At 69.4% G+C, this 56,804-nt stretch carries 48 protein-coding genes (1 of these 48 running past the window's edge); 25 read left to right on the top strand and 23 right to left on the bottom strand.

The annotated features are described in order from the left end of the window. The 3 genes from RN02_RS07210 to RN02_RS07200 all read left to right on the top strand — a co-directional run. Positions 1-605, top strand: the final stretch of a protein-coding gene (locus RN02_RS07210; protein WP_009618369.1) for an MFS transporter. It extends 751 nt beyond the left edge of the window; 605 of the gene's 1,356 nt are visible here — the last part of the coding sequence; its start codon lies off the left edge, out of view; its stop codon occupies positions 603-605. Positions 606-626: 21 nt separating this feature from the next. After that, complete coding sequence (locus RN02_RS07205) at positions 627-1,889, top strand: gallate dioxygenase (protein ID WP_043272481.1); 1,263 nt, start codon at positions 627-629, stop codon at positions 1,887-1,889. A 90-nt stretch (positions 1,890-1,979) separates the two neighbouring features. After that, positions 1,980-3,230 (top strand): OprD family porin, encoded by a 1,251-nt coding sequence (locus RN02_RS07200; protein WP_043313857.1) that lies wholly within the window; start codon positions 1,980-1,982, stop codon positions 3,228-3,230. A gap of 496 nt (positions 3,231-3,726) precedes the next feature. Here RN02_RS07200 and RN02_RS07195 read toward each other — a convergent pair whose 3' ends face one another. Continuing rightward, a complete protein-coding gene (locus tag RN02_RS07195) occupies positions 3,727-4,932 on the bottom strand; it encodes a LysR family transcriptional regulator (RefSeq protein ID WP_043313856.1) in 1,206 nt (401 codons plus the stop codon). A 156-nt stretch (positions 4,933-5,088) separates the two neighbouring features. Between RN02_RS07195 and galB the strand changes: the two genes are divergently transcribed. From galB to RN02_RS07130, 13 genes are all read left to right on the top strand, one after another. Further along, positions 5,089-5,823: a 4-oxalmesaconate hydratase gene (gene galB / locus RN02_RS07190; protein WP_043313855.1), complete on the top strand. Its 735-nt coding sequence runs from the start codon at positions 5,089-5,091 to the stop codon at positions 5,821-5,823. Beyond that, entirely contained in the window at positions 5,820-6,536 is a 717-nt protein-coding gene (locus RN02_RS07185) for a 4-carboxy-4-hydroxy-2-oxoadipate aldolase/oxaloacetate decarboxylase (RefSeq protein ID WP_043313854.1), read from the top strand. The genes galB and RN02_RS07185 overlap by 4 nt, the downstream gene beginning before the upstream one ends. Before the next feature lie 2 nt (positions 6,537-6,538). Beyond that, positions 6,539-7,618, top strand: a complete 1,080-nt coding sequence (locus RN02_RS07180) for a 4-oxalomesaconate tautomerase (protein ID WP_043313853.1) — start codon at positions 6,539-6,541, stop codon at positions 7,616-7,618. 155 nt (positions 7,619-7,773) lie between these two features. Next, a complete protein-coding gene (locus tag RN02_RS07175) occupies positions 7,774-8,706 on the top strand; it encodes an ABC transporter substrate-binding protein (RefSeq protein WP_043313852.1) in 933 nt (310 codons plus the stop codon). Then, a complete protein-coding gene (locus RN02_RS07170; protein ID WP_009618346.1) occupies positions 8,706-9,716 on the top strand; it encodes a FecCD family ABC transporter permease in 1,011 nt (336 codons plus the stop codon). Before RN02_RS07175 ends, RN02_RS07170 begins: the two co-directional genes overlap by 1 nt. Beyond that, positions 9,713-10,753: a FecCD family ABC transporter permease gene (locus RN02_RS07165; RefSeq protein ID WP_009618344.1), complete on the top strand. Its 1,041-nt coding sequence runs from the start codon at positions 9,713-9,715 to the stop codon at positions 10,751-10,753. The genes RN02_RS07170 and RN02_RS07165 overlap by 4 nt, the downstream gene beginning before the upstream one ends. Further along, on the top strand, positions 10,750-11,559 hold the full coding sequence (locus RN02_RS07160; protein ID WP_043313851.1) for an ABC transporter ATP-binding protein: 810 nt from the start codon (positions 10,750-10,752) through the stop codon (positions 11,557-11,559). The genes RN02_RS07165 and RN02_RS07160 overlap by 4 nt, the downstream gene beginning before the upstream one ends. A 376-nt stretch (positions 11,560-11,935) precedes the next feature. Continuing rightward, positions 11,936-12,640 (top strand): response regulator transcription factor, encoded by a 705-nt coding sequence (locus RN02_RS07155; RefSeq protein WP_043313850.1) that lies wholly within the window; start codon positions 11,936-11,938, stop codon positions 12,638-12,640. After that, complete coding sequence (locus RN02_RS07150) at positions 12,640-13,986, top strand: HAMP domain-containing sensor histidine kinase (RefSeq protein WP_043313849.1); 1,347 nt, start codon at positions 12,640-12,642, stop codon at positions 13,984-13,986. The genes RN02_RS07155 and RN02_RS07150 overlap by 1 nt, the downstream gene beginning before the upstream one ends. Before the next feature lie 75 nt (positions 13,987-14,061). Continuing rightward, positions 14,062-16,293, top strand: a complete 2,232-nt coding sequence (locus RN02_RS07145; protein ID WP_043313847.1) for a TonB-dependent siderophore receptor — start codon at positions 14,062-14,064, stop codon at positions 16,291-16,293. A 50-nt stretch (positions 16,294-16,343) separates the two neighbouring features. Beyond that, complete coding sequence (locus RN02_RS07140; protein ID WP_043313845.1) at positions 16,344-17,237, top strand: alpha/beta hydrolase; 894 nt, start codon at positions 16,344-16,346, stop codon at positions 17,235-17,237. A 381-nt stretch (positions 17,238-17,618) separates the two neighbouring features. Next, complete coding sequence (locus RN02_RS07135) at positions 17,619-19,055, top strand: TldD/PmbA family protein (protein ID WP_043313844.1); 1,437 nt, start codon at positions 17,619-17,621, stop codon at positions 19,053-19,055. After that, positions 19,055-20,395 (top strand): TldD/PmbA family protein, encoded by a 1,341-nt coding sequence (locus RN02_RS07130; protein WP_052267671.1) that lies wholly within the window; start codon positions 19,055-19,057, stop codon positions 20,393-20,395. The genes RN02_RS07135 and RN02_RS07130 overlap by 1 nt, the downstream gene beginning before the upstream one ends. Before the next feature lie 470 nt (positions 20,396-20,865). Here RN02_RS07130 and RN02_RS07125 read toward each other — a convergent pair whose 3' ends face one another. Together RN02_RS07125 and RN02_RS07120 are read right to left on the bottom strand one after the other, a co-directional pair. Further along, positions 20,866-21,426 carry a DUF6436 domain-containing protein gene (locus tag RN02_RS07125; protein WP_043313843.1) on the bottom strand — a complete coding sequence of 187 codons (561 nt, stop codon included), beginning with the start codon at positions 21,424-21,426 and terminating at the stop codon, positions 20,866-20,868. Between the two features lie 136 nt (positions 21,427-21,562). Continuing rightward, positions 21,563-22,057, bottom strand: coding sequence for a BRO-N domain-containing protein (locus RN02_RS07120; RefSeq protein WP_043313842.1), 495 nt, complete (start codon positions 22,055-22,057; stop codon positions 21,563-21,565). A 308-nt stretch (positions 22,058-22,365) separates the two neighbouring features. On the opposite strand from RN02_RS07120, the gene RN02_RS33185 reads away from it, so the two are divergent. Together RN02_RS33185 and RN02_RS07110 are read left to right on the top strand one after the other, a co-directional pair. Beyond that, positions 22,366-22,740: a type II toxin-antitoxin system prevent-host-death family antitoxin gene (locus tag RN02_RS33185; RefSeq protein ID WP_152623732.1), complete on the top strand. Its 375-nt coding sequence runs from the start codon at positions 22,366-22,368 to the stop codon at positions 22,738-22,740. Positions 22,741-22,822: 82 nt separating this feature from the next. Next, on the top strand, positions 22,823-23,872 hold the full coding sequence (locus RN02_RS07110; RefSeq protein ID WP_043313841.1) for an RNA methyltransferase: 1,050 nt from the start codon (positions 22,823-22,825) through the stop codon (positions 23,870-23,872). A 542-nt stretch (positions 23,873-24,414) separates the two neighbouring features. On the opposite strand, the gene RN02_RS07105 is transcribed toward RN02_RS07110, so the two are convergent. After that, positions 24,415-25,425, bottom strand: a complete 1,011-nt coding sequence (locus RN02_RS07105) for an MASE2 domain-containing protein (protein ID WP_161796236.1) — start codon at positions 25,423-25,425, stop codon at positions 24,415-24,417. A 459-nt stretch (positions 25,426-25,884) separates the two neighbouring features. Between RN02_RS07105 and RN02_RS07100 the strand changes: the two genes are divergently transcribed. Both RN02_RS07100 and RN02_RS33870 read left to right on the top strand, forming a co-directional pair. Then, positions 25,885-26,430 (top strand): TetR/AcrR family transcriptional regulator, encoded by a 546-nt coding sequence (locus tag RN02_RS07100; protein ID WP_043313839.1) that lies wholly within the window; start codon positions 25,885-25,887, stop codon positions 26,428-26,430. A gap of 234 nt (positions 26,431-26,664) precedes the next feature. Further along, positions 26,665-26,853 (top strand): hypothetical protein, encoded by a 189-nt coding sequence (locus tag RN02_RS33870; protein ID WP_043313837.1) that lies wholly within the window; start codon positions 26,665-26,667, stop codon positions 26,851-26,853. Positions 26,854-27,230: 377 nt separating this feature from the next. Here RN02_RS33870 and RN02_RS07090 read toward each other — a convergent pair whose 3' ends face one another. The 11 genes from RN02_RS07090 to cpaB are packed head-to-tail and all read right to left on the bottom strand — an operon-like array spanning position 27,231 to position 39,952. Beyond that, positions 27,231-29,981 carry a PAS domain-containing sensor histidine kinase gene (locus RN02_RS07090; RefSeq protein ID WP_082033742.1) on the bottom strand — a complete coding sequence of 917 codons (2,751 nt, stop codon included), beginning with the start codon at positions 29,979-29,981 and terminating at the stop codon, positions 27,231-27,233. Positions 29,982-29,989: 8 nt separating this feature from the next. Next, positions 29,990-30,448 (bottom strand): TadE/TadG family type IV pilus assembly protein, encoded by a 459-nt coding sequence (locus RN02_RS07085; protein ID WP_043272464.1) that lies wholly within the window; start codon positions 30,446-30,448, stop codon positions 29,990-29,992. 45 nt (positions 30,449-30,493) lie between these two features. Beyond that, a complete protein-coding gene (locus RN02_RS07080; protein ID WP_161796235.1) occupies positions 30,494-32,263 on the bottom strand; it encodes a pilus assembly protein TadG-related protein in 1,770 nt (589 codons plus the stop codon). A 23-nt stretch (positions 32,264-32,286) separates the two neighbouring features. Further along, on the bottom strand, positions 32,287-32,568 hold the full coding sequence (locus tag RN02_RS07075; RefSeq protein WP_043313834.1) for a DUF3613 domain-containing protein: 282 nt from the start codon (positions 32,566-32,568) through the stop codon (positions 32,287-32,289). Positions 32,569-32,628: 60 nt separating this feature from the next. After that, positions 32,629-33,435, bottom strand: coding sequence for a hypothetical protein (locus tag RN02_RS07070; protein ID WP_043313833.1), 807 nt, complete (start codon positions 33,433-33,435; stop codon positions 32,629-32,631). Next, positions 33,435-34,346 carry a type II secretion system F family protein gene (locus tag RN02_RS07065; protein ID WP_043313832.1) on the bottom strand — a complete coding sequence of 304 codons (912 nt, stop codon included), beginning with the start codon at positions 34,344-34,346 and terminating at the stop codon, positions 33,435-33,437. The genes RN02_RS07070 and RN02_RS07065 overlap by 1 nt, the downstream gene beginning before the upstream one ends. Before the next feature lie 9 nt (positions 34,347-34,355). Beyond that, a complete protein-coding gene (locus tag RN02_RS07060) occupies positions 34,356-35,252 on the bottom strand; it encodes a type II secretion system F family protein (protein WP_043313831.1) in 897 nt (298 codons plus the stop codon). Next, on the bottom strand, positions 35,249-36,490 hold the full coding sequence (tadA, locus tag RN02_RS07055) for a type 4b pilus Flp biogenesis ATPase TadA (RefSeq protein ID WP_009618290.1): 1,242 nt from the start codon (positions 36,488-36,490) through the stop codon (positions 35,249-35,251). The genes RN02_RS07060 and tadA overlap by 4 nt, the downstream gene beginning before the upstream one ends. Continuing rightward, positions 36,487-37,731, bottom strand: coding sequence for a type 4b pilus Flp biogenesis protein TadZ (gene tadZ / locus RN02_RS07050; RefSeq protein ID WP_009618289.1), 1,245 nt, complete (start codon positions 37,729-37,731; stop codon positions 36,487-36,489). The genes tadA and tadZ overlap by 4 nt, the downstream gene beginning before the upstream one ends. Then, entirely contained in the window at positions 37,731-38,999 is a 1,269-nt protein-coding gene (locus RN02_RS07045) for a type II and III secretion system protein family protein (RefSeq protein WP_081884708.1), read from the bottom strand. Before RN02_RS07045 ends, tadZ begins: the two co-directional genes overlap by 1 nt. Before the next feature lie 35 nt (positions 39,000-39,034). Then, complete coding sequence (cpaB, locus tag RN02_RS07040; protein ID WP_009618287.1) at positions 39,035-39,952, bottom strand: Flp pilus assembly protein CpaB; 918 nt, start codon at positions 39,950-39,952, stop codon at positions 39,035-39,037. A gap of 203 nt (positions 39,953-40,155) precedes the next feature. On the opposite strand from cpaB, the gene RN02_RS07035 reads away from it, so the two are divergent. The 3 genes from RN02_RS07035 (at position 40,156) to RN02_RS07025 (ending at position 41,826) form a co-directional block, all read left to right on the top strand. Next, positions 40,156-40,344, top strand: a complete 189-nt coding sequence (locus tag RN02_RS07035) for a Flp family type IVb pilin (protein ID WP_043272457.1) — start codon at positions 40,156-40,158, stop codon at positions 40,342-40,344. Between the two features lie 199 nt (positions 40,345-40,543). Then, on the top strand, positions 40,544-40,972 hold the full coding sequence (locus tag RN02_RS07030) for a response regulator (RefSeq protein WP_052267670.1): 429 nt from the start codon (positions 40,544-40,546) through the stop codon (positions 40,970-40,972). Positions 40,973-41,013: 41 nt separating this feature from the next. Continuing rightward, positions 41,014-41,826 (top strand): response regulator, encoded by an 813-nt coding sequence (locus RN02_RS07025; protein ID WP_052267669.1) that lies wholly within the window; start codon positions 41,014-41,016, stop codon positions 41,824-41,826. A gap of 18 nt (positions 41,827-41,844) precedes the next feature. On the opposite strand, the gene RN02_RS07020 is transcribed toward RN02_RS07025, so the two are convergent. From RN02_RS07020 to RN02_RS07010, 3 genes are all read right to left on the bottom strand, one after another. Further along, on the bottom strand, positions 41,845-42,657 hold the full coding sequence (locus tag RN02_RS07020) for a response regulator transcription factor (protein ID WP_052267668.1): 813 nt from the start codon (positions 42,655-42,657) through the stop codon (positions 41,845-41,847). 74 nt (positions 42,658-42,731) lie between these two features. Continuing rightward, on the bottom strand, positions 42,732-45,407 hold the full coding sequence (locus RN02_RS07015) for a hybrid sensor histidine kinase/response regulator (protein WP_043313829.1): 2,676 nt from the start codon (positions 45,405-45,407) through the stop codon (positions 42,732-42,734). Then, positions 45,397-46,188, bottom strand: coding sequence for a response regulator transcription factor (locus RN02_RS07010; protein ID WP_043313827.1), 792 nt, complete (start codon positions 46,186-46,188; stop codon positions 45,397-45,399). Before RN02_RS07010 ends, RN02_RS07015 begins: the two co-directional genes overlap by 11 nt. Positions 46,189-46,474: 286 nt before the next feature. On the opposite strand from RN02_RS07010, the gene RN02_RS07005 reads away from it, so the two are divergent. Beyond that, positions 46,475-47,749: an HD-GYP domain-containing protein gene (locus tag RN02_RS07005; RefSeq protein WP_052267667.1), complete on the top strand. Its 1,275-nt coding sequence runs from the start codon at positions 46,475-46,477 to the stop codon at positions 47,747-47,749. A gap of 32 nt (positions 47,750-47,781) precedes the next feature. Here RN02_RS07005 and RN02_RS07000 read toward each other — a convergent pair whose 3' ends face one another. From RN02_RS07000 to RN02_RS06980, 5 genes are all read right to left on the bottom strand, one after another. Then, positions 47,782-49,710, bottom strand: a complete 1,929-nt coding sequence (locus RN02_RS07000) for a methyl-accepting chemotaxis protein (RefSeq protein WP_043313826.1) — start codon at positions 49,708-49,710, stop codon at positions 47,782-47,784. Between the two features lie 116 nt (positions 49,711-49,826). After that, the gene (locus RN02_RS06995; protein ID WP_043313825.1) at positions 49,827-51,395 is read right to left on the bottom strand and encodes an FAD-binding oxidoreductase; all 1,569 of its coding nucleotides are present in this window, start codon (positions 51,393-51,395) and stop codon (positions 49,827-49,829) included. 13 nt (positions 51,396-51,408) lie between these two features. After that, positions 51,409-52,095: a hypothetical protein gene (locus tag RN02_RS06990; protein ID WP_043313824.1), complete on the bottom strand. Its 687-nt coding sequence runs from the start codon at positions 52,093-52,095 to the stop codon at positions 51,409-51,411. A 10-nt stretch (positions 52,096-52,105) separates the two neighbouring features. Next, positions 52,106-52,441 (bottom strand): c-type cytochrome, encoded by a 336-nt coding sequence (locus tag RN02_RS06985; protein ID WP_043313823.1) that lies wholly within the window; start codon positions 52,439-52,441, stop codon positions 52,106-52,108. A gap of 44 nt (positions 52,442-52,485) precedes the next feature. After that, the gene (locus RN02_RS06980) at positions 52,486-53,961 is read right to left on the bottom strand and encodes an aldehyde dehydrogenase family protein (protein WP_043313821.1); all 1,476 of its coding nucleotides are present in this window, start codon (positions 53,959-53,961) and stop codon (positions 52,486-52,488) included. 529 nt (positions 53,962-54,490) lie between these two features. On the opposite strand from RN02_RS06980, the gene RN02_RS06975 reads away from it, so the two are divergent. Beyond that, positions 54,491-56,341, top strand: a complete 1,851-nt coding sequence (locus RN02_RS06975) for a sigma-54-dependent Fis family transcriptional regulator (RefSeq protein ID WP_043313818.1) — start codon at positions 54,491-54,493, stop codon at positions 56,339-56,341. Positions 56,342-56,804: the final 463 nt, after the last annotated feature.

The following is a 56,804-nucleotide window of genomic DNA, read 5'->3' as shown; positions in this document are numbered from 1 at the left end:
TGCGCCAGCTGTTCGACGGGCGCTTCCGCCTGGGCACCCTGGCGCTGTGGGCCACCTACTTCATGGGCCTGCTGGTGATCTACCTGACCATGGGCTGGCTGCCCACCCTGCTGCGCGACGGCGGCCTGTCCATCGAACGCGCCGCCACCATCACCGGGCTGTTCCAGATCGGCGGCACCGTCGGCGCCATCGTGGTCGGCTGGATCATGGACCGGCGCAACCCCAACCGCGTCATCGCCATCGCCTACGCCCTGGGCGGGCTGTGCATCGTCAGCCTCGGCGCGCTGAGCCTGGAATCCAGCCTGCTGGTGGTCGGCGTCACCGCCGCCGGCTTCTGCATGAGCGGCGCGCAGACCGGCCTCAACGCCTTCGCCCCGGGCTACTACCCCACCGAGTTCCGCGCCACCGGGGTAAGCTGGATGCTCGGCATCGGCCGCTTCGGCGCCATCTTCGGCTCGCTCATCGGCGGCGCGGTGCTCAGCCTCGGCCTGGGCCTGCCGCTGCTGTTCACCTTCCTCGGCCTGCCGGCGTTCGTCGCGGCCCTGGCGATCCTGGCCAACGGCCACGCCCGGCGCCGCGCGAGCCAGGTACTGGCCACGCAGTAACCTGAACCAGAGGACCCCGTCATGGCACGCATCATTGGTGGCCTAGCCGTCTCCCACACCCCGACCATCGGCTTCGCCGTCGACCACGACAAACAGGAAGAGGCGGCCTGGGCGCCGATCTTCAAGAGCTTCGAGCCGATCCGCGCCTGGCTCCAGGAACAGCGCCCGGACGTGCTCTTCTACATCTTCAACGACCACGTCACCTCGTTCTTCTTCGACCACTACAGCGCCTTCACCCTCGGCGTCGACGACCGCTACGGCGTCGCCGACGAGGGCGGCAACCCGCGCGAGCTGCCGCCGGTGGGCGGCCACGCGGCGCTGTCGCGGCACATCGGGCAGAGCCTGATGGCCGACGAGTTCGACATGAGCTTCTTCCGCGACAAGCCGCTGGACCACGGCTTCTTCTCGCCGATGTCGGCGCTGCTGCCCTGCGCCGACGGCTGGCCGCTGCAGATAGTGCCGCTGCAGGTCGGCGTGCTGCAGCTGCCGATCCCCAGCGCGCGGCGCTGCTACAAGCTCGGCCAGGCCCTGCGCCGCGCCATCGAGAGCTACCCGGAAGACCTCAAGGTCGCCATCGTCGCCACCGGCGGCGTGTCGCACCAGGTCCACGGCGAGCGCTGCGGCTTCAACAACCCGGAGTGGGACGCGCAGTTCATCGAGCTGCTGGTCAACGACCCCGAGCGCCTGACCGAGATGACCGTCGCCGAATACGCCACCCTCGGCGGCATGGAGGGCGCCGAGGTGATCACCTGGCTGATCATGCGCGGCGCGCTGTCCGCCAGCGTCGACAAGCTGCACCAGGACTACTACCTGCCGTCCATGACCGGTATCGCCACCCTGCTGCTGCAGAACCGCGACCAGCGCCTGCCGGCCCCGGCCATCGAGCGCCACCGCCAGCACATGCAGCACCAGCTGGCCGGCGCCGAGCAGCTGGAAGGCACCTACCCCTACACCCTGGAGCGCAGCGCCAAGGGCTACCGGCTGAACAAGTTCCTGCACCGCATGATCGAGCCGCAGTGGCGCCAGCGCTTCCTCGCCGAACCCGAGGCGCTGTATGCCGAGGCCGAACTCAGCGAGGAAGAGCGCGACCTGCTGCGCCGCCGCGACTGGCGCGGGCTGATCCACTACGGGGTGATCTTCTTCGTGCTGGAGAAACTCGGCGCGGTGCTCGGCGTCTCCAACCTGGACATCTACGCCGCCATGCGCGGCCAGAGCCTGGAAGACTTCATGAAGACGCGCAACCAGCAGGTGCGCTACTCGGTGGCCGGCAAGGCCCCGCGCTAACCCCGCTCCCCCCCAGCTTCACCGCCCACCAGCGACGCCACCGCGCCGCTGGCCGGCGACGCTTTGCCCAAGAAACGGAGAACAACAACAATGATCCGCCCGTCCCATAAGCACCGTCTCGTCTGCACCCTGGCCCTGGCCTCGGCCCTGCCGCTGGAGGCGCTGGCCGAAGGCTTCCTCGACGACGCCAAGTCCAGCCTGACCCTGCGCAACTTCTACATGAACCGCGACTACACCGGCGACGCCGCCCAGGGCAAGGCCGAGGAATGGACGCAGAGCTTCATCCTCGACTTCAAGTCCGGCTTCACCCAGGGCACCGTGGGCTTCGGCCTGGACGTGCTCGGCCTGTACAGCATCAAGCTCGATGGCGGCCGCGGCACCGCCGGCACCCAGCTGCTGCCGGTGCACGACGACGGCCGCCCGGCCGACGACTTCGGCCGCCTGGCGGTGGCCGGCAAGGCGCGCATTTCCAAGACCGAGCTGAAAGTCGGCGAATGGGCCCCGGCGCTGCCGATCCTGCGTTCCGACGATGGCCGCTCGCTGACGCAGACCTTCCAGGGCGCGCAGCTCACCTCGAAGGAACTCGCCGGACTGACCCTCTACGGCGGCGAATTCCGCCAGAACAGCCCGCGCAACGACGCCAGCATGGAGGACATGAGCCTGTTCAACCGCACGGCCTACACCTCCGACCGCTTCGACTTCGTCGGCGGCGAATACCGCTTCAACCACGAGCGCACCCTGGTCGGCCTGTGGAACGCCGAGCTGAAGGACATCTACCAGCAGCAGTACCTGCAGGTGCAGCACTTCCAACCGCTGGGCGACTGGGTGCTGGGCGCCAACCTGGGCTACTTCTGGGGCCGGGAAGACGGCAGCGCCAAGGCCGGCGACCTGGACAACCGCACCGCCTCGGGGATGTTCTCGGCGAAGGTCGGCGGCAACACCTTCTACGTCGGCCTGCAGAAGGTCATGGGCGACGACGAGTGGTTCCGCGTCAACGGCGCCAGCGGCGGCACCCTGGCCAACGACGCCTTCGGTTCCAGCTTCGAAAGCGCGAAAGAGCATTCCTGGCAGTTGCGCCATGACTTCGATTTCGCCGCCCTGGGCGTGCCCGGCCTGACCCTGATGAACCGCTACATCCACGGCGACAACGTGCACAACGCCAGCACCGACGACGGCACCGAATGGGCCCGCGAGAGCGAGCTGGCCTACACCGTGCAGTCGGGGCCGCTGAAGACGCTGAACCTGAAGTGGCGCAACTCCAACATGCGCCGCGACTGGGGGCGGACCAACAGCTTCGACGAGAACCGGTTGATCGTCAGCTATCCGCTGAGCCTGCTGTAGGCCCCACGCCGAAGCGCTTTCGTAGGATGGGTTGAGCTTGCGAAACCCATGCGGCCATGGCGATGGGTATCGCTTCGCTCAACCCATCCTACGACTGCCCCACCCGCGCCATTCCCCTGTAGGAGCGCGCCCTGCGCGCGATTTCGCGGGCAGGGCCCGCTCCTACAGGCTTCCGCGAGGCATGGCATTCTCCCCCGTAGGACCTTGTCCGCGATAGCCGGAACCTCCGGCGCGATTCGCGGATGAGATCCGCTCCTACGCTGCCCCACCCGCACCATTCCCATGTAGGAGCGCGCCCTGCGCGCGATTTCGCGGGCAGGGCCCGCTCCTACAGGTTTCCGCGAGGCATGGCATTCTCCCCCGTAGGAGCGGACCTTGTCCGCGATAGCCGGAACCTCCGGCGCGATTCGCGGATGAGATCCGCCTACCCTACGCCACCCGCACCATTCCCCTGTAGGAGCGCGCCCTGCGCGCGAATCGCGGGCAGGGCCCGCTCCTACAGGGTATGGGGCCCTGTCCCCTGGACCACCTCGCGGATGCTCTGCATCAACGCCGCCGATACCGGCGAATGCAGGCAGCCGCTGCGGCAGGTCAGGCCGATGGCGCGGGTGGTCTGTTGCAGCTGCACCGGCAGGCGGCACAGCTCGCCGGAGGCTATCTCGTGTTCCAGCTGGTGCGCCGACACCGCCGCGAGCATGTCCGAGCGCAGCAGCAGGCCGCGGATGGTCGCCAGGTCGCCGCTCTCCACCACCGGCCAGGGCGCGGCCATGCCCGAGGCGGCGAAGCAGGCGTCGAGCAGGCCCCGGGCCGGGGAGCCCGCGCGCGGCAATACCCAGCGCGCCCGCTGCAGTTCCGCCAGCTCGCGGGGGCCTTCCAGCAGCGGGTGGCCGCGGCGCGCCAGCAGCACCATTTCCTCGGTGAGCAACGCCTCGCCGGCCAGGTCGCTGGCGTAGTCCGCCGAGCGCAGGGCGCCGAAGACGAAATCCAGGTCGCCGGCGCGCAGCTCGGTAGCCAGCAGGTCGAACGGGCTTTCGTTGGTGATCACCCGCACCCCGGGATGCTCGGCGGTGAGGCGGACGATGGCCTCGGGCAGGATGCGCGTGCGCCCCAGCGGCAGCGCGCCGACGTGCACCACGCCCTGCAGGCTGCCGCGCATGGCGCTGAGGTCGGTCTCGATGTGGCGCAGTTCGTTGAGCGCGCGGCGGATCGGGAACAGGATCTCGTGGCTCGCCCGCGTCGGCTGCAGGCCGCGCGGGGTGCGCTCGAACAGCGGCCGGCCGCAGCCGCCCTCCAGCACCTTGAGCGCCGAGCTGACCGCCGGCTGGCTGAGGCCGAAGTGGCTGGCCACGGTCTGCATGTGGCGCGTCTCGCAGAGCTTGACGAAGACCTCCAGGCGCCGCCCCTGGAACAGGTACAGCGGCTCCACCGGCGCCGCGCCCAGCACCCTGGGCACGCTCTCCAGCTCGGCCAGCACGCGGCGCGCGCGGGGCAGCACGCAGTCGCCGTAGTCGGTCAGGCGCATGCCGTTGGCGTGGCGCTCGAACAGCGGCGCGTCGAGCCGCGCCTCCAGCTCGGAGATGGCGCGGGTGACCACCGACTGCGCGCGGAACAGCGCCTCCGAAGCCCGCGACACACTGCCCAGGTCCGCCACGCGGACGAAGGCGCGGACCTGCATCAGGTTCGGCAGCTCGAAGTCGCTCATATCCCCTCCCGGCGCGCAGCCCTACTCCGACGGGACTATGCCCAGCCCTCCCGACAAGCGCAATAAGCAGAACGCATACCTCCAACAACTGAACGCATTAGTCCGCCGTGGCCCTCGGTGACATCCTCGACACATTCCCAACCGGAGCCCACCCACATGAACGCAGCACAAAAATCCGCCCTGGTGGTCAGCGCCCATTCCGCCGATTTCGTCTGGCGCGCCGGTGGCGCCATCGCCCTGCACGCCGAGCAGGGCTACGCCGTGCACATCGTCTGCCTGTCCTTCGGCGAGCGCGGCGAATCCGCCAAGCTGTGGCGCAAGGGCGAGATGACCGAAGCGAAGGTCAAGGCCGCGCGCCGCGAGGAAGCCCTGGCCGCCGCCGAAATCCTCGGCGCCAGCGTCGAGTTCTTCGACATCGGCGACTACCCGATGCGCGCCGACCAGTACACCCTGTTCCGCCTGGCCGACGTGTTCCGCCGCGTGCAGCCGGAATTCGTCCTCAGCCACTCGTTGAAGGACCCGTACAACTACGACCACCCGCTGGCCATGAACCTCGCCCAGGAAGCACGCATCATCGCCCAGGCCGAGGGCTACAAGCCGGGCGAGAAGATCGTCGGCGCGCCACCCGTATACGCCTTCGAACCGCACCAGCCCGAGCAGTGCGAATGGCGCCCGGACACCTTCCTCGACATCACCGGCGTGTGGGACAAAAAGTACGCCGCCATCCAGTGCATGGCCGGCCAGGAACACCTGTGGGAGTACTACACCCGCGTCGCCCTGCAGCGCGGCGTGCAGGCCAAGCGCAACGTCGGCATCACCAGCGCGCGCAACATCGTCTACGCCGAAGGCTTCCAGAGCATCTTCCCGCGCGTGACGGAGAACCTGGCATGAGCGCGCTGATCGGCAAGACCGGCATCGTGGTGCGCAACATCCCGCGTGTCGCGCAGGAAACCATCGACGAACTCGGCCGCCTGGGCGTGGCCACCGTGCACGAGGCCCAGGGCCGCAAGGGCCTGCTGAACACCGGCATCCGCCCGATCCAGCAGGGCGTGGCGGTGGCCGGCAGCGCGGTGACCGTGCTGGTGGCGCCGGGCGACAACTGGATGTTCCACGTCGCCGTCGAGCAGTGCCGCCCCGGCGACCTGCTGGTGGTGGCGCCCAGCTCGCCGTGCAGCGACGGCTACTTCGGCGACCTGCTCGCCACCTCGCTCAAGGCCCGCGGCGTGCGCGGCCTGGTGATAGACGCCGGCATCCGCGACAGCCACACCCTGCGCGAGATGGGCTTTGCGGTCTGGTCGAAGGCCATCAACGCCCAGGGCACGGTGAAGGAGGTGCTCGGCTCGGTGAACCTGCCGCTGCTGTGCGCCGGGCAACTGGTGAACGCCGGCGACATCGTCGTCGCCGACGACGACGGCGTGGTCGTGGTGCGCCACGGCGAGGCCGAACAGGTGCTGGAAGCCGCGCGCAAGCGCGCCGACCTGGAAGAGCAGAAGCGCCTGCGCCTGGCCGCCGGCGAACTCGGCCTGGACATCTACGAAATGCGCCCGCGCCTGGCCGCCAAGGGCCTGCGCTACGTGGACAGCCTCGACGAATTGGGAGGCTGAACATGAGCCAGACGCGCATCCCCTGCCTGCTCATGCGTGGCGGTACCTCCAAGGGCGCCTACTTCCTGAGCACCGACCTGCCCGCCGACGCCGGGTTGCGCGAGCGCGTGCTGCTGGCGGTGATGGGCTCGCCGGACAAGCGCCAGATCGACGGCCTCGGCGGCGCCGACCCGCTGACCAGCAAGGTCGCCATCGTCCAGGCCTCGCGCCGCGAGGACGCCGACGTCGACTACCTGTTCGCCCAGGTGCTGGTGGACGAGGCGCGGGTGGACTACGGGCAGAACTGCGGCAATATCCTCGCCGGCGTCGGCCCCTTCGCCATCGAGCGCGGCCTGGTGCCGGTGCGCGGCGCCAGCACGGCGGTGCGCATCTTCATGGAGAACACCGGGCAGGTCGCCGTGGCGCACGTCCCCACGCCCCACGGCGAAGTGGAATACGCCGGCGACACGCGCATCGACGGCGTGCCCGGCAGCGCCGCGCCGCTGGTGGTGGAATTCGCCGACGTGGCCGGCTCCAGCTGCGGCGCCCTGCTGCCCACCGGCAATGCCCGCGACAGCTTCGACGGCATCGAGGTCACCTGCATCGACAACGGCATGCCGGTGGTGCTGCTGCGCGCCGAGGACCTGGGCCGCAGCGGCTGCGAAAGCCGCGAGGAACTGGACGCCGACGCCGAGCTGAAGGCGCGCCTGGAGTCCATCCGCCTGCAGGCCGGCCCGCGCATGAACCTGGGCGACGTCGGCCAGCGCAACGTGCCGAAAATGTGCCTGGTCTCGGCGCCGCGCCAGGGCGGGGCGATCAACACCCGCTCGTTCATCCCGCACCGCTGCCACGCCTCCATCGGCGTGTTCGGCGCGGTGAGCGTGGCCAGCGCCTGCCTGGTCGAAGGCTCGGTGGCGCAGAGCGTGGCCAGCGCCGGCGAAGGCGAGGTACGGCGCCTGGCGGTGGAACATCCCAGTGGCGAATTCAGCGTGGAAATCCGCCTGCACGACGGGCGCATCGCCGGCTGCGGCCTGGTGCGCAGCGCACGCCTGCTGTTCGACGGCCAGGTGTGCATTCCCCGCGCGGTGTGGGCCGGCCACTGACCCGGGCGAACCGCGCGGCGCTCTGCCGCGCGGCTTTGACACAAATCATCGCAGTTGTAAAAAAACGGTAAATGCGAGTGATTCCAACTCGCTTCTGTCGTATCTATGGGCATTTTCCACCCGCCCGCCACTTTCGGCGCCTCAGGAAAACCTTCATGCACGCCCGAGCCCTTCCCCTCTCCCGCCGCCTGCTGGCCAGTGCGGCCGCCGCCGTCACCAGCGCCTTCCTGCTCCTCCACCCCACCGGCGCCAGCGCCGCCACCCTGGACACCGCCTTCGGCCCGGTGCAGGTCAAGGACCACCCGCAGCGCGTGGTGGCCCTGGGCGAGAACACCCTGGACGCCGCCCTCGCCCTGGGCGTGCAACCCCTGGGCGCGCTGGCCAGCCGCGGCGGCAGCGACATTCCCGAATACCTCAAGGCCAAGGCCGGCAAGCTGCCGCTGGTGGGCACCGTGCGCGAGGTCAACCTGGAAGCCGTGCTCAAGCTGCGCCCGGACCTGATCCTGGCCAGCCCCGGCCTGACCCGCGAGCAGTACGCCAAGCTCAGCCTGATGGCGCCCACCGTGGTGCCCAAGGGCGGCGCCCTGGACGACTGGCGCGTAGCCTTCCGCACCTATGCCGCGGCCCTGGACAGGAACGCCGAGGCCGAACAGCGCCTGCAGGAACTCGACCAGCGCATCGCCGGGCTGCGCCCGCGCCTGCCGGCCAACACCAGCCTCAGCGTGGTGCGCTGGAACCCACAGGGGCCGATCATGATGTCCAGCCACCTGTTCGCCGGCCAGTTGCTCGACCAGTTGGGCCTGCGGCCCAACCCGCTGGCGGCGCAGCAGACCCAGCGCCCGCACACCGACATCCTCAGCCTGGAGAACCTGTCCAAGGCCGATGCCGACTGGATCTTCCTCGCCACCCTCAACCCCGACGGCGAGAAGGCCCTGGCCGAAGCCCGCCGGCAGCCGGCCTTCACCCGATTGAAAGCGGTGCAGGCCGGGCACCTGGCCAGCGTCGACGGGCAGATCTGGAGCAGCAGCTCCGGCTACCTGGCCGCCCAGCAGGTGCTGGATGACGTGGAGAAGGCGCTGGCCAACTGATGCTGCCCGCGCGCCTGCCCCAGCCGCTGGCCCTAGGGCTGGCGGCTTCGCTTCTGTTGCTGCTGTGCCTGTCCAGCCTGCTGCTGGGCGCCGGCGACGCCGGCCCCTGGGCCAGCCTGCAAGCCCTGTTCGGCGGCGCCGACGAAGACACCCGCTTCGTCGTCGGCGTGCTGCGCCTGGCGCGCACCGAGCTGGCCCTGCTGGTGGGCATGGCCCTGGGCGCCGCCGGCCTGCTGTTGCAATCGGTGACGCGCAACCCGCTGGCCGAGCCCGGCCTGCTGGGCGTCAGCGCCGGCTCGGCCTTCGCCGTGACCCTGGCGATCAACCTCGGCGCCACCGCCGCCGGCCTCAACCTGGCGGTGGCCGTGCTCGGCGCCCTGGGCGGCTGCCTGCTGGTGCTGGCGGTGTCGCGCCTGCGCGGGGTGGGCGACGACCCGGTGCGCCTGGTGCTGGCCGGGGTGGCCTTCTCCGGCCTGCTCACCGCCCTGAGCAGCCTGGTGCTGCTGTGGGACCAGCGCACCGCCGACGAAGTGCGCTTCTGGGTGGTCGGCAGCCTCGCTGGCCGGCCGCTGGACACCCTGCACTGGAGCCTGCCGGGGCTGCTGCTCGGCCTGCTGGTGGCGCTGCCGCTGGTCCGCCCGCTGGCCGCCCTGGCCCTGGGCGAACGCGTGGCCAGCGGTCTCGGCCACCACCCGCAGCGGGTGCGCCTGGCCACCCTGCTGGCGGTGGCGCTGCTGGTGGGCACGGCCAATGCCGCCGCCGGCCCCATCGCCTTCCTCGGCCTGATCGTGCCCTTCATCGCCCGCCGCCTGGTGGGCAGCGACATCCGCAGCTGCTTCGGCCTGTGCCTGCTGCTGGGGCCCTGCGTACTGCTGCTGGCCGACATAATCGCGCGCCTGCTGGTGCGCCCCTACGAGATGCCGGTAGGGGTGGTCACCGCCTTCGTCGGCGCGCCCATCCTCATCGCCGTGGTGCGCTCGCACCGCCTGCCGACGCTGCAACGCCAATGAACGCGCCCTATCCCCACGGCTACGGCCTGCTGCGCCTGGGCCGGCTGTCGCTGCTCTGGCACCGCCGCAGCCTCATGGTCGGCCTGGCGTTGCTGGCGGCGCTGGCCGCTGCCTTCCTGTTCTGCCTGAGCGGCGACGGCCTCGGCGCCGGCCAGGCCATCGCCGCCCTGCTCGGCCAGGGCGACCCCTTCCAGCAATTGCTGGTGCGCGAACTGCGCCTGCCGCGCCTGCTCGCCGGCCTGCTCAGCGGCGCCGCCCTGGGCGCCGCCGGCTGCCTGATGCAGACCCTGGCGCGCAACCGCCTGGCCACCCCGGGCATGGTCGGCCTGGACAACGGCGCCACCGCCTTCGCCGTGGCCTCCATAGTCGCGGTGCCGACCAGCCTGGCGCCCTCGGCCCTGGCCCTGACCGGCGCCGCCAGCGCTGCCGCGCTGACCTTCCTGCTCGCGGCCGGGGCCGGCGCCCGCGGCTATCGCTTCATCGTCGTCGGCCTGGGCATAGGCGCGCTGTTCGGCGCCCTGACCAACCTGATGCTGGCCCGCGCCGACATAGACGCGGCCAACGCCGCCTACCCCTGGACCGTCGGCAGCCTCAACGCCCGCCCGCCGCTGGCCGTGTGGCTGCTGGCCGGCGGCCTGGCCCTGGGCCTGCCGGCGGCGCGCCTGCTGACGCGGCCGCTGACGACGATGCGCTTCTCCGACAGCGTGGCCATCGGCCTGGGCGTGCGCCTGGGCGCCATGCGCATCGCCACCCTGGCGCTGAGCGTGGCCCTCACCGGGCTGGCCGTGGCGGTGGCCGGGCCGGTCGGCCTGGTGGCGCTGATCGCCCCCGAGGCGGCGCGCTACCTGGGCGGCCAGCACGGCGTGCCGGTGCTCAACGCGGCCCTGGCCGGCGCCCTGCTGACGCTGCTGGCCGACTGGCTGGGGCGCACCCTGCTGGCGCCCATCGAAATCCCCGTGGGCATCGTCATGGCGGTGATAGGCGCGCCCTACCTGCTGTGGATCATCCTGCGCCAACCCTCCGGGAGACAGCCATGAACCCGAACCCCGTCGCCCCGCTGGAAACCCGCGGCCTGTGTATGGCCTACGGCAAGCGGCCGATCATCGAAGGCCTGGACCTGCGCCTGCCGGCCGGCCAGGTTACCGCCATCGTCGGCCCCAACGGCTGCGGCAAATCCACCCTGCTGGCGGGCCTGGCGCGCCTGCAGAAGCCCAGCGGCGGCGCCGTGCTGCTCGACGGCAAGGCCATCGCCAGCCTGCCGTCGAAAGAAGTGGCGCGGCGCCTGGCGCTGCTGCCCCAGGACGCCAGCGCCCCGGACGGCCTCACCGTGGCCGAGCTGATCCGCTTCGGCCGCCAGCCGCACCAGGGCCTGTTCCAGCAATGGAGCGCCGAGGACCAGCAGGTGGTGGACGCCGCCCTGGCCGCCGCCGATCTCGAGGAACTGGCCGAGCGGCCGCTGGAATCCATGTCCGGCGGCCAGCGCCAGCGCGCCTGGATCGCCATGGCCATCGCCCAGGACACCCCGCTGCTGCTGCTCGACGAACCCACCTCGGCGCTGGACCTGGGCCACCAGATCGAGGTCTTCGAACTGATCCGCCACCTGGCCGAAGCCGGCAAGACGGTGGTGATGGTGGTCCACGACCTGTCCAGCGCCTGCCGCTACGCCGACCACCTGGTGGCGATGAAGGGCGGCCAGGTGCTGGCCGAAGGCGCGCCGGCCCGGGTGGTGACCGCGGAACTGGTGGAGGCGCTGTATGGCGTGCGTTGCACCCTGCTGAGCGATCCCTATAGCGGCACGCCGCTGATCGTTGGGGCCAGTCGGGTGCGAGCCTGCTTTTCGTAGGAGCGAGCTTGCTCGCGAATGGGGCTTCGGCGCCAAGACTGAGAGCACCCTCTCCCTAACCCTCTCCCTGAAGGGAGAGGGGACCGTTCGGAGTGCTTGGATATTCCTGAGTCAGCCGGGCGTTATGGCATCCGGCTGAAACCATACCTTCAGCCGGCACGGACAAGCCCCCTCTCCCTTCAGGGAGAGGGCTGGGGAGAGGGGACGGGCTTCGACATCGCTCCGGAGCAAGACCTGACGCCATTGTTCGTGAGCTCGCTCCTACGAAAAGCACCATCCCCCCCAGAACCTCAGATGCGACGAAATGCCAGCACCCAACCATTGCCCCGCCCCCACCGCCAGTGGGATCATTTGCAATTGCTTTTTGTTCTCATCCATGGCTGATCACGTGTCACCGCAACTACTCCTCGTGGAAGACGACGCCCACCTGCGCCCGGCCCTGGAACGCCACTTCCTGGCCCGCGGCTTCGCCGTGCGCGCCTGCGAGAACGGCACCCAGGGCCTGGCCGCGCTGCGCGAGGGCCGCTTCGACCTGGTGCTGCTGGACATCATGCTGCCCGGCGTCGACGGCCTCAGCCTGCTCGACGAACTGCGCCGCCGACAGACCGTGCCGGTGATGCTGATGTCCGCCCTGGGCGCCGAGCAGGACCGCATCAGCGGCTTCACCCGCGGCGCCGACGACTACCTGCCCAAGCCCTTCAGCCTGGCCGAGCTGGACGCCCGGGTCGACGCCCTGCTGCGCCGCGTGGCCCTGGACCGACGCCCGGCCGAGCCACGCGGCGAGGGCGGCCTGAGCCTCGACGAAGAAGCCCGCGACGTCACCCACCAGGGCCGTGCCGCCGGCCTCACCGGCTCCGAGTACCGCCTGCTGGCGACCCTGCGCGCCCACCCCGGCGAAGCGCTGAGCAAGGCCTTCCTCTACCAGAGCGTGCTGCACCGCGCCTACACCCGCCTGGACCGCGGCCTGGACGTGCACGTCTGCAACCTGCGCCGCAAGCTCGCCGCCATCGGCGCGCAGCACCTGCAGATCCAGGCGGTGCGCGGCCAGGGCTACGTGCTGGTCGAAACGGACGGCGCCTGATGCGCCGCCACCCGCTGCTGTGGAAGCTGGCCCTGCTGCAGGTGGGCTTCTGCCTGACGCTGACCTGGCTGATCTGGAACTGGGGCCTGTCGGTGGAGCGCAGCACCTACTTCCTCGACGAAGCCGACCGCCTCTACCTCGCGCGCTACGCCCTGCAGGCCGAGCAGGCCTGGCGCCAGAACGGCGCGGCCGGCGCCGAGGCCTTCCGCCGCCAGCTGGAACGCGAGGAAGACACCTGGGTCGCCCTGGTCGGCCCGCGCCTGGAAAGCCTCGGCACCACGCCGCTGAGCGCCGAGGAAGCCAGCCACCTGACCTTCATGCGCAAGCTCGACTGGCCCATGAGCCGGCGCCTGCAGGACGAGCTGCCCTACGTCAGCATCGAATTCCCCGAACGCCCCGAGGACGGCCGCCTGGTCATCCAGCTGCCCGAGCGCCTGCTGCCCAGCGGCCTGACACCCTGGACCCACGTCATCACCCACGGCGTGGCGCCGACCCTGCTGGCCCTGTTGCTGGGCCTGGCCCTGTACCGCCACCTGGTGGTGCCGCTCAACCGCCTGCGCGACCGCGCCGATGCCCTGCGCGCCGACGACCTCGACAGCCCCGGCCTGCCGCTGCAGGAGCGCCGCGACGAACTGGGCGAACTGGCCCAGGCCTTCGAACACATGGCCGCGCGCCTGCGCCAGAGCCTGGCCCAGCAGCGCCTGCTGTTGCGCACCCTGTCCCACGAACTGCGCACGCCCCTGGCGCGGCTGCGCATCGCCCACGACGGCGAGCTGCCGCCCGAACAATTGCGCCAGCGCCTGGGCCGAGAAGTGGCCGACATGCAGCGGTTGCTGGAAGACACCCTCGACCTGGCCTGGATGGACACCGAGCGCCCGCAACTGCCCACCGAACCGGTGCTGGTGCTCTCGGTGTGGGAAGCCCTGCGCGAGGACGCCTGCTTCGAAAGCGGCTGGGAGCCGGCGCGGCTGCCCTGCTCGCTGGGCACCGAATGCTGCGTGCAGGTGCACCTGGACAGCCTGGCCCAGGCCCTGGAGAACCTGCTGCGCAACGCCATCCGCCACTCGCCGGCGGGCGGCCGCGTCAGCCTCGACGGCTGGCGCGAAGGCCGGCACTGGCACCTGTGCCTGCGCGACCAGGGCCCCGGCGTGGCCGAGGCCGACCTTGAGCGCATCTTCGAGCCCTACCAGCGCCTGGAAGGCAGCGGCGCCGGCTTCGGCCTGGGCCTGGCCATCGCCCGCCGCGCCATCGAGCTGCAGGGCGGCCGCCTGTGGGCCACCAACGCCCACCCCGGCCTATGCCTGCACCTGCTGTTGCCGGCGGCCTGGAAGTGTTTAGAAAGTTAATGCGCTTTACTCGCAATTGTGAGTAATTATCATCTTCGATCTCTCGCCTTCAGGCTGAACTTCCGGAGATCGAAGATGTCGTCCCGTGCCCAACCCCTAGTCCCCTTCCTGCTGCTGTCCAGCTGCCTGCTGGCCAGCGCCGTCCATGCCGCCAGCCAGGACGAGCAGCCCGTCGAACTGGACAGCCAGACCGTGGTCGCCACCGCCCAGGAAGAGACCAAGCAGGCCCCGGGCGTGTCCGTCATCACCGCCGAGGACATCGCCAAGCGCCCGCCGGCCAACGACCTGTCGCAGATCATCCGCACCATGCCGGGGGTCAACCTCACCGGCAACTCCACCAGCGGCCAGCGCGGCAACAACCGGCAGATCGACATCCGCGGCATGGGCCCGGAGAACACCCTGATCCTGGTCGACGGCAAGCCGGTCAGCAGCCGCAGCTCGGTGCGCTACGGCTGGCGCGGCGAGCGCGACACCCGCGGCGACACCAACTGGGTGCCGGCCGACCAGGTCGAGCGCATCGAAGTCATCCGCGGCCCGGCGGCGGCGCGCTACGGCTCCGGCGCCATGGGCGGGGTGGTGAACATCATCACCAAGCAGGCGGCCAAGCAAACCCACGGCAACCTCACCGTCTACCAGAACTTCCCGCAGCACGGCGACGAAGGCGCCAGCAAGCGCGTGAGCTTCGGCCTCAACGGCCCGCTGACCGATACCCTCAGCTACCGCGTCTACGGCAACCTGGCCAAGACCGACGCCGACGACTGGGACATCAACGCCGGCCACGAATCGGCGCGCACCGGCAACCAGGCCGGCACCCTCCCCGCCGGCCGCGAAGGCGTGCGCAACAAGGACATCAACGGCCAACTGAACTGGAAACTGGCGCCCAACCAGAGCCTCGAGTTCGAAAGCGGATTCAGCCGCCAGGGCAACATCTACACCGGCGACACCCAGAACACCAACAGCAACGCCAACGTGAAGAGCATGCTGGGTCACGAGACCAACATCATGTACCGCGAGAACTACTCGCTCACCCACCGCGGCGACTGGGACTTCGGCAGCTCGATGGCCTACCTGCAGTACGAGAAGACGCGCAACAGCCGCATCAACGAAGGCCTGGCCGGCGGCACCGAGGGCATCTTCAGCAACACCGACTTCTACACCTCGACCCTGCGCGACCTGACCGCCCACGGCGAGGTCAACCTGCCGCTGCACGCCTGGCGCGACCAGACCCTGACCCTGGGCAGCGAGTGGAACCAGCAGAAGCTCGACGACCCCAGCGCCAACACCCAGACCACCACCGAGGGCGGCTCGGTCGCAGGCCTGACCAGCAGCGGCCGCGACACCACCTCGCAGGCGCAGATCTTCTCGCTGTTCGCCGAGGACAACATCGAGATCCTCCCCGGCACCATGCTCACCCCGGCGCTGCGCTTCGACCACCACAGCATCGTCGGCGACAACTGGAGCCCGTCGCTCAACCTGTCCCACGCGCTGACCGACACCCTCACCCTGAAGGCCGGCATCGCCCGCGCCTACAAGGCGCCGAACCTGTACCAGCTCAACCCCGACTACCTGCTCTACAGCCGCGGCCAGGGCTGCTACGGGCAGAGCACCAGCTGCTACCTGCAGGGCAACGAGAACCTCAAGGCCGAGACCAGCGTCAACAAGGAACTGGGCATCGAGTTCAAGGACGACGGCTGGGTCGCCGGGCTGACCTACTTCCGCAACGACTACAAGAACAAGATCGACTCCGGCCTGACCCCGGTGGGCAGCGCGACCGGCGGCACCGGCAGCTACGCCAACGCCTCGATCTACAAGTGGGAGAACGTGCCCAAGGCGCTGGTCGAGGGCCTGGAAGGCACCCTGAGCATCCCGCTGGCCGCGCAGCTGACCTGGAACAACAACTTCACCTACATGCTGCAGTCGAAGAACAAGGAAACCGGCGACGTACTCTCGGTAACGCCGAAGTACACCCTCAACTCCATGCTCGACTGGCAGGCCAGCGACGACCTCTCGCTGCAGCTGAGCGTGGCCTGGTACGGCAAGCAGAAGCCGAAGAAGTACGACTACCAGGGCAACCGCGTGACCGGCAGCGCCAACGACCAGCTCTCGCCCTATGCGCTGACCGGCGCCAGCGGCACCTACAAGCTCAGCAAGAACCTCAGCGTCACCGCCGGCGTCGACAACATCTTCGACAAGCGCCTGTACCGCGCCGGCAACGCCCAGGGCGTGGCCAACATCGCCGGCGCCGGCGCCGCCACCTACAACGAGCCCGGCCGCACCCTCTACACCAGCCTGACCGCGTCCTTCTGAGGACCACCCGGCCCCCGCTCCCGGCGGGGGCCGGCAGACGAGATCGCCTGATGAAAACCACCACCCTGCCCCTGGTCCTGGCGCTGGCACTGGCCGCGCCGGCCCCGGCGGCCCTGGCGCAACCGGCGCCGGACCAGAAGATGGACACCACCTTGCTGCAACGCCAGGACCTGGCCTACCGCTTCACCCAACTGGAACTCGACTCCGCCGACGGCCAGCGCCACTACCGCCTGTGGGTCGGCAAACCCGAACGTCCGGCGCCCGCCGCCGGCTACCCGGTGCTGTGGATGCTCGACGGCAACGCCGCCCTCGGCGCGCTCGATGCCGCCAGCCTGGACAAGCTCGCCAGCGGCCAGGCGCCGCTGCTGGTCGCGGTCGGCTACCAGACCGAGCAGCGCATCGAACGCAACGCCCGCACCTACGACTACACCCCGCCGCTGCCCGGCGAAGCCAGGCAACTCGACCCGCTGACCGGCCAGCCCAGCGGTGGCGTCGACGCCTTCCTCGACCTGCTGCGCCAACGCATGCGCCCCATGGTCGCCGCTGTCGCCCCCATCGACGCCAGCCGGCAGACCCTCTGGGGCCACTCCTACGGCGGCCTGGCCGTGCTCCACGCCCTGTTCACCCGCCCCGGCGAGTTCAGCGCCTACGCCGCCGCCAGCCCCTCGCTGTGGTGGCACGACGGCGCCATCGTCCGCGAAGCCGCGGGCCTGCAACAACGCCTGGGCGAAAGCCGCCCGCGCCTGCTGCTGATGCGCGGCGGCGACGAACCGGGCAACCCGCGCGGCCCGCTGAAAGGCGACGCCGAACGCCCGGCCCGCGAACTGAGCGCCGACCTGGCCAAGGTGCCGGGCCTGCAGGTGCAGTACCAGCGCTTCGATGGCCTGGGTCATGGGCCCATGTTGCCGGCGTCGCTGCGCTATCTGCTGGAGCATTACCCGTAACCGAGGCGCGCCGGGAAGCAAGGTCAAACGGCGGATAACCGCGAACGGTTATTCGCCCTACGCCAGGCCCACCCAGTGATGCAGGGCATACAACCGTTCGCGGAAATGACGATGTACAAGGATGGCGCCTAACCTCCAGCCCGCAGAGGACAGCCCCCTCTCCCTTCAGGGAGAGGGTTGGGGAGAGGGCGCTCTGAAACCCAACACCTACGCCACCGGTAACCCCTGTTCGCGAGCAAGCTCGCTCCTACGAAAAGCCAAAAAGCCAAAAAGCCGAAAAGCCAAAGCCATCCCCTCCGCCCCTCCCCCTTTTTCACACTGGCAATGAAGTTTGCGGCAGGAGCACAATCCAAGGTTCGCCCCTCCCCAGGAAGCCTCCGGATGCCCGACAGCCTGCATGCGGCCCTGCGCCACTTCGTTTCCACCCTGCGCCACGACCCGGCCTTCCGCTCCCTGCGCTTGGTGCAACGGCACAGCCTCGATTGCGGCGTGACCCGCGACCAGCCCGACCCGGTGCGCCACGGCCTCGACCAGGGCGCCATGCTCTGCGCCGAGGTCGATGGCGTGGAAGCCTTCGCCGCCACCAGCGACCTCGGCGAACAGGGCCTGCGCCAGGCCTTCGAACGCGCCCGCCAGCTCGCCGCCGGCATCGCCGCCCACGCCCTGCCGCGCCCGGCCCAGGCCGGCGCCGACCTCGGCCGCCAGCGGCGCAGCAGCCCGAACCTCGACATCCCGCTGCCGGACCTGGCGCAATGGCTGGACCTGCTGCGTGCGGAATGCGCCGCGGTGCCGCGCGAGGAACGCATCGTCGACTGGAGCGCCAGCCTGCGCGTGGTGCGCGAACGGCAGCTGTACCTCGACCGCCACGGCAGCGACCTGCTGCACGAGACCCAGCGCCTCTACCCCTGGCTCTCGGTGACCGCCTTCGACGGCCGCCAGAGCCAGACGCGCACCTTCGACGTGGCGCGCCAGGGCGGCGCCGAAGTGGTGCTGCACAGCGGCTTCGCTGGCGCCGCCGCGCGCGTCGCCGACGAGGCCCTGCAACTGCTGCTGGCGCCCAACACCCCGGAAGGCACCCGCGACCTGCTGCTGATGCCCGACCAGATGATCCTGCAGATCCACGAATCCATCGGCCACCCGCTGGAGCTGGACCGCATCCTCGGCGACGAGCGCAACTACGCCGGCACCAGCTTCGTCACGCCGGACATGTTCGGCCATTACCAGTACGGCTCGCCGCTGCTCAACGTCAGCTTCGCCCCGGACGTGCCCGACGAACTGGCCAGCTACGCCTACGACGACGAAGGCACCCCCGCCGAGCGCCAGTTGCTGATCGCCGAAGGCATCCTCCAGCGCCCCCTGGGCGGCGCCCTGTCCCAGGCCCGCAGCCAGCTCGCCGGGGTGGCCAACAGCCGCGCCAGCAGCTGGAACCGCGCGCCCATCGACCGCATGGCCAACCTCAACGTCGAGCCCGGCGACCAGAGCCTGGCGCAACTGATCGGCGGCATCGAAAAAGGCATCCTCATGGCCACCAACCGCTCCTGGTCCATCGACGACGCGCGCAACAAGTTCCAGTTCGGCTGCGAATGGGGCCAGCTGATCGAAAACGGCGAACTCGCCGGCGTGGTGCGCAACCCCAACTACCGCGGCATCTCCGCGCAGTTCTGGCGCAGCCTGGGCGCGGTGGGCGACGCCTCCACCTTCAGCGTGCTGGGCACCGCCAACTGCGGCAAGGGCGAGCCCAACCAGGCGATCACCGTCGGCCACGCCTCGCCGGCCTGCGTGTTCAAGGACGTCACCGTGTTCGGAGGGCAGGCCTGATGCAACTGCGACTGTCCCCCGACCACCTGCGCGAACTCGCCGACTGGCTCAAGGGCCGGCTGCGCGACGACGAGGAATTCAGCCTGTGGCTCGCCGCCGAGGACTCCGACTTCGTGCGCTTCAACCACGCCCGGGTACGCCAGGCCACCCGCGTGCTGCAGATCGAGGCGCAGCTGCGGCTGATCCGCGGCGCGCGCCACGCCAGCCTGGAGCTGAGCCTGACCGGCGGCGCGGAGGAAGACCGCCAGCGCCTGCAGCAAGGCCTGGAACAACTGCGCGGCACCCTGGAAGTGGTCCCGGAAGACCCGTACCTGCTGCTGGAGGACGAGCCCTGGACCCGCGTCCAGGAAGCCCCCGGCCGCTTGCCGGAAGTCCGCGAGGTGATCGACCAGGTGGACGCCCAGGCGCAAGGCCTGGACCTGGTCGGCATCTACGCCGGCGGCCCGCTGTACCGCGGCTTCGCCAACACCCGCGGCAGCTTCGGCTGGCATGCCGCCGGCAGCGCCAGCCTGGACTGGAGCCTGTTCGCCGACAACGGCGAAGCGGTGAAGACCACCTACGCCGCGCGCGACTGGGATGCCGCAGCCCTGGGCCAGGCCTTCGCCCGCGCCCGCGCCCGCGAGCAGCTGGACTACCTGCAACGCCCACGGCGCACGCTGCAACCCGGCGCCTACCGCGCCTACCTGGCGCCGGCGGCGCTGGAGGAAATCATCTCGCTGCTGTGCTGGGGCGGCTTCTCCGCCCGCGAACTGGCCACCCGCCAGAGCCCGCTGCTGTCGCTGCACCTGGGCCATGCCAGCCTGTCGCCGCAGGTCAGCCTGGAGGAAGCGGCCAGCGCCGGCCTGGAACCGCTGTTCGACAGCGACGGCTTCCTGCGCCGCGACCAGGCGCTGATCGAAGGCGGGCGCATGGTCGGCCAACTGGTCAGCCCGCGCTCGGCGAAGGAGTTCAACCTGCCCGCCTACGGCGCCAACAGCCACGAGACACCGCAGTCCCTGGTCATGGCCGCCGGCGAACTGCCCGAGGACGAAGTACTGGCGCGCCTGGGCACCGGCCTGTACATCGGCAACCTCTGGTACCTGAACTACTCGGACCTGGCCGCCGCGCGCATCACCGGCATGACGCGCTTCGCCAGCTTCTGGGTGGAAGACGGCCGGATAGTCGCGCCCCTGGCCAGCATGCGCTTCGACAACAGCCTCTACAGCCTGCTCGGCGAACACCTGCAGGCGCTGACCCGCGAACGCTCGCTGCGCATCGATACCAACACCTACGGACGCCGCAGCGCGGCCACCCAGTTGCTGCCGGGGGCGCTGGTGGAGCGTTTCACGCTGACGCTGTAGGGCGTACAACCGTTCGCGGTTGTACGCCGTTACACCCATCTCGACGCTGGCCTCCTGGTCAAGCCTGGAGCGCTCGGAAACGGGAGCTTCGGGTTCGAATCCGGCGCGCCCTGGGGCCAAGGTCAAACGGCGGATAACCGCGAACGGATATCCGCCCTACGCCACGGTCAGGCCTGGCGTAGGGCGCATAACGCCTACGGCGTTATCCGCCGTTTGGCCTTGGTCCCCGGCGGCTCCGGGGTTGGCCTGGGCGTTGGCTGTGGCCTCGGTGTATCGGCGGATAACCGCGAACGGTTATTCGCCCTACGTCACGGTCAGGCCTGGCGTAGGGCGCATAACGCCTACGGCGTTATCCGCCGTTTGGCCTTGGTCCCCGGCGGCTCCGGGGCCAACCCTGGCGTCGACTGCGGCCTCGGTGTATCGGCGGATAACCGCGAACGGTTATTCGCCCTACGTCACGCCCAACGCCGTTACCAGTCGCAGTAGCAGCCGGTGGCGAGGGTGCTGGGGGACTTCACCTGGCGGCCTTCGATCAGCGCCTGGATCACCGGCTCGATGAAGCTGTTGGCCGAAGTGCAGGTGGCGCCTTCGCTGTAGGGGCCGAAGTAGGCCAGCTTGCCGTCGCGGTCCCACACCGCCACCGAGGGGCTGGCGGCGATGGGTGGCGGCGAGGGGAATTCCGGCAGCGGCTTCAGGCCCCACAGCTCGCTGGCCAGGCGGCCCTGGGTGCCGGGCTTGCGGTAGGCGTAGAAATCCACGCCCTGGGGTTCGAAACGCTTGATCAGCGAGGCCAGGTGCTGCTGGTTGGCGACGTTGCACGGGCATTCCGGGTCCCAGAAATGCACCACGCGGATGTGCCCCGGGCCGGCCAGTTGCGCCGGCAGCTGCAGCGCCTGGCCATCGAACAGTTGGGTGGTATCGGGATAGCTGCGCAGGTAGCGGCCTTGGAACGACCAGAAGGCGGCGAACAGGATGCCGAGCCAGGCCACGATGAGCACGCCCGCGAGAACGACTTTGCGATTGAGCGACATGATGCGGAAGGGGTGGACAGGAGGGCCGCTAGCTTGCCACGTCCAGCCGCCAGGGCAAGCCTTTCCTGACCGGCAGGCTGCGGCCGCAGCCTGCCGGATGACGACAAAACCAGGCGGCCCCGCTCGCATACACGGGCTAGAGCGAAGCTCGCAGGCGCCCCAGCCAGCCACTTCCTTCGCCGCTGCAAGGGCTGAAGGTGGGCAATTGCTGCAGCGGCACCCATAGCTCACCCTGCCAGTCCAGCAGCGTCACCCGTTGCGAGCGCCAGCTCATCAGCACCCGCCGGGGCCGTTGCGGATCGACGCGGCCCTGGTCGCGCAGCAGCGGAATCACCTGCTCGCCCAGCCAACGTCCCAGGGCTCGGTTCTCCGGGTGACCGAAGCGGATCAACGCCTTGTACAGCGCGGCCTCGTTGACCACCTCCAGCCACTCCTCGGCGCCAGAGGCCGCGCACAACAATACCGAGCGCACTTCATGCCCATCCAGCCGCCGCGCCAGCGCCTGTGGATGATGCAGCCCGAGCAGCCGCGCCAGGTCGTGGGCGACGAACCAGGGTTGGTCATCGATCAGCAGGCCGCGCAGGGGACGGTTGTGGCGGAGGAAGGTGGTGGCGATAAATGCATCGTGCATGGCGTAGCTCCTGGAGAAGAGTAGAGAGCTGCCACTCATCGCTGTCTTCGAAGGGTGGCAGACCGCGCGGGGTTGACAGACCGGCTCCAGGACCGGCAGACCGTGAAGGCCTCCCCGCGCGGACCGCCATTGAAGCGTTGCAGAAGAATCCTGCATTCGCACGGGGACCTGCGAAAACGGTTCGCCGTTTTCACATGCACCAGCGTGGGCGCATCGCGCCTGGAGATCGAGCTGTCAAACCCGGCCACGGGATCGACCGTGACCGGCGGAGAATAGAGAGGCGCGATGTAAGCCCGTAACGGATAGCCATGTGGGAAGCCTCCGAAACGCTGTTCGGGGCATGGTCCGAGCGGGCCCGCTCAACCATCGTCCAGCCTTCGCCTATCGGGAGCACCACCATGAACACACGCCGACATACGGCACGCGCCGTTTCGTTCACCCAGTTGAAAAGAACGCTCGACGCCAGGCTGCGGGAAGTCGCGGCGCGAAAGCACGAGAAACTGGTAGTCGTCAGGGGCAGGATTCCCATGGCGGTCATCCTGGACGTCGAGTCCTACCAGGCCCTGCTCGATGAGTTGTACGACCTGCGCCTGGAGAACCTCGCCCATGATCGCCTGGCCGGTTTCGAACCGGGCCGGGCGATCCGCCATGAGGATCTCGTGGAAAGCTTCAGCGACCGCTGAACGTCCCTCCAGGCACCGCCGCCTGTGTGGTTTATCGCCCCACCTTCGCCACACCCCGCGCCGGTGTTAGCATGCGCGCCCCATGCGCCTGACCGATTTCGACCAACGCCTCGCCGACCTCGGCGCCCTGCCCCGCCATCGCGGGCGGATGCTGCGTGCCTGGCTGCAGGGCCGGGCGCTGGATGCCGGGACCAAGCGCCAGGCCAGCGAGGACTTCCTGCCGCTGGCGGTGCGCAACGCCGTGCCGGAGCTGGCCGCGCAGCTGGAAGGCCTGGCGCGCCTGCATTCCCGCCACCCCGCCGGGGACGGTTCCGAGCGCCTGCTGGTGAGCCTGGCCGACGGGCAGATGGTGGAGAGCGTGCTGCTGCCGCGCGATGGGTTGTGCGTCTCCAGCCAGGTCGGCTGCGCGGTGGGCTGCCGCTTCTGCATGACCGGCCGCAGCGGCCTGCGGCGCCAGGTGAGCGCCGCCGAGATGGTCGCCCAGGTGGTGCTGGCGCGGCGTCTGCGGCGGGTGAAGAAGGTGGTGTTCATGGGCATGGGCGAGCCGGCGCACAACCTCGACAACGTGCTGGAGGCCATCGACATCCTCGGCAGCGACGGCGGCATCGGCCACAAGCACCTGGTGTTCTCCACGGTGGGCGACCCGCGGGTGTTCGAGCGCCTGCCGCAACAGCGGGTGAAACCGGCCCTGGCCCTGTCGCTGCACACCACCCGCGCGGACCTGCGCGAACACCTGCTGCCCAAGGCGCCGAAACTCACGCCGGACGAACTGGTGGAACTGGGCGAGGCCTACGCCCGCCAGGTCGGCTACCCCATCCAGTACCAGTGGACGCTGCTCAAGGGCGTGAACGATGGCCAGGATGAATTGGACGGCATCCTGCGCCTGCTCAGGGGCAAGTTCGCGGTGCTCAACCTGATCCCCTTCAACGCCCTGGAAGGCGACGCCTACCAGCGCCCGGACGGCGGGCGCATCGTCGAGATCGTGCGCTATCTGCACAGTCGGGGAGTGCTGACCAAGGTGCGCAACAGCGCCGGGCAGGATGTGGAGGGTGGTTGCGGGCAGTTGCGGGCGCGGGTGGTGGAGTTGGTGGATACCAGCCGGCTGAGCATCGCGCCAAGGCGCTCTTCGTAGGAGCGAGCTTGCTCGCGAAGGGAGTTTCCCGGTGACTGTGGTGTTGGGGGTAAGAGCGCCCTCTCCCCAACCCTCGGCTGCGCGCCCCGCCCTGAAGGGAGAGGGGCCGTTCGGAGCGAATGGCGAATCCAGAGTTACCCGTAGGAGCGGACCTTGTCCGCGATAGCCGGAACCACCGGCGCGGTTCGCGGATGAGATCCGCTCCTACGCTGCCCCACCCGCGCCATTCCCCTGTAGGAGCGCGCCCTGCGCGCGAAATCGCGGGCAGGGCCCGCTCCTACAGGTTGCTGGGGAGCACGGTATTCCTCCCCCGTAGCGGATCTTATCCGCGATAACCGGAACCACCGGCGCGGTTCGCGGAAGGGATCCGCTCCTACGCTGCCCCACCCGCGCCATTCCCCTGTAGGAGCGCGCCCTGCGCGCGATTTCGCGGGCAGGGCCCGCTCCTACAGGTTGCTGGGGAGCACGGTATTCCTCCCCCGTAGCGGATCTTATCCGCGATAACCGGAACCACCGGCGTGGTTCGCGGAAGGGATCCGCTCCTACGGGGCTGCGCCCTCGGCGGCGGCGCACGGCGCCAGGGCCTGGCGGGCGTGTTCGATCCAGTCGTGTTCGCTGGCGAAGTCGGTCGAGTAGTCGGCCAGGCCCATGCTCAGCGAGAGCGGCGGCAGCGAGGCTTCGTCGAAGTTGCCGAACAGCTGGGCGATGCGTTCGACGCAGGCCCGGGCGCCGGCGGCGTGGGTCTGGCGGAACAGCACCAGGTATTCGTCCGGGTGCTTGCGGCTGACGTGGTCGGTGTTGCGCACCTCGGCCTTGATCAGGTGGCCCAGGCGCACGCTGAGGGCTTCGGCGGTGAGGTTGCCGTAGCGCAGGCGCAGGCGGGCGTGGTCGTCGATGCGGATCAGCGCCAGGGTCGCCCGCGGCCCGCCGCGCCGGCAGCGGCCGAATTCCTGGGCCAGGCGGTGCAGCCAGACGTCGTAGGACAGCAGCAGTTGCTGGTCGAAGCAGTCCACCAGGGAGAAGGCGCGGCGCTGGGCGTGCAGGCGGCGCGCCAGGCTGTAGCTGGTCCAGCCCACCGCCAGCGGGTAGAAGAACAGCATCGGCAGGCAGGCCCAGATCACCCGCCCGGGCGTCTCCAGGTCCACCTGGTAGCCGGTCAGCAAGCCCATCGCCAGGATGCCCGCCGCGTTGGCCAGCAGGCCCTTGAGCATGAAGCCGGGGCCGTTGGCCGCCACGTTGTGCATGGTGACCATCGACAGCAGCAGCGCCGAGGGCAGCAGGCTGAAGTGCATGATCGCCACCCAGCCGCCGGCGAACAGCGAATCCAGCAGCAGGTTGCGCAGTTCGGCCCGGTAGGGCTCGGCGGCGCGCACGGCGATGAAGCGGGCCAGACCCGGCCAGAGGAAGCCGTTGACCAGCATCCAGGCCCAGAGCGCGGGGTGCCCGGGATAGGTGAGCACCGCGATGAAAACGAAGCTGAGACCACAGCCCAGGCTGCGTGGCGCGTAGATGCGCCTGGCGAAGGCGATACCGGCGCAAGTACTGCTTTCCATTTCCATACATCAATCCAGAGACGGCCTTCGGCGAAGGGTCGACAGGCGGCATCGGCAATGGCGCCTGTAAATTGCCAGCATGTCTGACGTGCCTTTCCCGCTGGGCGCGTTATGCTTCCCCATTGGGTGAAAGCGTCAGCCTTCCGTCCACATAGCGGCGACGTTCACCCGCAAGACCGGCAATGTCAAAAAAACGCCATTGCCATGAACAGTGATGACTTGCCCCTCGCCAGGCGGGTGGCAAGCGTTGACGAATCGATCAGGAATGGAAGCCACCGCCTCCCTGCCGGACAGGGTCCCTGGCCATTACCGCAAGCGCGCAACTCCAGCGGCTGCTGCGAATCGAGAAGGGCCGTGCCGTCCCCTGGCTGCCAGGCGCAGCAAAGCAGGACGAGCACGGGCGGCCGCACGGCTGGCCAACCTTAAAATACGAACGTATTCTAATGCAGAAGAGGCCTGATGAGTAAGCGCCCCGTCATTGATAGAGGCAAGGTCCTGGATGCCGCCGAAGGCCTGGTCATGCGCGAAGGCGTTGCGGCGCTGTCCATTGGCGAGGTGGCCAAGGCCGCCGGGATCAGCAAGGGTGGCGTGCAATCCTGCTTCGGCACCAAGGATGGGCTGATCGAGGCCATGTTCAACCGATGGAAAGCGGAGTTCGAGGTGGCTGTGCGCGACAACGCCCCAGACGAAGCGGAACCGCTCGACAACCTGCGCGCCCACGTGCAACTGCTGGCCGCCAGCGACGAGGCCCTGGCCAAGCGCGCCGCGGCGGTGCTGGCGGCGATGCTCAGCCGCGAGGAGCTGCGCCAGCGCTCCAGCGACTGGTACCGCCCCCTGCTCATCCAGGAAGGCGGCGACGACGAGCGCAGCCGCAACGCCCGCCTGGCCTTCCTCGCCGCCAAGGGCGCCTTCCTGCTGCGCTCCTTCGGCCTGATGGAGATGAGCGAGGCGGAATGGCAGGCGATCTTCCGCGAGATCGACACGCTGCTCCCGCCAGGGGAATGAACGCCCGGTGACCGGGGAGGTGCAGGCCTTCCCTTCCCGCAGTGCACCCACCGCCCGAGAACCCACGCCGATAGTCCACCGGGATAACCCCGGGAAAGTCGCGTCTATTCAATAACTAGACGAAGCAACTAGTTCCATGTGGATATATCCAAGTTATCCACCCACTTCCATAATTCAAAAGTCGAGCCCTATGCAAAACCAGAAGAACGACTCATCCTTCATTCAAGGAATGCCATGCAAGCGAAAGTTCAATACGAGGACTCCGGTCTGCTCTGGATGTATGGTCATCTCAGAAGAATAGGCTGCAGCTTCCCCACCGCCCTGTACCGCAGCATGCGCTTCAAGCTGCTGGGTGATACCGGTGACTTCAGAAGCTCGGTCAGCTGGCAGAAGATCCGCTTCTCCAGGGCCCGGGCCGGCTAGCCCGGCGCGCAACCCCGCCCCCTTCGCGCAGCCGCTACGTTCCCAGCCGCGCGCCCCTGTGCAACACCTGGCCGCCCCCGTTGCTGGGACAGCCTCCCGCCTTTTCTACCTCATTCGTCTTCAGGATTGCGCCGCCTACGGGCGGAGTTTCTCAATACGCGGAGAAACTCAAGGACAATAACAACAAGCACGCCAGCAAGAATCGCCAACAGCATATCAATGCCCTCGCTATATCATCGTCGCAATCAATCGTTCTTCGAATGATGAAAAACAAAGTACACCACCAGGGAGCAACTTAGCCCGACATCAAAACCCATTATTTCATCGCGAAACTAAACCGGCGAACTTCTTCGCCGGCAATCATCACCCCGGAACTTTCAGCCTTCCGCCAGGGGCAGGCGGATGACGAATAGCGCCCCCGTTTCGGCGTTGCTCACGCACAGGCTGCCGCCCATGTTGCGGATCAGGTCGTGGCTCACCGACAGGCCCAGCCCGGTGCCCTGCCCCACCGGCTTGGTGGTGAAGAAGGGTTCGAAGATGCGCTCCAGCAGTGCCGGCTCGATGCCTCCGGCGCTGTCGCACACGTGCAGTTCCAGCCACCCGGGCTCGGCGCAAGGGTGCTGGCCCAGGCGGATCCACCTGTCGCCCTCGCGCTTTTCCAGCAAGGCGTCGCGGGCGTTGGCCAGCAGGTTCACCAGCACCTGTTCCAACTGGTCGGCGAAGCCCATGACCTTCGGCCGCGCCTGGGGCGCCTCCAGCTCCAGGGTGATGCCCTGCTGGGTCATGCTCTCGCCCAGCAGCAGCACCACCGCCTCGCAGCAGGCCTGGGGATCGAACGGGGCCATGTCCAGGTCGGACTTGCGGCTGAACACCCCCATGTGGTTGACCACGCGGGTCAGCCGGTCGACCTGCGCGTCCACCCGCTTGAGCTTCTCGCCCAGGTACTGCGGGTCGTCCAGGCGCTGCCAGGCGTTGAACAGCGCCAGGCGCATGACGTGCAGGGGCTGCTTCATCTCGTGGGCCATGCCGCTGACCATCTGCCCCAGGGCGGCCATCTTGGCGCCCTGGGCGAGCTGTTGCTGGGAATGGCGCACCGAGGTGTTGTCGCGGGCGACCGCCTGGACTTCGCGCAGCCGGCCCTGCTCGTCGAACAGCAGGCGGTCGCTCCAGATCAGCCAGCGGCACTCGCGCCCGGGCAGGTTGAAGCGCAGCTCCCAGGATTCCTCGACGCCGCCGCCGGCCCCTTCGACCAGGCGGGCGCGCAGGGCGCTGCAATCGCGCTCGGACAGCCAGTAGTCCAGGCGCCGCCCCAGCAGGGCCTCCACCGGCTCGCCGAGGAAGCTGGCGAAGGTGTGGTTGACGAAGGTCAGCACCAGGCTGGCCGAATAGCGGCAGATCAGCGCCGGCGAATCCTCCACCAGCATCCGGTAGCGCTCCTCGCTCTCGGCGATGCGCTGCGCGGCCTGGTGCCGCTCGGTCACGTCCAGCCACAGGCCCACCACTTCCCGCGGCAGGCCCTGGGCGTCGCGCAGCAGCTTGGCCTCGTCGTACAGCCAGTGCCATTGCCCGGCGCCGTCGCGCAGGCGGTATTCGGCGTTGACGCGCCCATCGCGCAGCAGCGTGCGGCCGCGCTCGAAGAAGCTGCCCAGGTCGTCCGGGTGCACGCGCTCGGCCAGGGCCTGCCAGCTGTTCGCCTGCAGGTCCAGGCCCAGCAGGTTGCCGGCGCTTTCGCTGTAGAACTCCGGAATCAACTGGCCGTCTTCCACGCGCTGCACGTAGATCACCACCGGTGCCTTGTCGATCAGGTTGCGCAGGCGCGCATGGGTGGCCTCGGCCTGCTGTGCCTGCTGGCGGGCCTCGCTGACGTCGAGCAGCACGCCGTCAAGGAAGCCGTGCTCGCTGCCGCCCTGCCAGCGCCCCTGCAGGTGCAGCCAGCGGCGGATGCGGGTCCAGGAATCCGGGCAAAGGCGCAGGTCCTGCGCCAGCTCCCCGCCGGGGCCCAGTTGGCGCAGGCGTATCAGCAGCTCGTCGGCATCGGCGGGGTGCAGCCGCTGCAGCAGTTCCTCCCGCGACAGCCGCGTCTGCCCCTCGGGCAATTCCAGGATGGCCGCCACCGCGGCGGAGAACTGGAAGCCTTCGCGCGCCGCGTCGTAGCGCCAGTAGCCGCCCTGCACCCTGCTCTCCAGCAGGTTCAGCCGGTGCAGGGCATCGCGCAGGCGCTTGCGTTCGAGGCGGCCGAAGACCTGCAGCGCCAGTTGTTCGGCCAGGCACTGCCAGTCGCCGGGCGACAGTCCCGCGCGGCCTTCGTCGAGGCCGTCCGGTTCGCCGATCAGCCAGGCGCCCTGCCCGCCCTGCGGCGTCGCCGGCACCACCCGCAGGCGTTCGCAGCACAGTTGCTTCAGCAACGCCGAGCCGGGCCCGCCGGCGCCGAGCAGGGTGCTATCGGCCAGGGCGGCGAGCCCGCAATCAGGCAGGGCCAGGCCTTCGCGCAGCAGGCTGTGGGCGCCGGGGCGGACGTAGCAGGCGAATACCCGCCCGCCGCCGCCCGGCTCCGCCAGGACCAGCGCCATGGATTGCAGCGCGAAGCTGTTGGCCATGACCTCCAGCACTTCGCCCAGCGCGCCCGGCAGCTCGGCCAGGGCGACGAGGCTGAGCCGGGAGAGCAACTGCTTGATCACGTTGAAGCACTGCATCTGCGACTTTTCCCGGTCGCTCTGCCAGTTCAGGTCGGAGATGTCGGTGCCCAGCAGCAGGCAGCCGCGGCCGGCCAGCGGGCTGACCTGCACGCGGAAGACCAGCGGCTGCTGGTCGAGGCTGCGCAGGGCCAGGTCCACCTGGCGGCCCTGGCGCAACTCCGGCGCCGGGCTGGCGGGCCGGGACCTGCGCTCCAGGTAGTCGCCCAGGCGCGCCGTGCCGGCATGTGTCGGCTGCGCCAGGCAGCGGGCGCGGCGCCCGCCCAGGCGGCACACGCGGTCCTCGGCATCCAGCTCGATGCACAGGTCCCAGTGCGCCTGGCTCCATTGCCAGAACGGCTCGTCCAGGCCGCTCTGTGTCTCTTGCATCAGCGCATCGCCACCGGGTACCGGGGCGGCCTTGTCGTTGGACTGGCCACGGAACAGACCTCGCATCGTCGACCTCACAGCAGCAGGCTGGCCTGGGCTTGCAGCACCGCGGGCAACCGCGGCACCGGGCCAATGCCCGGCAGCGTCAGCACCGGCACCAGCGGGGTGGCATCAGCGGGGTAGCGCACGCAGACGGTGATGCGCGTGTAGCGGCCCTCGGCCACCGGCGCGGCCACGTACTTGCCGCCGCTGCAGCCGGTGTACCAGCGGCTCGGCATCCAGCCCAGGCGGCTCGACACGGCCTGGGCCACGGTGTCCTGCAGGGCCGCCTGGTACTGCTGCGAGCCCAGCGAGTCGTTCACCGACAGCGCCACCCGCGCGCCGGCGGCCGCGGCGTCGTTGAACGACTGCAGCACCAGCATGGGGATGCCATACGCCAGCACGCCGTACATCACGGTGAAGAACAGGATGAAGGCGGCGGCGAACTCGATGGTCACGGCGCCGCGCTGGCGGCTCGGGTGTTTCTGCGGCATGGGTTCCCCCGGGTAGAGTCGTGGTTGCCTGGCGACGGCCGTGGCCTAGATCAGGAGTTGGGCGCCCGGGGTGCGCAGGTCGATGATGCGCACGTCGAGGGTGCCGGTCTGGATGCCCAGCAGTTGCAGCAGCGGGTCGATCAGCTGGCTGCCCAGGCTGGCGAGCACCGAGGCCAGCGCCTGGGTCAGCAGGCTGGTCAGGTCGCCGAGCGAATTCACCAGGCCGCCGACCACGCCGTCGAGCAGTTTCCCCAGCGGGCAGAGCAGCCAGCCGACCAGGGGCGCCTTGCACAGCAGGCCCTGGGTGTTCAGTTCGACGGACAGGCTCAGGTTCCGCGACAGGCTGGCGATGCCCGCCGCCAGCGAAGCGCCCAGGGGGCTCTGCACGCGCTGCACGGCGCTGGGCAGGTCGGCCGGCGAGGCAATGTCGAAGGCCAGCGGCTGTTCCCCGGGGGCAGCCAGCGCCACGTCGCCCTTGCGGGTATTCACCGACACGCTGGCCAGATAGGCGTTGCCGTTGCCCAGCAGCTTCACGCTCAGGTCGTTGAGCGCCACCGCCGCCACGCCGGGCTGCGCCTTGACGTTGACCTGGGTGGCTCGCTGGGCGCCGCCGCAGGCGATGCTGTCCAGGGCGGCGTAGCCCTGGGCCACGCTGGCGCCCAGGTCGATATGGGCGTTGACCAGCCCGAGCTTGAGCAGGTCCACGTCGGCCACTACGTTCAGGGCCACCTGCACCGAGCTGGCGCGGGTCCGCCACTGCCCTGCGGCGTCCTTGCCGGGGTAGCCGACGGCGATGGTCGGCGGGCTGATCACCGTGAGCTTCACCGTCAGGCTGGTCAGCCCCGGCACGTTCAGCGTCAGGCCGGGAATCGCCAGCGCATGCTGCTTGTTGGCCACCAGCGCGGTGGTCATCAGCAGGTCCAGCAGGTTGACGTCGGCGCCCAGGGCCGCGTTGCGCGCGCTGTCCGGGGCGATGACGCTGATGATCTGCCCCAGGCTGAGGTTCGCCGAGGGCACCTTGATGCTGGCCAGGGCGCTGCGCAGCAGGGCGAGGTTGACGCCGGCGACCTGCGAGGCGTCGGCGGCGTCGATGGCGGCCTGGAGCAGTTGCGCCACGCTGACGTCGGCGTCCAGCAGGCTGTCCACCGAGCCGAGGTCGAGGTCGACGCCGGCCAGTTGCAGCTGCTCGCCCAGGGCGAGCAGGTTGACGTTGGCGCCGGCGATGCCCTGGTAGGTCACCAGGTCGAGGTTCAGCCGGGTGCCCAGCAGGCCGCCGAGCAAGGCGTTGAGCAGAGGTGAATTGCTGCTGTCCAGGCGCAGCAGGCCGCTGCCCGCCGACAGCGCGGCCATGGCCCGGCGCCGGGCCACCGCCTGGGCCTGGAGGGTGACGCTGGTGGGCGTGCCGGCGCCGAACACCGAGGCGACGTTCAGCACCAGGCTCGAAGGCACCGTGCGGCTGGCGACGACCTGCACCGAGTCGTTCCAGCTGCTATTGGCGGCGCGGAATACACGCCGCTGGCCGCTGCCGTCGAAGACCACGTCGCCCAGGCTTGCGACCAGCCGGCCGTCGTCGGGGAAGCCGTTGCGCCGCGCGCTGGTGATCGCCAGCGCCTGCACGTCGGCGTTCGCCTGGGTAGCGCACATGCCGCTCTGGGTGGCGCTCTCCAGCGCCGCCATGTCTGCCACCCGCTGCAGCTTGCGCTGCTCCAGGTACAGGCGCCCGGTGTCCACCACCAGGGCCATGCAGATCAGCACCAACAGCAGGGTGACTGCCGCCAGCACACCGATAGCGCCGCGCTGCCGCTTGCCGAACATGGACATCTCCTTGACGTCGGGGATCACTTCCTGCCGGTGTTGAAGCCCTGGTTCTCGTCCAGCAGGTACTCGGGGATCGGGTGGCTGTAGCTGTCCAGGTAGCGCCGGTAGGCGCGGTCGCGCTCGGCCGCGGTGGCGGCCTGGCGGTTTGCCGAGGCCTGCCGGCCACTGGCCTGCAGTTGCAGCCACTGCTCGACTTCCCACTGGTCGCGGACGCTGCTGCCCGCTTGCGGCCGCGCCGACTCGGTGGCGCCAAGGCCCAGGGGGGCGGCCAGCAGAAGGCCGCTGAGGATGATCCGTTTCATAGCTAGTCTCCGTTTCCATCGCGGGCCCTGGCCGCCTTGCGGCCGGGCGCCCGCCGTCGATTACCTGATCTGCTGTTCCACCAGCGGCTGCGGCAGGGGCTGCGCCTGCACGCGGACCTGGGCCACGCTGGCGCCGTCCGCCGCCGGCACGGCTGGCAGCGGCGCTGCCACTTGAGCCGCCCGCGGCGCCGGTGCGCCGCTCCTGAGCGCGTCGGCGCGCTGGCGGGCCTGGCGCACCTGCTCGTCGGACAGCCGCGCCTTCTCGGCCAGCGCCGTGGCCTGGGCGGTCTTGCCCTCCAGCAGCAACAGGCTGAGCAGGTTGCTGGCCGGCAGCTTGTCGTCGCCGTCCAGTTCCAGGGCGGTGAGGAATTCGAAGCGCGCGCCTTCGCGGTCGCCCTTGCGCAGCAGCACCACGCCCAGGTCGTTGCGCACCAGCCGGTCGGTGGGCTGCAACCGCGCCGCCACGCGCAGTTCGCGCTCGGCCTCGGCGATGCGCCCCTCGCGCAGGGCGATCTGGCCCAGGCCGTGGTGCGCCTCGCCGGCCTTGCAGGTGCCGAGCAGGGCCTGGTACTCGGCCCTGGCCTGCGGGCTGCCGATGCGGCGCAGCGCCATGGCCTTGCTTTCGCGCACGTCCAGCGACTGCGCCGGCAGCGTCTGCAGGTGCGCCAGGGCGGCGTGCAGGCGGCCCTCGCGCAACATGCCGCGGGCCATGTCCAGCTGCAGTTCCTGGTCCTGGCTCAGGCGGCTGCCGCAGCTCTGGCCGAGTGCCGGGAAGCTCTCCGCCAGGTTGCCGCGCAGGTCGTCCGGCAGGTTGGCGCAGCCGCCCAGGGCCAGGCCGATAAAGCCCAGCAAGCACAACGTCCTCATCACATTCCCCCCAGTGCCTTGGTGATGGCCATGAACCCCGGCCCGGCCAGGATGATCAGCAGCGCCGGGAACAGCAGGGTGATCATCACCAGGCTCATCTTCGCCGCCAGCTTGCTGATCCGTTCCTGAAGCGAGGTCAGCCGGCGGTCCTCGAACAGGGCCTTGAGCGTCGCCAGCGAGGCCCGCGCGCTGCCGCCCTGGCGCAGCATCTGGCGCAGCACGCCGCAGCAGTCGGCGAGCTCGGCCACCTGCAGGCGCCTGGCCAACTGGTCCAGCTCGTCGGCCAGGTCCAGGCCGCTGTCGGCGTGGGCCAGCACCAGGTCCAGCTCCTGGGTCAGCAGCGGCACGATGTTGCGGCCCTCCAGTTGCACCACCCGCAACGCCTGTTCCACGGTCAGGCCGGTGTCGAAGAGGATGCGGATCAGCTGGATGAAGACGATGACTTCCTCGGCCAGGCGCCGGCAGCGCTTGTCCGCCAGGTGCGCCAGCACGCGCTTGGGCAGCAGGAAGCCGAGGCCGGCGGCGAAGGCCAGCGGCAGCAGCAGGTTGTCCAGGGCGTCGCCGCGCAGCAGGCCGGCCAGCGCCACCAGGGCGCAGGCCAGCAGCGGCAAGGCCAGCTGCGCGGCCTGGTACAGGCTGCGCGGCAGGTTGCCGTTCCAGCCGGCGCGGGCCAGCAGGTCGCGCACCTCCTGGTCGCCCGGCTGCAGGCGCCGCCCCAGCGGGCCGTCGCCGAGCCGTTCGATGGCCCGGGCGCCCCAGCGCGCGGCGTCCTCGCCGCCCTGCGCGGCGGCGCCCAGGCGTTGTTCGATCAGGTGCTGCTCGCGGTTGGCCGCGCGGCTCTGCGACACCAGCAGGGCCAGCGCCGCGCCGAACAGCAGCAGGGCCAGGAGTACGTACCAGGTTGCGTCCATGTCCGTCTCCTACACGCTCTTGAGCATGCGCCACAGCGTGACGCAGCCGACCGCCTGCAGCCCCAGCGAGGTCAGCAGCAGCGTGCGGCCGAAGCCGTCGCTCCACATGGCCATCAGGTAGCCGGGGTTGCTGGCCAGGATGTACATGCCCAGGCCCAGCGGCAGCACCGCCAGCACCAGGGCGCTGAAGCGCGTCTCGCCGGTCATGGCGCGCAGCTGGCGGCCGATCTTCTCGCGCTCGTGGATGACCTTGATGATGTTGTCCAGCAGGTCCGTGGTGTTGCCGCCGTAGCGGTAGTTCACCGTCACGCCCAGGGCGAGGATGTGCAGCTCCTCCACGTCGTAGAGTTCGGCGATGTCCTGCAGCGCCTCGGGCAGGCTGATGCCCAGCTGCACATGGCTGCTGGCGCGGGCGAAGATCGAGCGCAGCGGATCGTCGGCCGCCGCCACCGCCTGCTCGATGGCGTCGCCCAGGGTGCGCCCGGCCTGCAGGCTGCGCACCACCTGGTCGAGGAATGCCGGCATCTGCCGGATCATCTTCTGCAGGCGGCGCTGGTACAGCAGGCCGAGCAGGCCGTTGAACAGCAGCAGCACCAGCGGCACGGCCAGCAGCACCCCGAACACGTTCAGCAGGCGCCAGCCCGGCACGGCCAGCGCCAGCATCGCCAGCCCCGCCCCGACCAGCCAGGGGCGCATGTGCACGATGCCGGCGCGGCGCATGCGCCGCACCAGCCAATGCTGGGTGCGCGGCCGCGCCGCGGCGAGGTCGCCCAGGGCCTGGCCGGGCACCAGGCGGCGCACCACCTGTTCGTTGTTGCGCGCGCGCAGGCCCAGGCCGAGCAGCAGCACGGCCAGGCCCACCAGCGCCAGGCTGGCCACCGCCAGCAACAGCGCCCCGGCGCTCATGCCGCCACCTGGCGCAGCTTCAGCCCCGACGGCACGCCGGTGCGCACGAACCTGCCGCTGGCGCGCCGGTCCAGGCTGAACAGCGAGTTGGTGACGTAGATGCCGTCGCGCACCTCCAGCACTTCCAGCACTTCGCTGATGCAGCGTCGGCCGTTGGCCTGGCGGGTGATCTGCACCACGATGTCCAGCGCCGCGCAGATCATCTGCCGCAGCGTCTGCTCGGGCAGCTTGTGCCCGGCCAGGCCCACCAGCATTTCCATGCGCAGCAGCGAATCCATCGCCGAGTTGGCGTGCACCGTGCTCATCGAGCCGTCGTGGCCGGTGTTCATCGCCTGCAGCACGTCCAGCACTTCCACCCCGCGGATCTCGCCGAGGATGATGCGGTCCGGGCGCATGCGCAGGGCGTTGCGGATCAGGTCGCGGGCGGTCACCTCGCCGTAGCCCTCGGCGTTCGGCGGGCGCGTCTCCAGGCGCACCACGTGGTCGTGGCCCAGCTGCAGCTCGGCGGTATCCTCGATGGTGACGATGCGCTCGCGCGCGTCGATGAAGCCGCTCAGCACGTTGAGCAGCGTGGTCTTGCCGGTGCCGGTGCCGCCGCTGATGAGGATGTTGCAGCGGTTCTCCACGGCCTGGCGGAGGAACCCCAGCAGCGCTTCGTCGACGCTCTGGTAGGCCAGCAGGTCGGCGCTCTGCAGCAGCTCCTTGCTGAACTTGCGGATGGAGATGCACGGGCCGTCCAGGGCCACCGGCGGGATGATGGCGTTGACCCGGCTGCCGTCGGGCAGGCGCGCGTCGACCATCGGGCTGGATTCGTCCAGGCGCCGCCCCAGGGGCGCCAGGATGCGCTGGATGACGCGGTACACGTGGTGGTCGTCGATGAAGCGCAGGTCGCTCTGGTACAGGCGGCCGCGCTGTTCGATGAAGACGCGGTCGGGGCCGTTGACCAGGATTTCGCTGATGTCCGGGTCGCGCAGCAGCACTTCCAGCGGGCCGAAGCCGGTCAGCTCGTCCACCACCTCCTCGGCCAGGCGGTCCAGCTCGTAGCGGGAGATCGCCAGCTGGCGCCGCGCGGCGTATTCGCCGACCTTCTCGGCGACGTACTGGGCCACCGCCGGACGCGCGCCTTCCAGCAGGTTCACGCCGTCTTCGTCGATCTCGTCGATGATGTAGCGGTGCAGGCGCATCTTCAGCAGCTGCATTTCCTGCTCGTGCGCGCCGAGGCTACTGGCGTAGCTCATGGACGCGCGCCCCGGAAGCGGCCGAACCAGGGGAAGCGCCGCCGCGCCTGGCCGCCCACCGCGCCGAGCGGCTCGGCCAGGGCGCGCAGCTTCAGCGCCAGGGGGTCGCGCGGGGCCACCTCGAACAGGCTGCGCCCGAGGTTCTTCGCCCGCAGGCGCGCCTCGGCCGAGGCCGGCAGCACGCCGAAGAGTTCCAGGCCGAACATGCGGCACAGGGCCTGCTCGTCCGGCGGCACCGCGGGCAGGTAGCGCTCCACCAGCAGTTCGATGCGCGGCAGCGCCTGGCTGTTCTCGCGCAGGCGGCGCAGGCTTTCCAGGCCCTTCCGGCACGAGGGCACGCTCTGGTCCACCAGCCACAGCACGCGGCTGGCCTGCTGCAGCAACTGGCGGGCGAGCTCGCCTTCGGGCATGGCGGTGAAGTTGATCAGCACGTGGCTGAAGGCGCCGCGCAGGTTGCCCAGCAGCAGGTACAGCTCGGCGGTGGTCATGCGCTCCAGCACCCCGGGCTCGTCGGTCAGGCTGAGCAGGCGCAGGCCGGAGTCGTGGCGGCTGAAGGCGCTGTCGATCAGCGTCTGGTCGAGGCGGCGCAGGTTGCGCATGGCGTCGGCGAAGGTGAAGGGCGCGTCCATACCGAGGATGGCCAGGGCTTCGCCAGCCGGCTGGCCGATGTCCACCAGCAGCACCCGGTTGCCCTCCTGGGCTTGCAACGCCAACGCCAGGTGCAGGGCGACGAAGGCGCCGTCGGCGTCCGGCCGGGCGCTGGCCAGGGCGAACAGCTCGCCCTGCTGCACGGCGCTCACCGGCACGCTGGGCAGGCGTCCGCCCAGGCGCCGGACCAGCCCGCCCAGTTCGCTGGCGCGGGCGCCATAGGTGACGAAGTCGCGGGCGCCGGCGCGCATGGCCGCCAGCACCAGTTGGTTGTCCAGGCCATCGCCCACGGCCACCACCGCCAGCATCGGCCGCGCCGACACCAGGCCCTCGATCAGGGCGCCGTGGACCATCAGGTTGGCCTTGTTCAGGCTGATGAAGAGCACGCCGGCGCCGGTCACTTCCAGCAGCGCCAGCAGCTCCTCCAGGGTGCCGCTGGTGGCGGCGACCACCTGGCCGGCGCTGGCCAGGCTGCTCTGCAGCCACTCCAGCTCGCCGGCGTGCTGGGTCAGCGCGACGAAGGTCTGGGCGGCGTTGCGGCTTTGCGCGGCGGGCACGCGGCTGCCGCTGCGGCCCAGCGGATCGCCGGCCATCACTGGGACATCCCGCTGGCCGAAGCGCGGCCGTCGTACTGGCCGTTCTCCAGGAAGTAGAACTCGCCGAAGCCGGGGTCGTAGTTGCGCAGGCCCTCGCCGGGCAGCTTGGGCAGCGCGGCATTGGCCGCCAGCGGCTGGACCAGGTGCGGGGTGACCACCATCAGCAGTTCGCGGTCGTCCTTGTCCAGCTGCGAGGAGCGGAAGAACGCGCCCAGCACCGGCAGGTTGCCCAGGCCGGGGAACTTGTCGACGTTGCTCACCGTGTTGCTGCTGATCAGGCCGCTGATCACGAAGCTCTCGCCGTCGGCGAGGATCACGCTGGTGTCGGTGCGCCGCACGTTGAGCGCCGGCACCGCGATGCCGTTGGTCTGGATGCCGGCGGAGAAGTCCAGCTCGCTGACCTCCGGCGCCACCTTCAGGGCAATGCGCCCGGTGGACATCACCGTCGGCGTCAGGGTCAGGCGCACGCCGTATTCCTTGTACTCGATGGTGATGTTGTTGTTATCGCCGTTGGGCACCGGGATGGGGAACTCGCCGCCGGCCAGGAAGGACGCGCTCTGCCCGCTGGTGGCCACCAGGCTGGGGCGCGCCAGGGTGTAGGCGAAGCCGCTGCCTTCGAGCATGTTGAGGAAGCCCAGCACCTTGCTGCTGCCGCCGCCCCAGATGACATTGAAGCCGCTGTCGCTGGTGCCGAAGTTGCCCGTCACGCCGCCGTCGGAGCCCACGCTGATGCCGCTCAGGCTGCCCGGCGCGCCGAGCATGAACAGGTTGGAGCCACGCCGCACCAGCGAGGTGCTGGCCTGCTTGAGCTTGCTGCGGCTGACCTCGACGAAGCGGATGTCGGTCTGCACCTGGCTGGCCAGGTTGGCGGCGGCGACGGCGTCGCTGGTCGCGCCCACGTCGCGGATCGAACGCCCGGCCACCTGCACCTGGGCCCGCAGCGGGTCGCCCGGGCAGCCGGTCCAGACCAGCAGGCTGGTCTCGCCCTGGGCCTTGCCGGTGACCAGGAAGTTGCGCTTGTCCAGCAGCTGCACGTCGGCGATCTGCGGGTCGCCAATGGCCAGGCGCTTGATCGGCAGCGGCAGCTGCTGGTCCTGCTGGGCGCCCTGCTGCAGCGCCAGCACCAGCTTCTGCGGCAACTGCGCCAGCCCTTCGCAGGCCTTGGGCGCGGCCTGCGCCGAACCCAGCAGCGCCCACGCCATGACGCCCGCCAGGCAAACGCCCACCCCACCAGCCGGACGCCGGTATCCCATATTGCAAGCCATCCTAACTACTCCCTCTCCCTGCTTCAGGGGCTGATTCAAGGCGCCTCGTGGGCGACCGTGCCGCCGCGGTAGACCGTCACGCCCGCAGCGGCCCGCGGCCGGGCCGGGCTGCGCGGAGCCGCCGCGGCCACCGGCTGGCGGCGGCCGAGCAGTTGCTCCAAGGTGATGGACTCGGTGTTCGCGGCGGTCAGGGCGGTGTGCTGGTAGCTGCCCTGCTGCTCTTTCTCGTAGAGCTTCTCGTCCTTGCTGCGCACCGCCAGGCGCAACGAGCCGGCCTGGCTGGCCAGCATCAGCCGCGCGGTGGCATTCGCCGGCACCGCCAGCACCGCGGTGCGCGCCACCTTGCGTTCCTTGCCCTGGCCGTCGTCGGCATTGCGCTGCTGGCCGTCGCCGGCCACGGCGATCTGCTCGCCATAGGTGAGGACGCGCACGCCCGGCAGCACCAGCTGGGCGCGGACGTCGCGCTGGATGCCCTGCTGGTCGGCGACGTAGAGCACCACGTCGACGTAGTCGCCCGGCAGCACGAAGCCGCCGCCGCCGACCACGTCGTCCACGGCGATGGCCATGGCCCGCTCGTCCGCGCGGATGGTCCGCGCCAGCGGGCCGCCGGGTTCGAGCACGGCGCCGGAAAGGATGCTGCCGGCCGCCACCGGCACCCACACGCGCTGGCCGAGCAAGGCCTCGACCTTGGGGTAGCTGCCCGCCGGCGCGGTCTGCAGGTATTCCAGGCGCAGGTCGTCCTTGCCCAGCAGCGCCAGCGCCGGCAGGTCGCGGGTGACCACCACCACGGGGGTGCGCTGCAGCTTGTCCGGGTCGGTGGGGAGCACGGCAGGAACGGGTTCGCTGGCGACCACCGGCGCCTCGGGCCTGCCGATGGACAACCCCAGGTAACCGACCACCACCGCCCCCAGTAACAGAAGCCCGGCAAACGCCATCAACAATTTACTTTTCATGATGATTATTTCGTTGCAGCCAGCGGAAAGCACATTCGGGAAGCAAGTATCGAAAGCAGACTCGTCGATCTCGCGAGAAGGCCGGCAAGCTACCTTGGCGCCCCGATAAATAAAACGACCAAAAGCTACTAGGCCCTTCCTACTAGTTGTAAAAAGTTACTCCCCATAAAAGAATCGGAAGATATACCCGCAACGGAGGCACCATGAACTTCAAGTTGAAAATCCAGAAACTCGTCTCTTCCATGAAGGCATTCGCCAAGGACAAGGAAGGGGCCACCGCGATCGAGTACGCGGTCATCGCCGGGCTGATCTCCGTGGCCATCATCGCCACTTTGAAGCTGCTAGGTCCCAAGCTGGTCTCGGTCTTCGAGAAGATCACCAACTCGCTCTAACTTCCCGCCGCGGCAATAGCACCGCCCCACTTCATATCCGCAATCGAAGTGGGGCAAATTCATGAATATCCGCGCGCGCACTGGGCAGCTTTAATCAATAAGACCCGCCCAGCGGAAATGCAAAAGGAAACAGGCGAATACCACTCTCCGCAGAACTTCGGTAAAAGCGATGCTGACCCGATCGGAACTTCCCCTGATATTGCTCGTTGACGACGACCCGGACGCACTGGCCTCGACGGCGGAGTTGTTCGAAAGTCTCTTCAATATAAAAACCGCGGGTTCCGGCCACGAAGCCCTCGGCACGCTGGAGGAAACGCCCCTGCCGGACATCGTCATCGCCGACCTGGGCATGCCGGGCATGAACGGGCATCAGTTGTGCGAAGCGATCAAGTCCGACGCGCGCACCCGCGACATCACCATCATCTTCCTCACCGGCGAGGACACCACCGAAGCCGAGCTGGAAGGCTTCGAGCTGGGCGCGGCCGATTTCATCCCCAAGCCGGTGGAGCCCCGCACCTTCGTCAGCCGGATCAGGTCGCACATGCGCAGGAAGCTGGAGCGCGACAGGCTCCAGGACCTGAGCGAATACCTGGAACTGCGCTCGCGGAACCTCACGCAATCCAGCTGAACCGCCGGGGCCCGGCGCCTGCGCAACAAGGTCTGAACACAGTGGCTACGACAAGAAAAGCGAACCTGCACGGGCACCAGGCACTCATCCTCGACGACGAGCCCGACATCGTCGAAGAGGTCGTCGACCTGCTGAACTGCGCCGGCTACCCCTGCCTGGGCGCGCACACGACGGAACAGGCCCTGGCGCTGTTCCAGGCCAACCCCGGCATCGACATGCTGATCCTCGACTTCGACCTGCAGGACAGCCAGGGCCCGCGGGTGCTGGAGCGCATGCAGGCGCTGGCCGGCAGCGAGCGGCTGTTCGAGGCCATCACCATCAGCGGGCGGGCCGGCAAGGACGAACTGATCGACGTGCTGCGCAGCGGCTTCTGCGACTTCCTCGCCAAGCCGCTGAACCCCGAGCACCTGCTGGCCGCGCTGGAGAAGCTGGCCGAAAAGCTGGAGGAACGGGCCCGCGACCGGCAGCGGGTCATCCGCGCGGAGTCGCGCCTGGACGTGCTGACCGAGAGCCTGAAGTCCCTGGCCAGCGATGCGAAGAAGGCCATCAACTACGCCAGCACTGCGTCCAGGCCCGCCAGGGGCGAGCCCTCGAAGGACGACGAGGCCCTGTTGAACACGCCGGAAGACCAGTTGGCCAACCCCTTCTTCGCCAAACTCTCCCTGCGCCAGCTCGACGTGGTCAGGCTGATCGGCAAGGGCCTGAGCAACTACCAGATCGCCTGTAAGCTGGGCATCAGCGAGCATACGGTGAAACTCTACGTCTCCCAGTCGCTGCGCCTCACCGGGCTGAGCAACCGCACGCAGCTGGCGCTCAAGTCATCGCCCAGGCGCAAGGCGAACCACGACCTGTAGGCGCCCGCTTATTGCGGATTACCTCAGCGCCCCCCTGGCATCCAAGCCTCCAGGCGCGCCGGAGGAGGCGGCCAGCAGCATGGCCAGCTGGGTGCGGTTGCTGACCCGCAGCAGCTTGAATATCTGGGTGATGTAGAGCTTCACCGTGTTCTCGGAAATGCCCAGCTCATGGGCCACCCGGTAGTTCGAATAGCCCTTGCAGATCAACTGCGCGACTTCCTGCTGGCGCTGCGTCAGGTTGAAGAACAGCGGGCTGCTGATGTCGACCTTGTCCGGGGCGGCGCGCTCGTCATCGTCCAGGTCGAAGACGTTCGGGCCGCCGTGGACGTCCATCTTTATCGCGCTGACGTCCTGGAACAGCGAGTTCAGCGACTCCGCGATATGTTCCAGCCGGCCGTTGAGGTGAAGGATCCTGCGTTGCCGGCGGATGCTCTGCAGCAGCTTGCCCTCCACCCGCTCCACCGACTCGATCAGCTCCTGCGGCGCCACCGGCTTCATCAGGAAGTCCGAGGCCCCGGCGCGCATCGCCTCGACCACCTTGTCGCTTTCGCCGTACCCGGTGAGGACGATGACTTCGAAGATGTAGTCGTCGCCCACCGCGCCTTGGATTTCCTTGATGGCGTCCAGGCCCCATTCGCTGCCCAGGTTCAGGTCGCACACCAGGATGCGCAACTTGGCGTTCTTCTTGAACAGCGCGACCGCCTCGGCGATGGAACTGCAACCGACCGAGGAGAAACCGACGCTCTCCAGCACTTCGGAAAGCTCCGATGCGACCAGCGGCTCATCGTCGATGACGAGCACCTCGAACGCCCGGCGTTGTTTGTTTTTCATTTGACTCCCCACACTCGCCCCCTAAGCCCACAAGCCGCCAGGGCCTTTCCTTTCCAAAAATAAAACGCGGGACTTCACGGGTTGCTTCCCAGTAACCCCATCATTTCTTCCATGGAGTCCAAGTCCCCTGTTTCTGCCAGTTCTCGCAAGTACACCGCCAACTCCCCAGAGGCATCGGCGAGTGTTCGACTCCATTCGATGAGGTCGGTGATGGCGCCCGCTTCCACGAGCGCCTGAAGCTGTTGCCGCTGCCCTCGGCTCAAGGATTCCAACTGTCCGGCCAGCGCTTGCTGACGGCGGTCAGGCTTTTCGGTCACGCCGGCCAGGCCGCCGCGCAGGCGCAGCAGCTGGGCCAGGGTCACGCCCAGGTCGGCCAGGCTGATGGGCTTCACCAGGCTGGCGTCGAACGGCAGGCCGCCCGCCTGGCCGAGGGAATGCATGGTCTGCTGGGTGGCGGACATCAGCGCCACCGGCAGCCCGGGCCAGCGCTCGCGCAGCGCCAGCAGGAGCTCGCCGCCGTTGCAGCGCGGCATCAGGTAGTCGGTCAGGACCAGGTCCGGCCGCTGCCCGCCCGGGCCCATCAGGCGCTCCAGGCAGTCCTGCCCGTCGACGGCCGCCTCGACGCGGAAGCGGCTGGCCTCGAGCAGGTCCACCAGCATGTCGCGGATATCGGCGTTGTCCTCGACGACCCACACCAGCTGCCCCTCGCCGCGCACCGGCAGGCTCTTCATCGGCAGGTCGAACAGCTGCGGCTGGGCCATGTCCTGCTCGGTGCCGACGGCCAGGGTCAGCTCGAAGGAAACCCGGGTGCCTTCGCCGGGCGCGCTCTGCACCGTCACCCGCCCGCCCATGAGCTGGACCCAGTGCTCGACGATGGCCAGGCCTAGCCCGGCGCCTTCCACGCCGGTGGCGTCGCAGCGGAAAAACGGGGTGAAGAGCTTGGGCAGGTCCTGCTCGGGAATGCCGCAGCCGGTGTCGCTGACGCAGAAGCGCAGCTGCGCCAGGCCCGCCTTGGGCGGCTGCCCGGCGGCCTGCACCTGCAGGGCGATGCGCCCGTCGCGGGTGAACTTGGCGGCGTTGTCCAGCAGGTTGGTCAGCACCTGGCGCAGGCGCTTGGCATCCAGTTGCAGCACCGTGGGAATGTCGCCGCACAGCGTCAGGCGGAAGGCGTTGCGGTTGCGCTGGGCGAGGATGTGCGCATCCATCGCCACCGCGTCGAGCAGGCCGTGGATGTACACCGGCTGGATATCCAGGCGGTCGCTGGAAACGCCGCGGGCGTGGTCGATCAGGTCGTTGATCAGGGTCAGCATGTGGCCGGCGCTGCGCAGGATGACACCGGCCTTGCGGGTGCCGCGCCCGCCCTCCTCCTGCAGCAGCTGGGCATAGCCGATGATGGAGGTCAGCGGCGAGCGCAGGTCGTGGCTGACGCGCCCGAGGAAGTCGATCTTCGCCTGGTTGGCGTCCTTGGCCTTCACCAGCGCGGCCTGCAGCTCCGCGGTGCGCCGGGATACCGCCTCTTCCAGCTGCGCCTTCTGCCGGCGCTCGCTCTGCAGGCTCTCGGTTTCCAGGCGTTGCTTGCGCGCCTGCTGCTGCAGGGTGAACAGGCCGATGATGCCGATGATGATGCTCAGCCTGAGCATCACCACGTCCACGCTGAACTGCCCGCTGTAGCCCAGGTTGAGCAGGTAGCGAAGGATGAACCAGAAGCTTTCCGCCCAGCTCAGCAGGAACAGCCCCGCCAGCACCTGCCGGCAGAAGTCGCCGCGCAGCCGCAGCGGGAACAGCGACAGCGGCCAGCAGGCCAGGAGGCAGAAGCTCAGCGACAGGTTCAGCGTGCGCGCCAGGTTGTTCGGCAGCAGGGGCAGGGCGACGGCCAGCGCCAGGCAGGCGAACACGCCGGCCAGGTACAGGCGCCGCCATGCGCCCTGCCCGGCCAGGCCGAGCAGGCGCCGGGCGGCGACCAGGAAGCCGACCAGGGAAACCAGCCAGAAGGCGATGCGCATGCCCGGGCCGTGGATGAACTGCCCGCTGAACAGGTGGAAGGCCAGGTAGCCCTCCTTTTCCGCCTCCAGGGCGTAGGCCGCGCCCAGCCACACGGCGAGCATGGCGAAGCTCCAGTCCAGGCGCAGCAACAGCAGCACGGTCAGGGTGAGCACGCAGCCGAACAGCACCGCATGGGTCAGTTGCTCGACATTGTCCTGGGCCAGCACGGCGCCCATGTCCCACAGGTTCAGGGCCAGGCTCGGGCGGCTCTCGCTGCGCACCCGCAGCAGCAGCTCGCGGCTCTCCCCGGGGGCCAGCGCCACCGGCAGCAGGTTGCGCCGGCTGTGCAGCGAACGCTCGGCCAGGGGCACCGACAGGCCGATGCGCCAGTGCCCGTCGACGCGCCCGCCGGCCGCGTCCAGGCGGTACAGGTCGACCTCGCCGACGCGCCAGGGCGCCACTTCCAGCCAGCGCTCCCAGGCGAGGGCGTCGGGGTTTTCCAGCCGCAGGCGCAGCCAGAGCGTCGACTCCCGCCGCGGCGCCGCCAGGCTGCGGGCATCGGCCGGCCGCCAGTCCGCCTGGCGCCAGGCCTGCTCGGGCGTCAGCGCCTGGCCGGGCGCCTCCTCGAACACCTGGGCGCTGCGGGTCAGGTCGATGTAGGGCGCCTGCAGGTCGCCGCGGTTGAGGAACAGCGACACGCCCATGACCAGCAGCAGCGCCAGGCTCCCCAGCAGGGCCGTGAAGGCGGCGCGCGGGTCAGGGCGCATCGCCGGGCTCCAGGTCCAGGCGCGACTGGCGGAACTGGCTGGGCGAGAGGCCATAGCGCTCGCGGAAGGCGGTGGAGAAGTTGGCCCCGCTGGTGAAACCCACCTCCAGCGCGATGGCCTGGATCGGCAGGCCGGTGCCGCTGAGCAGCACGCAGGCCTCCTTCATGCGCTCCTCGCGCAGGTACTCGAAGACCGTCACGCCCACGCACTGGCGGAAGGCCTCGTTCAGGCGCTTGCTGTTGGTGCCCACGGCCTCGGCCAGCTCCTGCAGTTCCGGGGTGTGCGACAGGGTGCGCAGCAGCACCTGGCGGGCCGACTGGAAGAGGATGCTGTCGAGGTTGCCGGCGTGGCTGGGCGGCATGGGCGAGGCCTGCCGGTCGGTGCCCCAGCGGCGCAGGTGGATGGCCAGGCGCAGGCGGATTTCTTCGAGGTTGAAGGGCTTGGCGATGTAGTCGACGGCGCCCACCAGCAGCCCCTGGACGCGCTCCTCGGGGGTATTCGCCCCGCTCAGGAACACCACCGGGATATCCCGCGTATGGGTGTTCGCCTGCATCATCCGGCAGCAGGTCAGGCCATCCCACACGGGCATCAGCACGTCCATCAGCACCAGGTCCGGGTTGATCATCTGGACTTTCTTGAAGGCGTCCTGGCCGTTGCTCGCCAGGTAGATGCGGCAGCCCTGCTGCTGCAGGTATTCGGCGAGCAGGCGACGTTCGCTCTCCAGATCATCGACAACCAGGATGCGCTGCCCCTCCAGCGCATCGGGAATAAAGCTCGGCATTCCGATGAGTTCCTACACGTCAGTTCCCGCCCGACCGTTACTTTGCCATTACAGAGGGAATTTTCCGTATACGACGAAAATATTTTCCCTGCTAGCAAAGGGCCATGACATTCCAGCAGAAGCGCTACTTCCTGGCGCCGAGATAATGGCACCGAACGAAGGAGAGGCCCCTTGGCCCGTAGGTACCCCATGCCAGCAGAGTGCGTGACTGTCTCGCCCGCCCGCCCCGGCCGGCGTTCCCCGGAGGGCTGCCGCAGCCCGGCGCCGCCGCCACGGAGCCTGCCCCATGCTTAAGCGGATTCGCACCGACCAGGTTCGCCTGGGCATGTTCATCCAGTCGCTGGAGGGCAGCTGGCTGTCCCACCCCTTCTGGAAGACCCGCTTCATGCTGGAGAACCCCGGCGACCTGCGCGCCCTGCAGAACAGCGGCGTGCAATGGCTGTGGATCGACGACGCCCGCGGCCTGAGCGTCACCGACGCCGTCGCGCCGGCGGCGCAGGGCCCCGGCGCGGCGCCCGCCGCAGGCATCGCCGAGCCGGTCGTGGCGCTGGCCAGCGAGGCGCCGCCGGCCATCTACCCGAACGAGTTCTTCGAAGCCGCGCGCATTCTCGAACGCTCCAAGCTGACGCTGATGGAGCTGTTCCGCGAGGCACGCATGGGCCGGGCGATCGACCTGGACCTGTGCCTGCCGCTGGTGGAGGACATCTGCGCCTCGCTGGCCCGCGACGCCTCGGCGCTGATCAGCCTGGCGCGGCTGAAGAACAAGGACGAATACACCTACATGCACTCGGTGACGGTGTGCGCGCTGATGGTCGCTCTGGCACGCCAGCTCGGCCTGGACGTCGAGGCCCAGCGCGAGGCCGGGCTGGCCGGGATGCTCCACGACATCGGCAAGATGGCCATGCCGCCGGCGATCCTCAACAAGCCCGGCAAGCTCGACGAGGCCGAGCTCGCCATCATGCGCACCCACCCCGAACGCGGCCACGAGATGCTGCGCCAGCACACCCGGCTGTCGCCCCAGGTGCTGGACGTCTGCCTGCACCACCACGAGCGCTACGACGGCACCGGCTACCCGCACCGCCTGGCCGGCAACCAGATCAGCCTGCTGGCGCGCATGGCGGCGATCTGCGACGTCTACGACGCCATCACCTCGGACCGCCCGTACAAGTGCGCCTGGGAAGCCGCCGGCTCCCTGGCGCGCATGGCCAGCTGGGAGGGGCATTTCGACCCGCAGCTGTTCCAGGCCTTCGTCAAGACCATCGGCATCTACCCCATCGGCAGCCTGGTGCGCCTGGAGTCCGGCCACCTCGGGGTGGTGGTCCAGCAAAACCCGGAGAACCTGACGCGCCCGCAGGTGCAGGTGTTCTTCTGCTCCCACCGGCGCCAGGCCATCGCCAAGGAACTGCGCGACCTGGCCGACGTGCGCATCTACGACCGCATCGTCCAGCGCGAGGACCCGCTGCGCTGGGGTTTCAGGAACCTGGAGCGGCTCTGGCTGCCCGACGGCCTGGTGCCGCCCGGGATGGTCCCCAGCCGGGGCCACGACGACGGGCACGACTGAGGGCGTGCCCAGGCCCCGGCGGCGTTCGGGGCTCAGACGTGGAAGCGGCCGACCAGCGCCTGCAGCTCGCCGCCCAGCCGCGCCAGCTCCACGCTGGAAGCGGCGACCTGCTCGCTGGCCGCGGCGGTCTGCTCGGACACGTCGCGCACGCTGACCACGCTGCGGCTGATTTCCTCAGCCACGGCGCTCTGTTCCTCGGCCGCGGTGGCGATCTGCTGGTTCATCGCCTGGATGCTGGACACCGTGCGGGTGATGCTGCCCAGCGACTCGCCGGCCTGGCGGCTGAGGGCCACGCTGCTGGCGGTCAGTTCACGACTGCCGAGCATGGCGCTGGAGACCTGGCGAGTGCCGCTCTGCAGGCCGGCGACCAGGGCTTCGATCTCCTCGGTGGACTGCCGGGTGCGCAGGGCCAGGCCACGCACCTCGTCGGCCACCACGGCGAAGCCGCGGCCGGCTTCCCCCGCGCGGGCGGCTTCGATGGCGGCGTTGAGGGCCAGCAGGTTGGTCTGTTCGGCCACCGACTTGATCACGTCCATCACCTTGCCGATCTTCTCGCTCTCCTGCTCCAGGCACTGCATGGCGTCGGCCGAACGTTCCACCTCCCGGGCCAGGCGCTCGATGCGCTCCACAGCCTGGTTCACCACGCGGTCGCCGTCGTGGGCCTCGCGGTCGGCGGCGGACGCGGCCTGGGAGGCCTGCTCGGCGTTGCGCGCCACTTCCTGCACGGTGGCGGACATTTCGTGCATGGCGGTGGCCACCTGGTCGGTCTCGACCTTCTGGCTATTGGCGCCGGCGCTGGTCTGCTCGGTGACCGCCGACAACTGCTCGGCGGCGCTGGCGATCTGCGTCACGCCATCGCGGATGCCGCCGATCAGGTCGCGCAGGTTCCAGCTCATGCGCTGCATGCTCTGCTGCAGGCTGCCCAGCTCGTCGCGGCGGCTGACCTGGATGTTCTGCGACAGGTCGCCCGAGGCGATGCGCTCGACCACCTGCAGGGTGTCGTGCAGCGGCCGGGTGATGCGGCGGGTGATGAACCAGGCGGCCAGGGCGCTGGCCAGTATCGCCAGCAGGGCCACGCAGGCCTGGGCCATGCGGCTGAAGGCCGCCACCTCGTCGCGCAGTTCGATCTGCTGGCGGGTCAGCGCCTGGGTGATCTCGCGGGTCTGCTCGGCGACCTTGACCAGCACCTGGCGGGCCTGTTCCACCGTGGCGGTGGCGGCCCGGTAGGCCTCGATGCACTTGGCGTAGCTCTGCTGGTCCGCCGCCACCGCCAGCAGTTCGGCGGGGGGCTGTGCGCCGAAGACCTTGGCCTGGCGCGGGAAGTTCTCCATGGCCAGGCGCATCTGTTCGTTCAGCAGCCGCTCGGACTCCGGCCCGGGGTGGGCCACGTAGCCCGCCGCGCGGTAGCGGACCAGCAGCAGGTCCTGCATCAGCTGCGTGCCGGCCTGGTAGTAGGCGAAGCGGCGTTCGTCGTGTTCGTCCAGGCCCGCCGCCAGCGCTTGCAGGGCGGAGAGCGCCTTGAAGGCCCGCTCGGCGCGCTCGGCCATCTCGTCGCGAACGGCGCTGGCCGCATGGTTGGCGGCCTGCAGTTTGCCAAGGGCCTGGCGGTAGTCGCCGACCAGTTCGCCCTGCTGCTGTTCCAGGGCGAGCAGGTCCGCGCGGGCGAACAGCTTGCGCGCGCGCATCGCCGCCTGCTGGCGCTCGAAGTCGTCCAGCGCCGCGCCCAGGCGCTGCTCGCTGGCCGCCTTGGCGCCGTCCAGCAAATAGTCCTGCAACGACAGGCGCAGTTCCGCCAGCGATTCGTTGAGCGCGCCGTAGATCTCCTGGGCCCGGCTGCGCTGCAGCAGGCTCTCGCGGCTGATCCAGTCGCCCACCGCGAGCAGCGCGGTGAGACACAGGACCAGGCCGAAGCCCAGCCCCAGCTTGTAGGTGACGCCGAGATTGTCAAACCAGTTGCGCATGGCGCGAGTCGCTCCCGTTCCGAGGCCCCCGGCAGCCGGCGTGCGCGGAACGGGCCTGTTGATCCAGCTGCACGAAACGGCCCCGCCGGCGATTGCCGGCGGGGCCGTTGCGGTTGCTAGAAGTTGTTGGCGAGGTCGATGCCGGACTTGCCCGGCGAGAGGATGTTGTTCGGGTCCAGGGCGCGCTTGATGGCGTGCTCCACCCTGCGCTTGACCGGGCCGTAGATCTGCGCCACGCGGTCCTGGAAGGCGGTGTTCACGCGGTACACCGCGTAGCCCTCCTTGGCGAACTCATCCAGCAGCTCGGCGAAGCAGTCGTGGGCGCGCTGGGTCTCCTCGGGGTCGGTGCGGTCGTAGAGCACGTCGATCACGTGGTGCATGTCGCGCCAGCCGACGATGAACTCGCCGGTGTAGTCCAGGCCGTGCTTGTTGAGGATGCGCTTGGCCAGCACCTTCTGCTTGTCGCACTCGCTGCCGCGCGCCTGGCTGACCGGGGCGAACCACATCGAGCCACCGCCGCCGCGCCAGTTGTACAGGCCGAATTCCTGCAGGTTGGGCACGCCGCTCATCAGCTCGGCGCGGTACTTGAACGGCTGGGTGTCGCCGGCCTGCTCCTGGGTGACGATGCGGCCCTTGCCGGACTTCTTCACGGTCTCGGTGACGATCTTCCAGTTCACCTCCACCTGCTCGGCGGTGCCGTACAGCGCCGCGTAGACGTTCCACTGGCCCAGGCCCTTGTCCTTGACGATCTGCTGGACCACGGAATCCGGTGTCGCGCCCTTCTCCTTGATGTAGTCCGAGCGGCGCACGCTGATGCCGCCGGCCTCCCACAGCGCGTTGGCGATCACCACCGCGTTGGGGATGATCTGGGCGATGCGCAGCGGGCGGATCATCTCGACGATGTCGGCGATGTCCGCCTCGTCGTCGTAGACGATGCTGAAGGGCTTGAACACCGGCGGCTTGGGCATCAGCCAGAAGCCCATCTTGGTGCAGATGCCGTAGTTGGCCTGGGTGAACATGCCGTCCAGGGTCGGGCCGTAGCCCCACTTGAACACCTGCCAGGCCTTGTCGCCGGGCACCCCGCCCATGCCGGTGCGGTAGACGTCGCCGTTGGCCAGCACCACTTCCATGCCGCACTGCATGAGGAAGTGCTCGCCGTAGGGGGTGTAACCCACGCCGCGGTCCATGGTGTTGCCCACCGGGCCGGCGATGGCCGAGGGCGCGGAGAACGACAGCATCAGCGGCAGATTATTTTCCTGCAGGTAGTCGTAGAGCTGGCCGTAGGTGACGCCGGGCTCGACCAGGGCGGTGCACAGCTCCGGGTCGACGTGGATGATCCTGTTCATCTTCTTCAGGTCGAGGATGACCTGGCCGCGTTGCGCCGGGGCCGCCGAACCGTAGCCGAAGTTGCGCCCGGTGGAGATGGTCCACAGCGGGATCTTGAACTCGTTGCAGATCTTCACCACGCCCTGCACCTGCTCCAGGCTGGTGGCGGTGACGGCGGCGGAGGGCGCGTGCTCGGCGTTGTCCACCGGCATCATGATCTTGCCGTAGGGGATCAGCTGGTCGTCCTTGGCCAGGACGTTCTCCTCGCCCAGCAGCTTGCGGAACTTGGCCAGCGCCTGCTGGAAGTGGCTGGCGTCGACGCCGCGCGGGAGCACGGCCTTGTTGGTTGCGTCAGTCATGGGAGGTGCTCCTTCAAGCCTGGATCGAGAACGAAACGAAATGCCCGGCCAGCGGGCTCGGGCGGCCGGCCACCAGCGGCGCGGGCGCCGGCGGCTGCGCGCCGAGCGAGGCCAGGCCGTAGCCGAGGGTGGCGGCCCATTGCTCGGCGTTGCCGGCGCTGCGGCCGGCTGCGCCCAGGCGCAGGGGCTGGCGGCTGCCCAGCGGGCACTGCTCGCGCAGGTCGAAGCCGGCGCCGCAGGCGTCCAGCTGCAGGCCCAGTTGCAGGGCGTGGCCGTGGGCGGCGTCCGCGGTGATCAGCCGGTGCCGCGAGGCGCGCGCATCGGCACTGTGCTCACCGAGCCACTGCACGCGGGCGCCGGCGCTGCGCGCCAGGTCGACCACCAGCGCGGCGCTGGCGTCGTCCAGCAGGCCGACGATGCGCTGCGGCCGTCCGGCCTCCAGGCGCCGTTGCAGTTCACGGACGAAAGCCAGGCTGGCATCGCTGCGCAGCAGCTCGGCCCGGGCCGCAGCCGGGTTGGCGGCGAGGCCCTGGAGAAAGGCCGAGCCGGCCACCGCCGGGCTGATCAGCACCAGCGTCGGCTGTGCCACGGCGCTGCCGGCGACGCCACGCGCCAGGGCCAGGCCGGAGCCGCCCATGGCGATGCCCGCCAGCCCGCCCAGGGCCATGCCCTTGAGCAGGGAACGACGTTCGAGATTCATGGCGCGCTCCTCAGGGCTTGGCCGCCGGCGCGGGCGCCTGCGAGATGTAGTCGGCGACCTGTTGCAGCGCCTTGTCGTCGATGAAGGAGGCGGGCCAGGCCGGCATCGCCCGCAGGCCGTTGCGCGCCACCGCGACTATGTAGGCCGCCGGCAGCTGGCGCCCCTTCAGCTCCGGCCCGATGCCGGTCTCGTGGCAGCGGCCGCAGACTTTCTCGTAGACGTTGGCGCCGCCTTTCCACACGCCGTCGCCGTCGGCGAAGGCGCTACCGGCCAGCACGAGCAAGGGCACGCAAAGGCAAGCAGCGAAGGTCCGTTTCACAGCCGGGCTGTCGAAGGATAAGGACATTTCGTACTCCATCTTGTTATTGGATTGGTGGGGCCGGCGGCCGCTCAGAAGGGATAGGGCCGCGGCGAGTGCTGCAGGGTGATCCAGTGGTCGGTGGTGAATTCCTCGATCGCCCAGTCGCCGTTGAAGCGGCCCAGGCCGGAGTTCTTCTCGCCGCCGAAGGGGGCGTTGGGTTCGTCGTTGACCGGCATGTCGTTGACGTGGGTCATGCCCGCGTGGATGCGCTGGGCGAACTGCACGCCGCGCTCCAGGCTCGACGTGAACACCGCGCTGGACAGGCCGTATTCGCTGCCGTTGGCCAGCTCCAGCGCATGCTCGGCGTCGCGCGCGGCCTGGATGCCCACCAGCGGGCCGAAGATTTCCTCGCGGGCGATCTCCATGCCGGCATGCACGTCGCCGAACACGTGGGGCGGCATGACGTTGCCCTGGGGCTCGCCGCCGACCAGCAGGCGCGCGCCCTCGTCCAGGGCCTTGGCGACCTTCTCGCGCAGGCCCTGCAGTTGGCGGTCGTTGATCACCGGGCCGACCACGGTTTCCGGCTTGCGCGGGTCGCCGTAGGGCAGCGCCTGGACGCGCTCGACGAAGCGCCGGGTGAAGGCCTCCAGCGCCGGCTGCTCGACGATGATGCGGTTGATCGCCATGCAGATCTGCCCCTGGTGGAGGAACTTGCCCACCACCGCGGCGTTCACCGCCTGCTCAATGTCGGCGTCGGCCAGGACCACGAAGGGGCTGTTGCCGCCCAGTTCCAGGGCCACGTGCTTGAGGTGCGCGCCGCCGCTGGCGATGCGGCCGATGTTGCGCCCGACCTGGGTCGAGCCGGTGAAGGAGATGAAGGCCGGCACCGGGTGCTCGACGAAGGCGTCGCCGATCTCGCTGCCGGCGCCGACCACCACGCTGAGCACGCCGGCCGGCAGCCCGGCCTCCTCGAACACGCGCGCCAGCAGCAGGCCGCCGGACACCGGGGTGTCGCTGGCCGGCTTGACCACCACCGCGTTGCCCAGGGCCAGGGCCGGGGCCAGCGAACGCTGGGTGAGGTGCAGCGGGAAGTTCCACGGGCTGATCACCCCGACCACCCCGAGCGGCACGCGGTACACGCGGCTTTCCTTGCCCGGCACGTTGGAGGCGACGATGCGCCCGTGCACGCGGTTCGGCAGGCTGGCCGCCTCCAGGGTGATGGCGCGCGCCGCGCCCCATTCGATCTGCGCCTTGAGCAGGGTGCTGCCGGATTCGCGGACCAGCCAGTCGATGATCTCCTCGCGGCGCGCATCGAGGATGCGCACCGCTTCGAGCATCACCCGGGCGCGCTCGGCGGGCGCGGTGGCGGCCCAGGCCACCTGGGCCTCGGCGGCCTTGGCATAGGCGGCGTCGAGGTCGGCGCGGTCGGCCAGGGCCAGGCGCAGCAGGCTGTGCCCGGAGTAGGGGTCGAGGACCTCCATGTACCGGCCGCTGCCGCCGGCGCGCCAGGCGCCGGCGATCGGCTGCAGGTCGAGGTTCTGGTAGGGCTGGGGTCTGGTGCTCATCGTTGCTGGTGCCTCTTGTCTGGACGAGGGACGGCCGCCGCCGGCCTGGGCGAAGGCCACGGAAACAGGGAAACGGGCTGGGCGAAGGTCAGTCGCCGGGGCGGGCCGGGCGGCGCCGGGCAAGGGCGGGATGGGCTAGCGCACGGGCATGGCGGAAAGCGCGGAGGATGTTCATGTCGAAATCACCGGTTTCTTGTTATGGATTTTTCAGTTGCAAGTGTTTCGGCATTAACAACTATCGTGCCAGCTGCGTTCTATTTAAAAATACCCTTTAAAAACAAATAGTTGTGATTTAGTCGGAGGATTTCTACGGCGCCTTTCGCGCTGGCGGCGCGGCGGCCGCGGAATTTTGTGCAGAGAAAAACGCGGCGCTGGAGAAAGCTCGACGGACGCGGCCAAAAACGGGATTTCGGGCGGTTATCGTACATTTTGCGCTCGCCGCCCCTCCCCGTAAGACTGGAATCCGATTGACCGCCATGGCCGGGCCGGCATACTCCCCAGACCAGCCTGCGTCTTCTTGAACTGCCTTATGACTATTACAAATCCGGGCAAACACGGGCGCGCGGTGGACGAAGAGTTCTTCCGGCACATGCTCAGCCGGCAGAAACGCCTGATCGTCGACCGCGCCTGCCAATTCGATCCACGGGGCCTGCCTTCTGCCGAGCAACTGGCCGAGACCGTGGCCTTCTCTCCCCAGGACGGCAGCATCTGGCTGTGCGGCCAGCGCATGATGCTGCTGCAGGGCTCCGCCTTCGGCGCCATCCGCCGCGAACTGATCGAGGCCCAGGGGCTGGACAAGGCCCGCGGCCTGCTCACCCGCATCGGCTGGCAGGCCGGCGCGCGCGACGCGGCGCAGGTCAGCGAGCAGTGGCCCGAGGGCGACCACGCCAGCCTGTACAGCGCCGGGCCGCGCCTGCACATGCTCGAAGGGATGGTCAACGTCGAGCCGATCAACTTCGAGATCGACACCAGCATCGGCCACTTCTACTCCGAGTTCTTCTGGCACAACTCGCTGGAAGCCGACGAGCACATCGCCACCTACGGCCTGGGCAGCGAGCCCTCGTGCTGGATGGGCATCGGCTACGCCAGCGGCTATGCCTCGTCGCTGCTCGGGCGCCTGGTGGTGTTCCGCGAGGTGGAGTGCCGCGCCATGGGCCACCACGCCTGCCGCATCATCGGCAAGCCGGCGGAGGAATGGGACGACATCGACGCCGACCTGGCCCACCTGGACGCCAGCGACTTCCTCGGCCGCAGCACCTACGGCAGCAGCCAGGCGACCACGGTCGCCACGCTGCCCAGCCCCGACGAAGACCAGCCGATGGTCGGCATCTCCGCCGCCTTCATGGCCGCCAGCCAACTGCTGCAGCGCGTGGCGCCGACCCAGGCGACAGTGCTGCTGACCGGGGAATCGGGCGTGGGCAAGGAACTCTTCGCCCGCACCCTGCACCAGGCCAGCAAGCGCAGCCAGGGGCCGCTGGTGGCGCTGAACTGCGCGACCCTGCCGGAGAACCTGGTGGAGGCCGAGCTGTTCGGCGTCGAGCGCGGGGCCTTCACCGGCGCGGAGCGCTCGCGGCCCGGGCGCTTCGAAAGGGCCAACGGCGGCACCCTGTTCCTCGACGAGATCGCCACCCTCAGCCTGGCCGCGCAGAGCAAGATCCTGCGCGTGCTGCAGGAAGGCGAGCTGGAGCGGGTCGGCGGCACCACGGCGATCCGCGTGGACGTGCGGGTGGTCGCGGCCACCAACCTCGACCTGCGCCGCGAGGTGGAGGCCGGGCGCTTCCGCGAGGACCTGTTCTACCGCCTGAACGTCTTCCCCATCCACCTGCCGCCGCTGCGCGAGCGCCGGGAAGACATCCCGCTGCTGATGAGCTACTTCCTGCGCAAGTTCAGCCTGCGCCACGGCCGGCAACTGGCGGGCTTCAGCACGCGCCTGGTCAACGCGCTGCTGACCTACCGCTTCCCGGGCAACATCCGCGAGCTGCAGAACCTCATCGAACGCGGCGTCATCGCCGCCGCCGATGGCGAGGTGATGGACGTCATCCACCTGGCCGAAGGCGGCGCCGCGCCGATAGCCGCGCCCATAGGGCTGACGGCGGAAGGCCGGCTGTCCCGCCCCCTCGCCGAAGCCGGTAACGAACCGCCCGCGCAGGCGCCAGCGACGCCCGAGGCAGCGCCCGGAAAGGCCGTGGAAGAACCCGAACTGGCCAGCCTGCTCGCCTTCGTCTCCGGCCGCAACCCGACCCTCGGCATCTCACTGGAAGACGTGGAAAGACGCCTGGTGCAAGTGGCGATGGAACGCACCGGCGGCAACATCACCGCCGCCGCGCAGATGCTCGGCATGAGCCGCGCCCAGGTCAGCTACCGGCTGAAGGGGCGCTGAGGCGGGGGCCTGCAGCTGCGCATACCGTCGTAGGATGGTGTTGAGCGAAGCGATACCCATCACCACGACCGCATGGGTATCGCAGGCTCAACCCATCCTACGGGGCGTCATGTTTACCGTAAGCGGACCTTGTCCGCGATTCGCGCGCAGGGCGCGCTCCTACAGGGGAATGGCGTAGGCGGGGCAGCGTAGGATCTCATCCGCGAATCGCGCCGATGGTTCCGGCTATCGCGGAGAGGCTCCGCTCCTACCGCATGGGCGAGCATGGCTTTTCGTAGGATGGTGTTGAGCGAAGCGATACCCATCACCACGACCGCATGGGTATCGCAAGCTCAACCCATCCTACGGGGCGTCATGTTTACCGGAGCGGACCTTGTCCGCGATTCGCGCGCAGGGCGCGCTCCTACAGGGGAATGGCGTAGGCGGGGCAGCGTAGGAGCGGATCTCATCCGCGAATCGCGCC

Origin of the sequence: Pseudomonas sp. PI1 (assembly GCF_000812405.1) — a bacterium.
In the GTDB taxonomy this organism is placed as follows: domain Bacteria; phylum Pseudomonadota; class Gammaproteobacteria; order Pseudomonadales; family Pseudomonadaceae; genus Pseudomonas; species Pseudomonas citronellolis.
The sequence above is the reverse complement of the archived record's forward strand: the minus strand, read 5'-3'. Positions and strand labels throughout refer to the sequence as shown.

Bases quoted from the DNA above. Each gene is read 5' to 3' on its own strand.
- RN02_RS07205 (WP_043272481.1), top strand. From the start codon at position 627: ATGGCACGCATCATTGGTGGCCTAGCCGTCTCCCACACCCCGACCATC.
- RN02_RS07200 (WP_043313857.1), top strand. From the start codon at position 1,980: ATGATCCGCCCGTCCCATAAGCACCGTCTCGTCTGCACCCTGGCCCTG.
- RN02_RS07195 (WP_043313856.1), bottom strand. From the start codon at position 4,932: ATGAGCGACTTCGAGCTGCCGAACCTGATGCAGGTCCGCGCCTTCGTC.
- galB (WP_043313855.1), top strand. From the start codon at position 5,089: ATGAACGCAGCACAAAAATCCGCCCTGGTGGTCAGCGCCCATTCCGCC.
- RN02_RS07185 (WP_043313854.1), top strand. From the start codon at position 5,820: ATGAGCGCGCTGATCGGCAAGACCGGCATCGTGGTGCGCAACATCCCG.
- RN02_RS07180 (WP_043313853.1), top strand. From the start codon at position 6,539: ATGAGCCAGACGCGCATCCCCTGCCTGCTCATGCGTGGCGGTACCTCC.
- RN02_RS07175 (WP_043313852.1), top strand. From the start codon at position 7,774: ATGCACGCCCGAGCCCTTCCCCTCTCCCGCCGCCTGCTGGCCAGTGCG.
- RN02_RS07170 (WP_009618346.1), top strand. From the start codon at position 8,706: ATGCTGCCCGCGCGCCTGCCCCAGCCGCTGGCCCTAGGGCTGGCGGCT.
- RN02_RS07165 (WP_009618344.1), top strand. From the start codon at position 9,713: ATGAACGCGCCCTATCCCCACGGCTACGGCCTGCTGCGCCTGGGCCGG.
- RN02_RS07160 (WP_043313851.1), top strand. From the start codon at position 10,750: ATGAACCCGAACCCCGTCGCCCCGCTGGAAACCCGCGGCCTGTGTATG.
- RN02_RS07155 (WP_043313850.1), top strand. From the start codon at position 11,936: ATGGCTGATCACGTGTCACCGCAACTACTCCTCGTGGAAGACGACGCC.
- RN02_RS07150 (WP_043313849.1), top strand. From the start codon at position 12,640: ATGCGCCGCCACCCGCTGCTGTGGAAGCTGGCCCTGCTGCAGGTGGGC.
- RN02_RS07145 (WP_043313847.1), top strand. From the start codon at position 14,062: ATGTCGTCCCGTGCCCAACCCCTAGTCCCCTTCCTGCTGCTGTCCAGC.
- RN02_RS07140 (WP_043313845.1), top strand. From the start codon at position 16,344: ATGAAAACCACCACCCTGCCCCTGGTCCTGGCGCTGGCACTGGCCGCG.
- RN02_RS07135 (WP_043313844.1), top strand. From the start codon at position 17,619: ATGCCCGACAGCCTGCATGCGGCCCTGCGCCACTTCGTTTCCACCCTG.
- RN02_RS07130 (WP_052267671.1), top strand. From the start codon at position 19,055: ATGCAACTGCGACTGTCCCCCGACCACCTGCGCGAACTCGCCGACTGG.
- RN02_RS07125 (WP_043313843.1), bottom strand. From the start codon at position 21,426: ATGTCGCTCAATCGCAAAGTCGTTCTCGCGGGCGTGCTCATCGTGGCC.
- RN02_RS07120 (WP_043313842.1), bottom strand. From the start codon at position 22,057: ATGCACGATGCATTTATCGCCACCACCTTCCTCCGCCACAACCGTCCC.
- RN02_RS33185 (WP_152623732.1), top strand. From the start codon at position 22,366: ATGTGGGAAGCCTCCGAAACGCTGTTCGGGGCATGGTCCGAGCGGGCC.
- RN02_RS07110 (WP_043313841.1), top strand. From the start codon at position 22,823: ATGCGCCTGACCGATTTCGACCAACGCCTCGCCGACCTCGGCGCCCTG.
- RN02_RS07105 (WP_161796236.1), bottom strand. From the start codon at position 25,425: ATGGAAAGCAGTACTTGCGCCGGTATCGCCTTCGCCAGGCGCATCTAC.
- RN02_RS07100 (WP_043313839.1), top strand. From the start codon at position 25,885: ATGAGTAAGCGCCCCGTCATTGATAGAGGCAAGGTCCTGGATGCCGCC.
- RN02_RS33870 (WP_043313837.1), top strand. From the start codon at position 26,665: ATGCAAGCGAAAGTTCAATACGAGGACTCCGGTCTGCTCTGGATGTAT.
- RN02_RS07090 (WP_082033742.1), bottom strand. From the start codon at position 29,981: ATGCGAGGTCTGTTCCGTGGCCAGTCCAACGACAAGGCCGCCCCGGTA.
- RN02_RS07085 (WP_043272464.1), bottom strand. From the start codon at position 30,448: ATGCCGCAGAAACACCCGAGCCGCCAGCGCGGCGCCGTGACCATCGAG.
- RN02_RS07080 (WP_161796235.1), bottom strand. From the start codon at position 32,263: ATGTTCGGCAAGCGGCAGCGCGGCGCTATCGGTGTGCTGGCGGCAGTC.
- RN02_RS07075 (WP_043313834.1), bottom strand. From the start codon at position 32,568: ATGAAACGGATCATCCTCAGCGGCCTTCTGCTGGCCGCCCCCCTGGGC.
- RN02_RS07070 (WP_043313833.1), bottom strand. From the start codon at position 33,435: ATGAGGACGTTGTGCTTGCTGGGCTTTATCGGCCTGGCCCTGGGCGGC.
- RN02_RS07065 (WP_043313832.1), bottom strand. From the start codon at position 34,346: ATGGACGCAACCTGGTACGTACTCCTGGCCCTGCTGCTGTTCGGCGCG.
- RN02_RS07060 (WP_043313831.1), bottom strand. From the start codon at position 35,252: ATGAGCGCCGGGGCGCTGTTGCTGGCGGTGGCCAGCCTGGCGCTGGTG.
- tadA (WP_009618290.1), bottom strand. From the start codon at position 36,490: ATGAGCTACGCCAGTAGCCTCGGCGCGCACGAGCAGGAAATGCAGCTG.
- tadZ (WP_009618289.1), bottom strand. From the start codon at position 37,731: ATGGCCGGCGATCCGCTGGGCCGCAGCGGCAGCCGCGTGCCCGCCGCG.
- RN02_RS07045 (WP_081884708.1), bottom strand. From the start codon at position 38,999: ATGGCTTGCAATATGGGATACCGGCGTCCGGCTGGTGGGGTGGGCGTT.
- cpaB (WP_009618287.1), bottom strand. From the start codon at position 39,952: ATGAAAAGTAAATTGTTGATGGCGTTTGCCGGGCTTCTGTTACTGGGG.
- RN02_RS07035 (WP_043272457.1), top strand. From the start codon at position 40,156: ATGAACTTCAAGTTGAAAATCCAGAAACTCGTCTCTTCCATGAAGGCA.
- RN02_RS07020 (WP_052267668.1), bottom strand. From the start codon at position 42,657: ATGAAAAACAAACAACGCCGGGCGTTCGAGGTGCTCGTCATCGACGAT.
- RN02_RS07015 (WP_043313829.1), bottom strand. From the start codon at position 45,407: ATGCGCCCTGACCCGCGCGCCGCCTTCACGGCCCTGCTGGGGAGCCTG.
- RN02_RS07010 (WP_043313827.1), bottom strand. From the start codon at position 46,188: ATGCCGAGCTTTATTCCCGATGCGCTGGAGGGGCAGCGCATCCTGGTT.
- RN02_RS07005 (WP_052267667.1), top strand. From the start codon at position 46,475: ATGCTTAAGCGGATTCGCACCGACCAGGTTCGCCTGGGCATGTTCATC.
- RN02_RS07000 (WP_043313826.1), bottom strand. From the start codon at position 49,710: ATGCGCAACTGGTTTGACAATCTCGGCGTCACCTACAAGCTGGGGCTG.
- RN02_RS06995 (WP_043313825.1), bottom strand. From the start codon at position 51,395: ATGACTGACGCAACCAACAAGGCCGTGCTCCCGCGCGGCGTCGACGCC.
- RN02_RS06990 (WP_043313824.1), bottom strand. From the start codon at position 52,095: ATGAATCTCGAACGTCGTTCCCTGCTCAAGGGCATGGCCCTGGGCGGG.
- RN02_RS06985 (WP_043313823.1), bottom strand. From the start codon at position 52,441: ATGTCCTTATCCTTCGACAGCCCGGCTGTGAAACGGACCTTCGCTGCT.
- RN02_RS06980 (WP_043313821.1), bottom strand. From the start codon at position 53,961: ATGAGCACCAGACCCCAGCCCTACCAGAACCTCGACCTGCAGCCGATC.
- RN02_RS06975 (WP_043313818.1), top strand. From the start codon at position 54,491: ATGACTATTACAAATCCGGGCAAACACGGGCGCGCGGTGGACGAAGAG.